The sequence below is a fragment of the Streptomyces sp. NPDC039462 genome (assembly GCF_055639375.1).
Genome location: NZ_JBVKAO010000005.1, coordinates 1 through 55,955, shown reverse-complemented (window position 1 = coordinate 55,955; position 55,955 = coordinate 1). Strand labels below are relative to the sequence as shown.

The window sequence follows — 55,955 nt, the reverse complement described above, 5'->3', positions numbered from 1 at the left end:
GCTCTCCGGCTTCGGCACGATCCTCGGCGCGGTGAACTTCCTGACCACCATCATCGGAATGCGCGCACCCGGAATGACCATGTTCCGCATGCCGGTCTTCACCTGGAACGTGCTGTTCACGTCGATCCTCGTGCTGATCGCGTTCCCCGTGCTCGCCGCCGCGCTGCTCGTCCTGGAGGCCGACCGCCGCTTCCACTCGCTCGTCTTCGCCTCGGAGAACGGCGGGGCGCTGCTGTGGCAGCACCTGTTCTGGTTCTTCGGGCATCCCGAGGTCTACATCATCGCGCTGCCGTTCTTCGGCATCATCACGGAGATCATCCCTGTCTTCAGCCGGAAGCCGATCTTCGGCTATCTGCCGCTGGTCGGCGCGACGATGGCCATCACCGGGCTCTCCGTGGTCGTGTGGGCGCACCACATGTTCGCCACCGGGGCGGTCCTGCTGCCCTTCTTCTCCTTCATGTCCTTCCTGATCGCGGTGCCGACGGGCGTGAAGTTCTTCAACTGGACGGGCACGATGCTCAAGGGCTCGCTGTCCTTCGAGACGCCCATGCTGTGGGCGGTCGGCTTCCTGGTGAGCTTCCTCTTCGGCGGCCTGACCGGCGTCATCCTGGCCTCGCCGCCGCTCGACTTCCACGTCACCGACTCGTATTTCGTCGTCGCGCACTTCCACTACGTCGTGTTCGGCACCGTCGTCTTCGCGACCTTCGGCGGCTTCTTCTTCTGGTGGCCGAAGCTGACGGGCAAGATGCTCGACGAGCGGCTCGGGAAGATCCAGTTCTGGACGCTCTTCGTGGGCTTCCACACCACGTTCCTCGTCCAGCACTGGCTGGGGGCCGAGGGCATGCCCCGCCGCTACGCCGACTACCTGGCGGCGGACGGCTTCACGGTGCTCAACACCGTCTCGTCCATCGGGGCGTTCCTGCTCGGCCTGTCCACGCTGCCGTTCCTCTACAACGTCTGGAAGACCGCCAAGTACGGCGAGAAGGTGGACGTCGACGACCCCTGGGGCTTCGGCCGCTCCCTGGAGTGGGCGACCTCCTGCCCGCCCCCGCGGCACAACTTCGTCACGCTGCCCCGGGTCCGCTCCGAGTCCCCGGCGTTCGATCTGCACCATCCCGAGTACGCGGCGTTCGAGGCACGGGACCAGGACCGGGTGCGTCAGGACCCGCAGACGGAACACCCCGGTCCAGGGCCCGGCTCAGGAGGTCCCTAGCCGACCTGACCCGGTCGGCGAGCTCGGGCGGGTCGACGATCTCAAACTCGATGCCCATGAACAGCACATGGAAGACCATCACGTCCAGGCTCGTCGCGCCGGTGTGCAGGAGGCAGCTCTCCTCGGTCTCGGCCTCCAGGGTGCCGTCGGTGGGCGTGATCCGCTGGGCCGCATCGGCGAGCGGGACGAGGAGCCGGACCACGGCATGGGTGGCGTACGCGCGCGTGGAGACGCCCTGCGCGACGTACGCGGCGAGATCCTCGGCGGGCGGGGTGCGCGGCGCGAAGCGCGGTCCGTGCGGCGGCCTCGGTTCGACGCGGTCCGCGCGGAAGGTGCGCCAGTCGTCGCGGTCGAGGTCCCAGGCCACGAGGTACCAGCGCCGCTCGCTGCACACCAGGCGGTGCGGTTCGACGGTCCTGCGGGTCGACGTGCCCTCGTGGTCGCGGTAGTCGAAGCGCAGCCGCTCCGAGTCCCGGCAGAGGTCGGCGAGTTCGGTGAGGACCGCCGGGTCGACGCCCTGCGGCTGCGGGGGGCGCAGCATCGGCACGGTGTACGCGTGCAGGGCGCCGACGCGGCGGCGCAGCCTGTTCGGCAGCACCTGTTCGAGCTTGGAGAGCGCGCGGACCGAGGTCTCGCCGATGCCCTCGACGCCCTGTCCCGCGGCGGTGCGCAGGCCCACGGCGACCGCGACCGCCTCGTCGTCGTCCAGGAGCAGCGGCGGCAGCTCGGCCCCCGCGCCGAGCTGATAGCCGCCGCCGGTGCCCGGGGTGGCGTTGACGGGGTAGCCGAGCCCGCGCAGCCGGTCGACGTCGCGCCGGACCGTGCGCGGGGTGACCCCGAGCCGGGCGGCGAGGTCCGCGCCGGACCAGTCGCGGTGGGCCTGCAGCAGGGAGAGCAGGCGGAGCAGTCGTGCCGAGGTCTCCAACATGGACGTGATTGTGCCGGTGTCCGAGGACAGCCACGGTCCGCGGTGCCGCTCCCCCGGCGTCAGCCGCCCTGGCCGGCCTCCTTCTCGCCGCGCGGCTCGCGGACGCGCACCGACAGGTCGTTGTCGAGGGTGTAGTACGGGCCCGCCTCCAGCGTGCCGTGCCGCTCCGTCACGCACGGCACGACCGGGTAGGTGAAGATCGTCTTCTTGTCCGGGACGTCGTCCAGGATCCGGGCCAGGCGCACCCGGGGTCCGCTCTCGCCGGCCGGGCACAGCCACAGGTCCCAGGGCCCGGCACCGTGCCCTGCGAGGGGGGCGTACGGCAGCGTGAAGGTGAACTCCGGTCCCTCCGCGGTGACGTCGACGCGGTGGACGACGTCCGGCTCGGCGCGCCGGACGGCCTCGACGTACGCGGTGTCGGTGAGCCCGGTGCCGTACACCCGGCCGTGCGCGCTCATGGTGGCGTCGGTGATCTGGATCTCGCCGGCCTCGGCGTGCGGCGCGCGCAGCCAGCTGCGCACCGAGAGGTTGCCCTGCTTGGTGGCGTAGGGGATGCGCACGGCGACGTGGCCGCGGTTGCCGCTGGGCGCGCGGTCGACCAGCGAGCGCAGGTCGTTCACGCCCGGCATGAGGCGGCGCGGCTCGCCGCCCGCGACCTGTGCGTACGCGTTCCAGCGGCCCTCGGCGAGCTCGACGCTGCTGGGCAGCGCGGCCCGCAGCCGGCCGTCCGCCGACGGGGAGAGCGGCAGCCGCACGCAGTCCTCGGGCGATTCGGCGTCGCGGCGGCGCAGCAGCAGGTGGGCGGCGTCCGCCGTGCCGGGTTCGCCGGGGTCCGTGACGTCGAAGGTGAGTCCCCCGGCGGAGTCGGCGATGCAGTCGGCACGGGGCGCTCCCGCGGCCTCGTGGTCGTCCCCGGCGTGCGACGCCGACTGCGAGGTGGCCAAGGCCGTCATGCGGTCGATCCCTTCGTCTGTATGCGGCCGAGATCACGCACGGCGTACGCGCCCCCGAGCAGCGCGCCTCTCGTGCGGTGCAGGGAGCCGCGCATCCGGCCCCCCATCGAGCTGCTCCGGGCGATCATCCCGGAGAACATCGCGTCGTAGCGCTCGGCTATGCGTTCCGGGTCGAAGCGCTCGGAGTCCTGGAGCGCCGCGCCCGCCATCCGCTGCCGGAGCGAGTCGTTGTTGATCAGTTCGAGCAGTCCGCCCGCTATGGCGTCGGCGTTGCCCGTCTCGACGAGCCGCCCGTCGACACCGTTGTCGATGATCTCGCCGGGTCCGTGCGGGCAGTCGGTGGCGACCACGGGGAGCCCGCAGCGCATCGCCTCGACGATCGTCATGCCGAAGGACTCCAGGCTGGAGGTGACGGCGGCGATGGAGCCCTTGGCCCACTCGGGCTCGATCGGGTGGGCGGGGCCCATGAGGAAGACGTGGTTGTAGAGGCCGAGTTCGTCGATCAGGGCGCGCAGCTTCTCCTTCTGCTTGCCGCCGCCGTAGATCCGCAGCCGCCAGTCGGGGCGCTCGCGCCGCACCTTGTCGAAGGCCCTGATCAACAGGTCGTACCGCTTGACGGGGGCCAGCCGGCCGGCCGCGACGACCCACTTGTGGGAGCCGTCGGCGGGCTCTATGCCGGGCGCGGGCACGGGGTTCGGCACGGCTTGGACGTGCACGCCGGGCAGCCGCATCTTGCGGGTGTAGGCGCGGGCGTCGGCCTCGGTCGTCGTGGTCAGGACGTCGAGGCGCGGATAGACGCTGCGCAGCTGGCGGCGCAGTTCCTTGCTGTGGCTGTCGAGCGTGAGGTGTTCCTGGCCCACGCGCAGCGGGCCCCGCGCGGTCTGCCGGGCGATGTGTACGTTGAGGCCGGGCCGGGTACCGACGACGACGTCCGCGTCGAGACGCGCGAGGTGGTCGGCCACGCGGCGGTCGGTGAGGGCGCTGTACTGGGCGTAGCGGCCCTCGGCGCTGGGGAACGTCCGGGCAGGGGTCAGATGCTCCGGGTCCTTCCCCTCGTAGCCCGATGTGCCCTCGCGGAGGTCGACGAGGTGCCTCAGTCGCACGCGCTGGTCAGGCGCGAAGACGGGCTCGTCACGGTGCCGGAAGACGGATACGACCTCGACGTCGTGCTGTTGGGACAGCGTGTTCGCCAGGTTGTACGTCGTCCGGATCGTCCCTCCGATTCCGTACGCGTTGTGAATCAGGAAAGAGATGTGCATGCGTCCCCGTATTCCGCGCTTCCATGCGGACAGTCCCCCTCGTCCGCCTACCGCAGGGTTAGACGGGGATTCCTGGCCAATGGTTGGGTGACAACACCATCCTGTTTCCGAACAGATGCGTGATCGCAAGCCAAGGAGGGGAACTTTTTCGCGTTCTCGCCCATCAAGGCTGGTAGGAGAGCTGAGGGACGTCGAAGCAGTTTTCGTTCATGTCGCCGCCCTGAGTGACCCAGCCCTCCCCGTCCCGCCAGCGGGCCACCGACACACACGTCCTGCGCGTCGCGGGCGGCTCCCTGCGCTGCTCGAAGGTCACGGGCATCAGCAGCCCCCGCGCGGAGTACGGCTCGTTCCTGCGCATGAAACGGTCCACGCACGCGCGCGTGATGTCGGCGCCGCTCCCGCCCGGGCAGGACCGCGCCGCGTCGGTGAACCACATGGCGGCGGCCCACCCCTCCAGCTGCCACTGCGAGAGCGCCTTGCCCCGCATGGCCGCGCGGAACTCCCGCACGGCCGGGTGGCCGGTGTCCTCGTGGTTCCTGCTCGACCCGGTGGCCCACAGGGCGTTGCGGCAGCGGGGCGCGTCCTTGTAGTCGTCGGCGACGGCCGAGGTCCAGTTCTGGACGTTGGTGACCTTGGCGGTGACCCGCGCGCCGACGTCGTCCATCGCCTCGCACAGCCGCGCGTTGCCGTGTGTGTCCATCGCGTCGAAGACGAGGTCGGCGCCCTGCTCCTTCAGGTCGGCCGCCGCGGCACGGAAGTTGGGCAGCGCGAAGTCGACCTGTTCGGTGACCACCTTGTAGCCCTCGGCCTTCAGGCCCCGGGTGACGAGCCGTGCGTACGCGGCGGACGCGGCCTGGTTGTAGGAGACGACGGCGGCGGTCCGCGCGCCGTGCTCCCGCTTGAAGTAGCGGTAGACCTCCGTCCCGCCGTACAGCTTGCCGTCCCAGCCCGGCTTCCCGTTCCGCGGGGCGAGGCTGCCGTAGATCCCGTACAGATGCGGATACGTGTCGTAGGCGGACCCGATGGGCTGGCCCCCGATGTCGGGCACGCGCGCCCGTGAGACGCGTGCCGCCCCCGCGTAGTCCAGCGAGGACGTGGCGACGAGCGCGACGACCCGCTGCTCCTCGACCAGCTTGCGCACGCAGTCGTTGTTGCCGACGCCGCTGCCGCCGTCGTCGCAGGTGCGCACCTCGACCCTGCGCCCTTCGATGCCGCCGCGCGCGTTCAGCCGGTCGAAATAGGCCTTGGCCCCGTCCCGCGGCCCGGTGAAGGCGGCGCCGCCGACCGGGCTGGTCGCGCTGGTGATGATACCGACCCTGACCGGCGCTCCCCCGGGCGGGGCGGGCCCGGTGCCGCGCCGTTCGAAGTCGCTCTCGGGCAGCCGGCTCCCGCAGGCCGCGCACGCCACCAGGAGTGCGGCGGCGGACAGTACCTCAGCAGCCCGGACCGGGCGACGCATTCCCGCTCAGCTTCACCAGGGCGCAGAGGGTCTTGACCGACACCTTCCAGGTGCCGTCCTCGTCGACGGCTGTCCCGGAGGCGTCGGGCAGCGCGGTGGCGCCCTTCAGCGTCAGCGCGTACGTCACCTCGGCCTCGGTGGCGGAGTCGAACTCGACCTCGCCGACCTCGGCCGCGACCTGCTCGCCCCGCTCGTCGCCGCTGAAGCTCCTGAGCACGGCGCGCATCTCGGCGCCGTTCTCCAGGACGGTCTCCTTCTCCTTCAGGGACGTCTTCGGGTCGAAGAACTTCTCCCAGTTCTCGCGGACTTCCTTCTCCGCGGCGGCCCGGTCGGCGGGCGCGCTCGCTTCGGTGGGCTCGGCCGCTTCGGTCGTCTTCTGCACGGACGGCTCGGGCGGCGTGCCGCCGTCCCCGCCTCCGCTGTCGTCGCCGCAGGCCACGGCGGCCGGTCCGATCAGCAGGACCGCGGCGGCCGCCAGCGCCGCGCCCCGCGCCCTGCCCCGCCCGGGGCGCGTCCCCCGCCTTGGGCTGCTCCCGAGAACCATCTGGCTCACCACCGGGTGTCGGTCCGGACCGCTCGGGCCCGGAGCTTTCAGCGTCGGCTTCCAGAAGGCATAGTGCAAGCCATCGGCTGACATGGACAGCCCACTGACGTCACTGACGTGACCGACGACGTGTCCCAGGGGGGCTCCGATGGGGGCGGATCGGACAGTTCGGACGGCCGGTGCGTCCGGCCGGGACCGCTCGCGCGCCGTGCGCCCCGTGCTGTGGGCGGCCTTCGCGGCGCTCGCCGGCGGCGCGGTGCTCTGCGTGATCGGCTGGTACGGCGTCTCCGGAGAGCGGTTCGCCGAACGGCAGTTGCCCTATCTCGCCTCCTGCACGGTGCCGGGCGCCGCGCTGATCGTCGCGGGCGCCGTGCTGCTCACCCACGGCAGGAGCGCCCTGGCGGCGGCGCGCGTCGAGGAGCTGTACGGACTCCTGGTGGCGACGGAGCCCGCGCCCGCCGGGGACCGGCCGCAGCCCCCCGTGGCGACCGGCGACGCGCTCCTCATGGTCCCCGGCGGCACGCTCTGGCACCGCGCGGACTGCCCGCTGGTCGCCGGCAAGCCGACGGCCGTCCCCGCCGACGCCACGATCCTCGCGGCGGGCGCCCTGGCCCCTTGTCCGATCTGCGAACCACGGCGTCCCCCGGAGCCCGACGACCCGCCGGCCGCCCCGGCACCGGCGCCGGAGGACTGAGCCGGTGGCGTCCCTGAGCTACGACCTGACACTGGCCGGGCTCTCGGTCGGCAGCGCCGCCGCCCTCACCGGCATCGGCCTGATCGTCACCCACCGCGCCACCGGCGTCCTCAACTTCGCGCACGGCGCGATCGCCATGCTCTGCGCCTACGTCCTGCGCCAGCTGACGGCCGAATGGCACTGGCCGCTCCCCCTGGCGGCCGCCGTCACCCTGCTCGTCGTCGCCCCGGCCATCGGCCTGCTCCTCGACCGCGCGGTCTTCCGCCCCCTCGCGGTCCTCGGCGGAGACCCGGCGCAGACCCTGGTCGCCTCGATCGGCGTCTTCGTCCTGCTCGTCGGCGGAGCGGCGCTCCTCTGGGGCCCGGGCGCCCGCGACGACGCGCCCGAACTCCTCTCCGCCGACCCCTGGGCGCAGCTCGGCGCGGCCGTCGCCCTCGCCGCCGCCGTGGGCGCGCTGACCCGCTGGACCCGCTTCGGCGGGGAGCTGCGCGCGGTGGTCGACAACCGCCACCTCGCCGTGCTCTCCGGCATCGACGCGGACCGGGTTGCGGCGGCGGGCTGGGCCTTCGGCTCCTTCACGGCCTGCCTCACCGGCGTCCTGCTCGCCCCCCACGTACGCCTCGATCCGTACGGCATGCCGCTGCTCGTCATGGAGGTGGTGGCGGTCGCCGTGGCGGCCGGCATGCGCAGCCTGCCCGTCGCCGTGGCGGTCGCCCTCGGCCTGGGCGTGGCGCAGAGCCAGCTGACGCGCCTGCACCCCGGGGGCCGGCAGGAGCAGCTCCTCCAGACGGCGGGCGCCAACCTCTTCGTGATCGCCCTGCTGATCGCGGCGCTCGTCCTGCCCGGCATCGGCTCCCGGGACGCCCTCCCCCGCACGGCGACGGCCCGCGTCCCCACGCCGCCGGGCGCCTGGATCGTGGCGACGGTCCTCTTCCTCATCCCGCTGGGCTTCGCGGGCAGCGACCTCACGACGTCGGTGCAGGTCCCGGCCCTTGCGGTGATCCTCCTCTCGCTCGTGATCGTGACGGGCCGGGGCGGCCAGATCTCCCTCGGCCAGGCGGCGTACGCGGGTCTCGGCGCCCTCTTCACGGCGCTCCTGTCGGCGGGCCGCTTCCCCGGCCTCCCCGAACTCCCGCACCTGCCCGCCCTGGCCGTCGCCGTCCTCCTCGTCGCGCCCCTGGGCCTGCTCACCGGGCAGCCCGCGATCAGCAGACACGGCCTGGCACTGGCCCTTGCGACCTTCGCGGTCGGCGTGGGCGTCAGCCGCTTCGTCTTCACCCAGCCGTACGCGACGGCGGGCCTGACCCTGGACCGCCCCGCGGGCTTCACGGGCGACCGTGCGTACTACGTCCTCGAACTCGCACTCCTCGCGGGCGCGTTGCTCCTGGTCACCGCGTTGCGCCGGGGCCGCACGGGCCGGGCGCTCGCGGCGCTGCGGGACCACGAGGCGGGCGCGGCGGCCGCCGGGGTGCCGGTCCCCGGCCTGAAACTCGCCGCGTTCGTCACCGGGGCGGCGCTCGCCGCGCTCGGCGGCGGCATGCTCGCCATGGGCCACCGGGCGTTCGACGCGGGCGCGTACGACCCCGTGCGCGGACTCCTCTGGTTCGCCGCGATCGTGGTCCTCGGCTCGGACAGCGTCCTCGGCGCCCTGGCCGCGGCGGCGCTCCTGGTCGGCCTGGACGCGGGGACGCAGGGCGGCATGGCCGCGGCGGTGATCGGCCTCCTGGCCGTCCTGATCGGCCGCTTCCCGGGTGGCCCGTACGAGGCACTGCACGCGGCCACCCGCGGCTTCCGCCGCACCCCGCGCCTCACCCCGGCGGGCCGGTCGGCCCGCGCGATGCTGACGGGCGCCACGAGCGCCACCGGCCCGCGGCCGCCGAACCCACGGGAGGGGGTGTGGGGGCTTCTGCGAGCGCAGCACCGAGCCAACGCTGACAGCGCCGGAGCAAGGGGACCCGGCCGCAGGGACGGCGAGCACGCAGACACCACCGCGGCCCCACACCCCACCCGGACCACGCCCGCACCCGACCACCCGAGCCGCACTCCCCCGCGCACCGTCGCCGACGAGGGGAAGGCCGCCCCCACACCCCCGCAGCCGCCGAACCGGCGACACGCAGCACAGGGGACCACCCGAACGGCGCGCACTCCCGACCACCCGAGCCACACCCTCGCCGCCCACCACCTCACCCTCACCTACGACGGCTTCAAGGCGCTCGACGACGTGAGCCTCACCGTTCCGGCGGGCCGCGTCACCGCGATCGTGGGGCCCAACGGCGCGGGCAAGAGCAGCCTCTTCCACTGTCTGGCAGGGACCCTCCGGCCCACGTCCGGAAGCGTCACCCTGGGCCCCCGCGACATCACCGCGCTCCCCGCCCACGCCCGCACCCGCACCGGCCTGGCCCGCACCTTCCAGCAACTGGCGGTCTTCCCGTCGCTGACGGTCGCGGAGAACATCCAGGTGGGCGCGGACCGAGCCCCCGGACAGCGCCCCGGAGCCACCGCCCGGGCCCTCCGCCTCCTGGGCCTCACGCCCCTCGGCACCCACCCCGCCGCCGACCTCTCCACCGGCGTCCTCCGGCGCACGGAACTCGCCAGGGCCCTCGCGGGCGACCCCCACACCCTCCTCCTGGACGAGCCGGCCGCGGGCCTGGACGAGTCCGAGGTGGCGGCGCTCGCCACCCTGTTGCGCGCGCTCGCGGCCGACGGCACGGCGCTCCTCGTCGTCGAGCACGACCTCGACCTCGTGGCGGGCCTCGCCGACACCGTGCACGTGATGGCGGCGGGCCGCATCGTGACCACGGGCCCCGCGGGCCAGGCACTGGAAGAGGTCCGCTGAATGCGAGGAGGCATCGAACTGCGAGCGGCCCGCGTCCGCTACGGCCCCCTGGAGGCCCTGCACGGCGTGACCCTGGCCGCCCCCGCGGCCGCCGTCACCGTGCTCCTGGGCCGCAACGGCGCCGGCCGCACCACGGCCCTGCGCGCCCTGGCCGGCACGGTCGCCCTCTCCTCGGGCGCGGTCGTCCGCGACGGCCGGGACATCACGCGCCGCCCCGCCCACGAACGAGCGGCGGAAGGCGTGTGCTTCGTACCGGACCGCCGGGCGGTGTTCTCCTCCCTCACCGTCGCGGAGAACCTCGCCCTGTCGTACCCGGCGGGCGACTTCACCCGCGCCCTCGACGCCTACCCCGAGCTGCGCCCGCTGCTGCGCCGCCGCGCGGGCACCCTCTCGGGAGGCGAGCAGCGCATGCTGGCCCTGACGCGGGCGCTGCTCCCGACGGTGGAGGTCGTCCTCGCGGACGAGCCGACGCAGGGCATGTCGCCTGCCGTCGCGGCCCGGACCTACGCCCTCCTGACGGAGCTCGACGCGTGTGTGGTCCTGGCCGAGCAGCGCCTGCCGCCCGCCTTGCGCGAGGGCGCGAGCCGGACGGCGGTCGTGCACGAACTGCGCCGCGGCGCGGTCGTGTTCAGCGGTGAGCCGGGAGAGCTCAGCTCCGCCCCGCCGCGGTACGCCCCGGAATGACGAGGACGGCGCCCACGCCGATCCGGTCGGGACTGCTCCCGATCGTGTCGCGGTTGGCCTTGTACAGCGCCTGCCAGCCTCCCTTCACCCCGTACCGGCGCGCGATCGAACTCAGCGTCTCGCCCGCCTTCACCGTGTGGCCGTCCCGCTGGAACCGCTCGATGCGCACCTTCTTGGAGCAGGCGGGCCAGGCGCCCCAGCCCTGGGTGCGCAACACCTTCTCGGCGACCTTGATCTGCTCTTCCTTGGTGGCGAGGTCGGCGCGCGGCGCGTACTTGAGCCCGCCGTACGCCTCCCAGGTGGGCTGCCAGAACTGCAGCCCTCCGTAGAAGCCGTTTCCCGTGTTGGTGTGCCATCGGCCGTTGCTCTCGCACTCGGCGAGGCACTCCCACGGTCCTTTGGTCGTGGAACAGTCGTACGCCCTGGAGGCCGCGCCCGGCTTCGACGGCGGAGCCGCGGACGCGGCGGCCGTCGGCAGCGCCGCCGCCGCCAGGACGGCGCCGAGGACCAGGGACACGGACCGGACACGCTTGGTCAACTTCCGGTGCATCGGGTGCATCGGGTCACGCTAGGCAGCTCCGCGGCGGGCCCGGAGTGTGCCGCGCCGCCGCGGAGCCGCCCCCACCCGGTCGGACTATCGGGTCAGACGCTCAATCGCTGTCCCGGCACGATCACATCCGGGTCACCGCCGATGACCTGCCGGTTGGCGGCGTAGAGCCGCTGCCAGCCGATGCCGTGCTTGGCCGCGATGCGGCTGAGGGTGTCGCCCTGCTGGACGGTGTAGGTGCCGGAAGCGCCGCGGGAGGCCCCCCGGTCGGACCGGCCGGGCGCCTCGCCGGACCGCTGCTGCACGGCCTTCGGCGCCGGCTTCGCGGCCTTCGGGACCGGTGCCGCGGCGGACGGCGCGCTCCCGTACGCGCCCGCCCGGGCCGCACAGGTGGGCCACGCGCCCCATCCCTGGGCGCGCTGGACCTTGGTGGCGACCGCGATCTGCTGCGCCTTCGACGCCTTGTCGGCGGTCGGCGCGTAGGCCCCGCCGCCGAACGCACGCCACGTACCGGCGGAGAACTGCAGCCCGCCGTAGTAGCCGTTGCCCGTGTTGATCTGCCAGTTCCCGCCGCTCTCGCACCGTGCGATGCGGTCCCACACTCCGCTGTCGGCCGCGCCGGCCTGGCCGGTCGCGGCGAGCAGGCCCAGCGGGGCCAGGAGTGCGGCCCCTCCGATCACTGCCGTGGTGCGCGTGCTCTTGGGACGTGCGGACATGTATTTCCCTCTCGGAGGACCCGGGCTCCCCCTGGCCGTGCGGGCCCCTCACGCATCCGGCGCTCAGGACCCCGCAGGACCCGCCCGCCGGTGTCGGTGCTCGAGCTGGCTGATGCAACCGGCGGACGTACCCGAGCGGTGCTCGCTGCACACGGCGGTGGAATCTAGGAGTCCCCTAGCCCGGTATCAACCAAGTCCTTGTCATTCCAGGCCAGTTGAGCGTTACCTACGGTATCGGCGACTTTCGGCCACCCACTTCATAGGCCGATATCAGGATTTGTCGACCACTCGCCGTGTCGATCTGTGACTCAGCTCACCGGCCCAACTTCCTTGGCCCCAGCACCTGTTGGCGCGGAGTGACGGATTCCGCGAGCCGTTTCACCCTCCGCTGCGGATGGTTCGATTCCGTTCGCCTTCGCGCGTGACTTGCGCCACTGATCCACCGTTGTCTTCTTACGAGTCGGACACCGTCCGGCTCGGCACACCTTCCCCATGCACCCCAGAAGACGATCCCGAGGAGCCACCCGTGCCGCGCATGCTCGACCTCAGCGACGACGTACGCGCCGAGATCGGCGACGAAGAAGCCGACCGGCTGCTCGCCGGAGACAACACCCCGGGCAGCTACGACTGCACGTCCTGCCGCACCCCGGGCGACGCCGAACAGGAGCGCACCAGCACGGTCCTGTTCGTCGGCGACGAGACAGCCGTGCTCGCCTTCGCCCACTCCAGCTGCCTGCCCTCCCAGATCGTCACGGTCTCCGAGGAGCAGTTGCAGGGTGCCGTGCGCTCGATCACCGGAGACGACGGCGCAGCTGCGCCGGAGGCGGCGCCCGGGACGGTGCCCGAGGCGGCGCCGACCCAGGCCGTCCTCGGCGTGACCAGCGGCCTCGTCCTGATCGAGGGCGAGCTGCGCCCCGCGCTCGTCGTCGAGCCGACCGGCCCCATCGCCCGCCCCGGCGCCGCGCCGGGCGGCGGTGACGACTTCCTGCCGCTCCTGATCGAGCAGGGCTTCACGCCGGTCGCCTCGCTCGACTCCCCGCCGCCCGCGCTGCCCGGCTGGTCCGTGCTGCTCGCCATGGGCCAGCTGCACGCCGTCCTGCAGCCCGGCACCGGCGGCGGCTCCCCCGTCGCCTGGTGGCAGGCGCACCACCCGCTCCAGGTCACCGAGGACTGGCGGACCGCGGCCAACAAGACGCAGACCGTGCTGCTCTTCGCGGCGCCCGTCGGCTCCATCGGCCGGCAGCCCCGCGAGGACATGCTGCGGGCCGCCCTGGACAAGGCCGCGACCCACGGCCGCCTCGTCGCGGCCACCATGCCGCTCGCCGGAACCTGATCTTCCGGGAGTGCGCGGGAGGCCGCCCCGGACCCCGAAAGTGCCGGTCACACCCCTGCCGGACCGGGGAAAGCGGCGCGGCCCCCGCATCCGTAGAGCGGTCGTTTCGTTGGCACAGTCGTGCACCCATACGACCCCTCCCGTCACCGGCCGGCGTACCAGAGCCCCATCCCGTCCATGCGCACCGCGCCGGACACCGCGGGCAGCCACTCGGCCACACCCATCTACGACACGCTGTACTCGGAGTACCTCAGGTCCTTCAGGTCCCTGCCGGGCGACCGGTCCGGCGAGGAGAACCTGGGGTTCGTCTCCTTCGGCTCGGGGCAGTACGGCGTCCAGCACCGCACCGACGGACGGCACGAACCGCGCCACAGCTCCTACGGCCAGTTCCAGATGGCCCGCTACGGCCAGCAGGACCACTACGCCACGGGCCACTACCAGGTCCCCGCGGCCCTGCCGCCGGGACCGCGCCGCGAGCACTGAGCCGCGCACCCCGGACAGCCGAATGCCCGGCCTCCCCTCTACGGGGGGCCGGGCATTCTCTCGTACGCCTTACCGCTTACTGCTTACTTCTTGCGGCCGCGCTTCTCGCGCACCCGCACCGAGATGTGGATCGGCGTCCCCTCGAAGCCGAACTCCTCGCGCAGGCGACGCTCCAGGAAGCGGCGGTAGCCCGCCTCGATGAAGCCGGACGCGAAGAAGACGAACCGCGGCGGCTTGGTGCCCGCCTGCGTGCCGAAGAGGATGCGGGGCTGCTTGCCGCCGCGGACCGGGTGCGGGTGGGAGGCGACGATCTCGCCGAGGAAGGCGTTGAGGCGGCCGGTCGGCACGCGCGTCTCCCAGCCTGCCAGAGCCGTCTCGATCGCCGGGACCAGCTTCTCCATGTGGCGCCCGGTGGCCGCCGACACGTTCACCCGCGGCGCCCAGGCGACCTGGCCGAGCTCGGTCTCGATCTCCCGCTCCAGGTAGTAGCGGCGCTCCTCGTCGAGGGTGTCCCACTTGTTGTACGCGACGACGATCGCGCGGCCCGCCTCGACGGCCATCGTCACGATGCGCTGGTCCTGGACCGAGATCGTGTCGGAGGCGTCGATGAGGATCACCGCGACCTCCGCCTTCTCGACGGCGGCGGCCGTGCGCAGCGAGGCGTAGTAGTCGGCGCCCTGCTGGAGGTGGACGCGCTTGCGGATGCCCGCCGTGTCGACGAACTTCCAGGTGATGCCGCCGAGTTCGATGAGCTCGTCGACCGGGTCACGGGTGGTGCCCGCGAGCTCGTTGACGACGACGCGGTCCTCGTTCGCCACCTTGTTGAGCAGGGAGGACTTGCCGACGTTCGGCCGGCCGATGAGGGCGATGCGGCGGGGGCCGCCGATGGCCGCGCCGAAGGTCTGCGCGGGCGCCTCGGGCAGCGCCTCCAGGACGGCGTCCAGCATGTCGCCGGTGCCGCGGCCGTGCAGCGCGGAGACGGGGTGCGGCTCGCCGAGGCCGAGGGCCCACAGGGCGGTGGCGTCGGCCTCGCCGGACGGGCCGTCGACCTTGTTGGCGCAGAGCACGACGGGCTTGCCGGCCTTGCGGAGCAGGCGGACGACGGCCTCGTCGGTGTCGGTGGCGCCGACCGTGGCGTCGACGACGAAGACGACAGCGTCGGCGGCCTCGATCGCGTACTCCGCCTGGGCGGCGACGGACGCGTCGATGCCGAGGACGTCCTGCTCCCAGCCGCCGGTGTCGACGAGCTTGAAGCGGCGGCCCGCCCATTCGGCCTCATAGGTGACGCGGTCGCGGGTGACGCCCGGACGGTCCTCCACGACGGCCTCGCGGCGGCCGATGATGCGGTTCACCAGTGTCGACTTGCCGACATTGGGGCGACCGATGACGGCGAGGACGGGCAGCGGGCCGTGGCCCGCCTCCTCGATGGCGCCCTCGACGTCCTCGATGTCGAAGCCCTCTTCGGCGGCGAGCTCCATGAACTGTGCGTACTCGGCGTCGCCGAGCGCCCCGTGGTCGTGCTCGGCGGAGCCGTCGCCCTCGGGCTGGATCTGGTCGTTCATGAAGTCCGTACCTCGTCGTTCATCGTGGTGATCGGTGCACCGTCCTGCCTGTCGGGCCGGGGCACTACTGATAAGTCTCGCTCAGCGCCCGGTCAGGCGCCTGGCGTTTTCCAGGTGGGCGGTGAGCCGCTCCTGGATGCGCACGGTCGCCTCGTCCAGCGCCTTGCGCGTGCGCCGCCCGCTTCCGTCACCCGCGTCGAAGGGGTCGCCGAAGACGACGTCGACGCGGCTGCGCAGCGGCGGCAGCTGCTTTATCAACCGTCCGGGACGCTCGGTGCTTCCCAGCACCGCGACCGGCACGATCGGGGCGCCCGCCCGCACCGCGAAGTACGCGAGGCCGGCCCGCAGCGACGCGAAGTCGCCGTCCCCCCGGGTGCCCTCCGGGAAGATCCCGAGGACGCCGCCCTGCTCCAGGACGCCCAGGGCGCGGGTGATGGCCGTGCGGTCGGCGACCGAGCGGTCCACCTTCAGCTGGCCGATGCCGTGCAGGAAGGAGCCGAGGGGCCCGATGAACGCTTCCTTCTTGATCAGGAAGTGCGTCGGCCGGGGCGCGACGCCCATGACCATCGGGCCGTCGACGTTGTGCGAGTGGTTGACGGCCAGGATGACCGGGCCGCTCACGGGCACCCGCCAGGCGCCGAGGACGCGCGGCTTCCAGAGCCCGTACATGAGGCCGACGCCGATCCGGCGGCCGACCTCGGCGCCCCGCTCGGAGGCGGCCTTCTCGGCGGCGCCCCGCGCGGCGGCCCCCCGCGCGGAGGGAGCGTCGCTCACTTCGCGGCCCGCTTCTCCTCGACGAGGGTGACGACGCACTCGATGACCTGCTGAAGCGTGAGTTCGGTGGTGTCGACCTCGACGGCGTCGTCGGCCTTGGCCAGCGGGGACGTCTTGCGGCTGGAGTCGGCCGCGTCCCGCTTGATCAGGGCCTCCTGGGTCGCCTTGATGTCGGCGCCCTTCAGCTCGCCGGAGCGGCGGGCGGCGCGCGCCTCGGGCGACGCGGTGAGGAAGATTTTCAGGTCGGCGTCGGGCAGCACGGTCGTACCGATGTCGCGGCCCTCGACGACGATGCCCTTCTCCGCCGAGGCCGCGATGGAGCGCTGCAGCTCCGTGATGCGGGTGCGCACCTCGGGGACGGCGCTGACCGCGCTGACCTTGGAGGTGACGTCGGTGGTGCGGATCGGTCCTGCGACGTCCGTGCCGTCGACCGTGATGGTCGGGGCGGCCGGGTCGGTGCCGGAGACGATCTCGGGCTTGCCCGCGACGGCGGCGATGGCCGTCGGGTCGGTGAGGTCGATGCCGTTGTGGACCATCCACCACGTGATGGCCCGGTACTGGGCGCCGGTGTCCAGGTAGCTGAGACCGAGCTGGGCGGCGACGGCCTTCGAGGTGCTCGACTTGCCCGTGCCGGACGGTCCGTCGATGGCGACGATCACGGCTGCCGGGGCGGCGGTTTCGGCTGTTTCCACGGGGCGGTGGGCACCTTTCGCTGTACGCGGGCCAGGGAAGCGGGGCGCGACCGCGCCCCGCACAAGGTTACTGGCTCGCACACCCTGCCCCGACAGCCCCTGCGGAGATGGCCCGGGGCCCGGCCCGGAGCCCGTGTGCTCCTACTGCCTGATCGACCAGCCCTGCTCCCGCAGCGCCGCGGTCAGCACGGGCGCGGAGGCCGGCTCGACCATCAGCTGCATCAGGCCCGCCTGCTGTCCGGTCGCGTGCTCGATGCGGACGTCCTCGATGTTGACCCCCGCCCGGTCCGCGTCGGCGAAGATCCGGGCCAGCTGGCCCGCCTTGTCGTCGATGAGCACCGCGACGATCTCGTACGCCGCCGGGGCCGCCCCGTGCTTGCCGGGCACCCGGGTCCGGCCCGCGTTGCCGCGCCGCAGCATGTTCTCGACGCCGGCCGCGCCCTCCGACCGCTTCGCCCCGTCGGCGGACTGCAGCGCGCGCAGCGCGGCGACCGTCTCCTCCAGGTCGGATGCGACGTCGGCGAGCAGGTCGGCGACGGGGCCGGGGTTGGCGGAGAGGATGTCGATCCACATCCGCGGGTCGGACGCCGCGATCCGCGTGACGTCGCGGATGCCCTGGCCGCAGAGCCTGACGGCCGACTCGTCGGCGTTCTCCAGGCGGGCCGCGACCATGCTGGAGACCAGGTGCGGCATGTGCGAGACGAGGGCCACCGCGTGGTCGTGGGCGTCGGCGTCCATGACGACCGGCACGGCACGGCAGAAGGCGACGAGCTCCAGGGCGAGGTTCAGCACCTCGGTGTCGGTGTCCCGGGTCGGGGTCAGCACCCAGGGCCGGCCCTCGAAGAGGTCGGCGGTGGCGGCCAGCGGGCCGCTGCGCTCCCGGCCCGACATGGGGTGCGTGCCGATGTAGGTGGTCAGGTCGAGGCCGAGCGCCTCCAGCTCGCGGCGCGGGCCGCCCTTCACGCTCGCCACGTCGAGGTAGGCGCGCGCGGCGCCGCGCCGGATGACGTCGGCCAGCGTGGTGGCGACGTGCGCGGGCGGCACGGCGACGACGCAGAGGTCCACGGGGCCCTCGGGCGCCTCGTCCGTACCGGCGCCGAGCGCGGCCGCGGTGCGGGCCTGCTCCGGGTCGTGGTCGGCGAGGTGGACGGCGATGCCGCGGGAGGCGAGGGCCAGGGCCGCGGACGTGCCGATCAGACCGGTGCCGATGACGAGGGCGGTTCTCACTGGGCGATGTCCTTGCGGAGTGCGGCCGCGGCGCCGAGGTACACGTGCGTGATCTCGGAGCGGGGCCGGTCGGTGTCGATGTGGGCGAGGACGCGGACGACGCGGGGCATGGCGCCCTCGACGTCCAGTTCCTGGGCGCAGATCAGCGGTACGTCGGAGAGGCCGATGCCGAGGCCGCGGGCGGCGGCCGCCGGGAAGTCGGAGTGCAGGTCGGGCGTGGCCGTGAACCAGATGCTGATGAGGTCGTCCCCCGTCAGCCCGTTCCGCTCCAGGAGGGCGGTGAGCAGCGCGCTGACCTGCTCGCCCATGTGTCCGGCCTCGTCCCGCTCCAGCTGGACGGCGCCCCGGACCGCTCGTACCGCCACGTCGCTGCCCCTTCTCGTATTGCGCGCACCATATGTGAAGGCAAGCCTATCGGGGGTCGTGCGGACCTGGGGCGTACGGGCCGCGGACCCTGGCCGTACGCTCGCCGCATGCGCCCTCAGGACCTGGTACGCGACCACACCATCTACTCCTGCGTGATGGGCTCGCGCGCCTTCGGCCTGGCCACGGACGGCAGCGACACCGACCGCAGGGGCATCTTCCTGGCCCCCACCCCGCTGTTCTGGCGCTTCGAGAAGCCCCCGACGCATGTCGACGGGCCCGCTGACGAGCAGTTCAGCTGGGAGCTCGAGCGCTTCTGCGAGCTCGCCCTGCGCGCCAATCCGAACGTGCTTGAGTGCCTGCACTCCCCGCTCGTGGAGCACGTCACCGGCACCGGCCGCGAACTGCTCGCGCTGCGCGGAGCCTTTCTCTCCCGCCAGGCCCACGAGACGTTCGCCCGCTACGCGCTGGGCCAGCGCAAGAAGCTGGACGCGGACGTCCGCACCCACGGCGCCCCGCGCTGGAAGCACGCGATGCACCTGCTGCGGCTGCTGATGTCCTGCCGTGATCTGCTGCGCACCGGCGAGCTGCGGATCGACGTCGGCGAGCAGCGCGAGCCGCTGCTCGCGGTGAAGCGCGGCGAGGTCTCCTGGCCGGAGGTCGAGTCCTGGATGAACCGCCTCGCGGCCGAGGCGGAGGCGGCGGCGGAGCACAGCCCGCTCCCGCCGGAGCCCGACCGGGAGCGGATCGCCGACTTCCTGTTCCGTACGCGCCGGACGTCAGCCCTGAGTCCCCTGGAGCCGTACGCGGACGACGAGGTCGTGCAGAGCGTCGTACGCCGTGTGGGCACCGGGCAGGGCTGACTCCGCCTGCGCCGCGTCCAGGAGGGCGTGCAGCCGCTCCACGTCGGCGGCCACGCGCGCGTGGTCCACGTCGGCCCCGCCGTGCTCGGCCTCTGCCTTGGCGGCGATGAGCTCCGGAAGGTACGCGGGTGCTTCCGCCACCTCGCCGAGCAGCGTGGGCAGATGGGCGACCACGGCGCCGCGGCGCATCAGGTGGATGCCGGTCAGCAGCACCCTGAACGTGTAGAGCAGCGGCTTGAGCTCGCCGTTCTTCTCGAAGAGCCGCCACTGGGTCCCGGCGAACCCGCGGTAGTGGTGGGCGTGGTGGCTGGTGAGGACGGCCGGGGCCAGTGCGACGAGTTCCGCGTGGGCGTCGGTGGTGTGGACGACCAGCGGGGAGAGCAGCTGCTCCAGGACGTAGCCGTTGTTCCGCAGCATCAGCCGGACGAACTTGCGCAGGTCGTGCGTGACGAGGTCCATCTCGACCCCGTCCCGGTCCCACATCCTGGACCGGGTCTCGTCCGGTTCCCTCAGCCCCACCAGGTCGGTCACCGGCAGCAGGTGCACCCCGCGCAGGTCCACGTCCGAGTCGCGGGACGGGAAGCCGTACAGGTGCGCTCCCGAGACCGTCGCGAAGAGCAGCGGGTCGCGCTGCTCTTCGACGACGGAGCTCAGGTCGGCGTCGAGTCCCAGGTCCACAGTCATCCGTCAAGAGTCCCAGAGGGCTCCGAACTCCTGGAGCTCGGCCCCGTGTTCGATCCGGTCCGTCCACTCCGCCGGCCAGGCGTCCGCGCCGAGGTGGGCCCCCGCGAAGGCGCCGGCCAGGCAGGCGATCGAGTCCGAGTCCCCCGATGTGCAGGCGGCCCTGCGCAGGGCGGTCACCGGGTCGTCGACGAAGAGCAGGAAGCACAGCAGGCCGGTGGCGAGCGCCTCCTCAGCAATCCAGCCCTCGCCCGTGGCGAGGCAGGGGTCGGTCTCCGGTGAGGGTGAGCGCAGCGCGGCCCTGAGCCGCTCCAGGGCGTCGAGACACTCGTCCCAGCCGCGTGCGATGAACGCCTGCGGCGTCGCGTCCCCGCCCCGCGTCCACAGCTCGCCGAGCCAGCGCTCGTGGTACGTCTCGCGGTTCTCGTACGCGTACGAGCGAAGCAGTCCGACGAGTCCGGTCGGCTCGGTGCCCTCGGCGAGCAGCCGCACGGCGCGTGCGGTGAGGTCGGAGGCGGCGAGCGCGGTGGGGTGGCCGTGGGTGAGCGCGGACTGCAGCTGGGCGGCACCGGCCCGCTGCTCGTCGCTCAGGCCGGGGGCGAGGCCGAGCGGCGCGACCCGCATGTTGGCGCCGCAGCCCTTGGAGTGCACCTGGCTGGCCTCTTCCCAGGGCTTGCCGGTCTTGAGGAGGGAGCAGGCCTTCAGGCAGGTGTTGCCGGGCGCGCGGTTGTTCTCCGGCGACTGGTACCAGTCCACGAACTCCTCGCGCAGCGGCCGCTCCAGCCGCTTCGGGCCGAGGAGCCCCCGGTCCATGGCGGTGCGCAGCCCGCGGCTCAGCGCGAGCGTCATCTGGGTGTCGTCCGTGATGAACGCCGGTTTCGGCAGCTCCATCCCGCGCCAGGGCCCGCACTTGGCGAGGATCGACGGTACGTCGTTGAACTCGGTCGGGAAGCCGAGTGCGTCCCCGAGGGCGAGGCCCATGAGGGATCCGGTGGCGGCACGCTTCACGAGGACTGTCCTTCCGGGGCGGGGCGGAGCAGCGGCGGGTGCAGGGCGGTGGCGGTGCCGGCCCGGAAGAGGGCCGCGGGCTTGCCGCGTCCGCCGGTCAGCCGGGCGGCGCCGGGGACCGCCTCGACGAGCCCGGCGGTGCCGACCACCTTGCGCCGGAAGTTGGCGGGGTCGAGCTCGGCGCCCCACACGGCCTCGTAGACCTGGCGCAGCTCGCCGAGCGTGAACTCGGGTGCGCAGAAGGCCGTGGCGAGCCCGGTGTACTCCAGCTTGGCGCCGACCCGGTCGTGGGCATCGGCGAGGATCCGGTCGTGGTCGAAGGCGAGCGGCCGGTAGCCGGCGGGGCTGTACGGCAGCCAGGCGGCGCGGGCCGCGTCACCGCCGCCGTGGACCTCGGGCGGGTCCGGCACGAGCGCGGCGAAGGCGACGGAGACGACCCGCATGCGCGGATCGCGGTCCGGGTCGCTGTAGGTGCGCACCTGCTCCAGGTGCAGCCGTCCGACGTCCGCGATGCCGGTCTCCTCGGCGAGCTCCCGCCCCGCGGCCTGCTCGGCCGACTCCTCGGGCAGCACGAAGCCGCCGGGCAGGGCCCAGCGGCCCGCGTACGGCTCCTGGCCGCGCTCGACGAGCAGTACGTGCAGCGCGCCGTCCCGGACGGTGAACACCGCCAGGTCGACGGTGACGGCAAAGGGCTCGAAGGCGTACTTGTCGTATCCCTGCATGCACAACCACCCCCCTCTCTTTATGGTCTCGATGACTATAAAGAGAGGGGGGTGGTTCGGGCAAGCGATGAAGCGATCCCTACAGATCGACTTCCCGCATCTCCTACAGGTCGACTTCCTGCATCAGCATGCCGACCTCCGTGTTGGACAGCCGCCGCAGCCAGCCCGACTTCTGGTCGCCCAGGGTGATCGGCCCGAACGCCACCCGCACCAGCTTGTCGACGGGGAAGCCCGCCTCGGCGAGCATGCGCCGCACGATGTGCTTGCGGCCCTCGTGCAGGGTGACCTCGACGAGGTAGTTCTTGCCGGTCTGCTCGACGACGCGGAAGTGGTCCGCGCGGGCGTACCCGTCCTCCAGCTGGATGCCGTCCTTGAGCTGCTTGCCCAGGTCACGCGGGATCGGGCCCACGATGTGCGCGAGGTAGACCTTCTTCACGCCGTACTTGGGGTGGGTCAGGCGGTGCGCCAGCTCGCCGTGGTTGGTGAGCAGGATGACACCCTCGGTCTCGGTGTCGAGCCGCCCCACGTGGAACAGCCGCGTCTCGCGGTTGGTCACGTAGTCCCCCAGGCACTGGCGGCCCTCGGTGTCCTCCATGGTGGAGACGACACCGGCGGGCTTGTTCAGCGCGAAGAACTGGTACGACTGCGTGGCCACGGTCAGACCGTCGACCTTGATCTCGTCCTTCTCGGGGTCGACGCGCATGCCCTGCTCCAGGACGATCTCGCCGTTGACCTCGACGCGAGCCTCCTCGACCAGCTCCTCACAGGCACGGCGCGAGCCGTAGCCCGCGCGCGCGAGCACCTTCTGCAGGCGCTCACCCTCCTGCTCGGCGCCCGGGAACGTCTTGGGCGGGCTGACCTTCGGCTTGCCCGCGTACCGCTCGCGGTTGCGCTCCTCCGCCCGCGCGTCGTACTCGCGGGAGGTGGCCGGAGCCCAACGGCCCCGTCCGCTGCCCTGGCCCTGCTTGGGGCCGCCCTTGGCACCGCCGCGCGCCGAGGCGCCACGGCCCGACTTCGGACCGTTGTGCGTGCCGTCGGCACCTACGTCGTAGCGCCGCTCCTCGGGACGCGGCTTCTTCGGACGGCCGCTGCCGCCCTGCTTGTCGTCACGGTTGTTACCGGCACCCCGGTAATCGCCGCGGCCGCCGGTGCTTCCCCGGCCGCCGCTTTTGCCGCGGCCGCCGCTGTTGCCACCACGGCTCCCGCCGTTGTTTCCGCTGCTGTTCCTGCCGCTGCTGCTTCGCATCAAAGGTTCCGTCTAATCGGCTGTGTCCTGGGTGTACTCGTACCCCGGCGCATCGGGTGCGTCCGGGTCGAACGACGGAACGCCTTCCTGCGTCTCTCCTTCGATCGCGTCCGCCTCGGGGAGGAAGGGCGCGAGCTCCGGAAGCTCGTCAAGGCCACGCAGGCCCATCCGCTCCAGGAAGTAGTTCGTCGTCCTGTACAGGATCGCACCTGTTTCGGGTTCCGCGCCCGCCTCCTCCACCAGACCCCTCTGGAGGAGGGTGCGCATCACCCCGTCACAGTTCACGCCGCGCACCGCGGAGACCCTGGAACGGCTGACCGGCTGGCGGTACGCGACGACGGCGAGGGTCTCCAGGGCCGCCTGGGTGAGCCGCGCCTGCTGCCCGTCGAGGACGAAGCCCTCCACGGCCGCGGCGTACTCGGGCCGGGTGTAGAACCGCCACCCGCCGGCGACGAGCCGCAGCTCGAAACCGCGCCGCTGCACGGTGTACTCGTCGGCGAGCTCCCGCAGCGCGTCGGCGACGGCGCGCCTGGGCCGTTGCAGGACCTTCGCGAGGTGCTCCTCGGTGGCCGGCTCGTCGACGACCATCAGCACGGCTTCCAGAGCGGGCCGCAGCTCCAGCTCCGCGACGTCTCCCGCCCCCGCAGGGTGCTCGCTCACGCCTTGTCCTCCATCGGTTCGGGGGCCCGGTCGAACTCGTCGGTCACGGTCGGCTCCTCGGCGCCGTCCCCTCCGGTCCACCGCACCATCAGCTCGCCCAGCGGGTCCTCCTGGTCCAGGGCGACGGCCTTCTCTCGGTAGAGCTCGAGGAGGGCGAGGAAGCGGGCGACGACCGTGAGGGTGTCCCCCGCGTCCGCCACCAGCACCCGGAAACTCGTCTCGCCGTGCTCCCGGAGCCGGGCGACGACGAGCCCGGCCTGCTCCTGCACGGAGACCAGCGGAGCGTGGATGTGCTCGACGTAGACCTGTGGCTTCGCGCGGGGCTGCATCGCCTTCACGGCGAGCTCGGCGAATCCTTCCGCCCCGATGCTGATGACGACTTCCGGCAGCAGCTCGGCGTGGTGCGGCTCCAGGCCCACGGTCCGCGGATAGCGCCGCGCCTCGTCGTCGAGCCGCCCGCTGAAGATGTCCGCGACCTGTTTGTACGCGCGGTACTGCAGCAGCCGCGCGAACAACAGGTCCCGTGCCTCGAGGAGCGCCAGGTCGGCCTCGTCCTCGACCTCGGCGGTGGGCAGCAGCCGCGCCGCCTTGAGGTCGAGCAGGGTGGCGGCGACGACCAGGAACTCGGTCGTCTGGTCCAGGTCCCAGTCGGCCCCCATGGCCCGGATGTGCGCCATGAACTCGTCGGTCACCTTCGACAGGGCGACCTCGGTGACGTCCAGCTTGTGTTTCGAGATCAGCTGGAGCAGCAGGTCGAAGGGCCCTTCGAAGTTCGCGAGCCGCACCTTGAACCGCCCGTCGCCGGGCTCGGCCCCGGCGGGCTCGGCGGGCGCGGGCTCCGGCGGCTGCTCGGCGGACGGCTGCTCCACGGGCTCCGCCCCCGGGCCGCGCCCCAGGGAGCGGCGCCGGGCGGCGGGCGGTGCGGATTCACTGTTCGAGGCCATGAGGCCAGAAACGCTACCCCTACCGCCCGCGCAGCCGTCGTACGAGGATGCTCGCGTCCCCGCGGGACTCCAGATCGGCGAGGACGACCGCGACGGCCTCCCGCACGATCCGCCCGCGGTCGACCGCGAGCCCGTGCTCGCCGCGCAGCACGAGCCGCGCGTGTTCGAGGTCCATCAGCTCTTCGGCGGAGACGTACACGGTGATCTTCTCGTCGTGCCGCTCGCGCCCGCTGGGCCGCCGGTTGGCCGCCCTCGCCCGCCGCCGCGCCTGCGCGGTCGACGAGCCGGACTTGCCGCCGCCCTGGGCGGCCGAACCTTCCTGCGCCGAGGGTGCCGACGACGCGGCCGACGAGCGCCGTCCCGCGCCCTTCTCGGCGTCGCCCGCGGTGCGGCTGCGGGACTCGCCGGAGCCGGACTCCGCGTCGGTGGCCGCGTGTTCGGCGGGGTCACCGCCGTCGCCCTGCGCCGCCGTGTCCTCGGCCGATGCGGCCGTCTCGTCGCTCTCGCCCGCCGGGGCGGGCACCTTCGCCTCGCCGTTCGCCTGGCGGCGCGGGGACGACGACTGCAGCGCCATCCCCCCGGTCGTACGGAACAGTTCGTCGGCCCCGGGCAGACTCACTCGGCGTGACACCGGGCGAGCACCTCCCTGGCGAGCTGGCGATAGGCGGCCGCGCCGACCGAGTTGGAGGCGTACGTCGTGATCGGCTCACCGGCGACCGTGGTCTCCGGGAAGCGGACCGTGCGGCCGATGACCGTGTGGTAGACGTGGTCGTCGAAGGCCTCGACCACGCGCGCGAGCACCTCACGGCTGTGCACCGTGCGGGAGTCGTACATGGTCGCGAGGATGCCGTCGAGCTCCAGGTCGGGGTTGAGCCGCTCCTGGACCTTCTCGATGGTCTCCGTGAGGAGGGCCACACCGCGCAGCGCGAAGAACTCGCACTCGAGCGGCACTATCACCTTGTGAGCGGCCGTCAGGGCGTTCACGGTGAGCAGGCCGAGCGAGGGCTGGCAGTCGATCACGATGTAGTCGTAGTCCTGCATCAGCGGCTTCAGGGCGCGCTGGAGCGTGGACTCGCGCGCGACCTCGCTCACCAGCTGGACCTCGGCCGCGGACAGGTCGATGTTGCTGGGCAGCAGGTCCATGTTCGGGACCGCCGTCTTCAGGAGCACCTCGTCCGCGGCCATGCCGCGCTCCATGAGGAGGTTGTAGACCGTGAGGTCCAGCTCCATCGGGTTCACGCCGAGGCCGACCGAGAGGGCGCCCTGCGGGTCGAAGTCGACGAGCAGGACCCGTCGCCCGTACTCCGCGAGGGCCGCGCCCAGGTTGATGGTCGACGTCGTCTTGCCGACGCCGCCCTTCTGGTTGCACATCGCGATGATCTTGGCGGGGCCGTGGTCGGTCAGCGGGCCCGGGATCGGGAAGTACGGCAGCGGGCGTCCCGTGGGGCCGATGCGCTCGCGGCGCTGGCGGGCCGCGTCGGGCGCGAGCGTGGCCGCGTACTCCGGATCGGGCTCGTACTCGGCGTCGGGGTCGTAGAAGTGCCCCTGGGGCAGTTCCTCGTAGTCGGCGAGGTGGGTGTGGGTGTTATCGCCACTCCGGTCGCCGGCCATGGCGTTCACGTGATGGCCATCCATGCTCTGGGGTGCTGACTGTGTCGGCTGGGGGCTCTGCCGGGCTTCGAAGGTGCGGACAGCGACCGAGCCGACGGCCTCGAGCCCCACGGGACCCTGGTCCCGTGCAGACGTTCCTGGTTGACCACCCCCGGGAGCAAATGTCGACTCATTCACAAGTCGTCTTACCTCCTTGGTGACCAGGAAATTTCTCGATAGGTCAGCGTGGCACCATGCCGACGGTTGGCGACTCTATGGCGTGTCACCGGTCCACAGCAACACAATCCGCCGGACCCGGCCCGATGTGTCGGCAATGGAACACCCTTGTGTCAAGGGCGTGCGGCTCGCCATCGACGGCTTTCCGGGGTGGGCGAAACGGTTAAAGGGTTACGTTCAAGGCCAGTTGAGCGTGTCCACACTGATACGCATACGGCCGGACCCCTCTCAAGGTCCGGCCGTGGGCGTGAGATTGACGACTTTCGTTGACGAAAGCGGTCAGGTTCAGCCGAGGAGCGACTCCAGCTCGACGTGGTCGAGACCGTGGGCCTCCGCGACCTCCTTGTAAACGACCTTGCCGTCATGGGTGTTGAGACCCAGGGCGAGCGCGTGGTCGCGGCGCAGCGCCTCGACCCAGCCGTTGTTCGCCAGCGACACGATGTACGGCATCGTCGCGTTGGTCAGCGCGTACGTCGAGGTGTTCGGCACCGCGCCGGGCATGTTGGCGACGCAGTAGAAGACCGAGTTGTGGACCGGGAAGGTCGGCTCGGCGTGCGTGGTGGCGTGCGAGTCCTCGAAGCAGCCGCCCTGGTCGATCGCGATGTCGACAAGGACACTTCCCGGCTTCATGCGGGAGACGAGCTCGTTGGTGACCAGCTTCGGGGCCTTGGCTCCCGGGATGAGAACGGCACCGATGACGAGGTCGGCCTCAAGGCAGGCCTTCTCCAGCTCGAAGGCGTTGGAGACGACGGTCTGGATCTTCGTGCCGAAGATCTTGTCCGCTTCCTTGAGCTTGTTGATGTCCTTGTCGAGCAGGGTCACGTGGAAGCCCATGCCGATGGCGATCTGCGCGGCGTTCCAGCCGGAGACGCCGCCGCCGATGACGACGGCCTTGCCCGCGGCCACGCCGGGGACGCCGCCCGGCAGGACGCCGCGGCCGCCGTTGGCGGCCATCAGGTGGTAGGCGCCGACCTGCGGGGCGAGCCGGCCCGCGACCTCGGACATCGGGGCGAGGAGCGGGAGCGCGCGGTTCGCGGTCTCGACCGTCTCGTACGCGATGGCGGTGGTGCCCGACTCCAGGAGCGCGTCCGTGCACTCCTTGGACGCGGCCAGGTGCAGGTAGGTGAAGAGGGTCTGGTCCTTGCGGAGGCGGTGGTACTCCTCCGCGATGGGCTCCTTGACCTTGAGGAGCAGGTCCGCGGTGGCCCAGACCTCGTCGGCGGTGTCCAGGATCGTGGCGCCCGCCGAGACGTACTCGGCGTCCGTGATCGAGGAGCCGACGCCGGCGTTCCGCTCGATGACGACCTGGTGGCCGTGGCGCACCAGCTCGTGCACACCGGCGGGGGTGATGGCCACCCGGAACTCGTTGTTCTTGACCTCGCGGGGGATGCCGACCTTCATCGTCGATCACGGTCCTTGGCTCAGGGGATTTTTCGGGCAATGCAACGCATACCGATGCGTGTGGGGGCGCAGCGGGAGACACCGCAGAGGTACGCGGCGGAGCCAGTCTAATGAAGGATTTCGCGCTGTCTAGCCTTTCAATACTTCAATCTTCCGCAGATGCACTACGGATTTCGCAGGCGGAAGGCTCCGCTCCACCATTTGTTTCAAGCCTCGGCCCCCTCAGAGAGCTCACTTCCCAGCATGCGCTCGGCCGCGGCCCGGTGCAGCCGGGCGGCCGCGGGGTCCCCGAGCCGCTCCAGGGTGTCGGCGAGGCGGAGCTGCAGGGCGGCCTGCAGCCGGACGTCCTTGGCGTGCCGCGCCAGCTCGACGGCTTCCTGGCAGGTGCGCAAGGACTCCTCGGGCCGTCCCGCGTACTCCTGCACCCGGGCCAGCTCGCTCAACGCCCTTGCCTGGGCGGCCACATCGCCGTTCTTCCGGTGGCCGGTGACCGCCGAACTCCAGTTGCGCAGCGCCTCGCCGTAGCGCCCCGCGTAGGTGTGCACCGCGGCGATCCGGCCGTACAGCCGGGCGGCGTCCGCGCGCTCGCCGCGGGCCAGGCGCTGGGCCAGTGCGCGGCCGTACCAGTCGGAGGCCCGCGGCCAGTCCCCCAGCTCCTGATAGGCGCCGCCTACGGATTCCATCGCGCGCCCGGTCGCGTACGGATCGTTCGCCGCGCGTCCCGCGTCCAGCGCCGCGCGGTAGCGGACCAGCGCGTCCCGGGTCCGCCCCGTCCACGCGTCGAGATCCGCGAGGTTCAGCAGCGCCGCCGCCTGCTCGCGCGGCAGGTTCCGCCGCTCGGCCACGTCCAGGACGAGGCGGTGGATGCCGTACAGCTCGGGGGCCGCGTCCTCGGTGCCGCGGTGGGCGACCAGCGCCCTGACGAGAGCCGCCATCAGGCGCCGCGCGAGGGTGTCGAGCTCGCCGTCGGCCACCGCGAGCCGGGCGGAGGCGAGCAGCGCGGGCTGGCGGACGCGCAGCCACTCGGCGGCGGCGTGCGGGCTGGGGAAGCGCAGTGCGCGCGGCAGTCCCGCGAGCTTCTTGCGGGCGGCGGAGGCGTCCGGCTCCGTGACGGCCCGGCAGGACTGGAGCAGGCGCACGGTCCGCTCCAGCATCCGTGCCCTGGCCAGCTGGATCTCGGCGGGGCGGTCCTGGCTCCCGGTGCGGGCCCGCAGCAGCGGGACCAGGCAGCCGGGCACCTCGTACTGCCGGAGCGGGGAGTCGACGGCCCGTACGAGCCCGAGCGCCACGAAGTCGTCGAGCGTGGTCCCGGCCGCGGAGACCGAGCAGCCGGCGAGCGCGGAGGCGGTGTGCGCGTCGACGTCGCCGGCCGGGGCGAGGGAGAGGAAGCGCAGTATCCGCGCGGCGGCCGAGGGCAGCGAGGCGTAGGTGTGAGCGAAGACACGCGCGAGGGCCGAGCCCTCGTCGGGCATGTCGTGCACCCGTTTGGCGAGGTCGGCGACGGCTGCCTTGGGCCGCGCGGCGAGCCAGCCGCCGGCGAGGACGAGCGCCGCCGGATGTGCCGCGCACGCCTCGACGAGGGATTCCGCGGAGCGCGGGTCGACGGTGATGCGGACGGGCCCGGCGGCGCGGGCGAGGAGCTCGACGGCGGCCGCCTTGTCGAGGCCGCCGAGGGTGCACGGCCGGACGTCGGGGATGCCGGTGAGCGGTCCCTCGGAGACCGCGACGACCAGGCAGTCGGGTGTCTCCGGAAGCAGCGGGTCGACCTGTTCGGCGTCGGCGGCGTCGTCGAGGAGCAGCAGTGCCCTGCGGCCGGACAGGGCCTTCCGGAGGATGTCGGTGAGGTCGTCCTCGGCCGCCCCCGGGGGTGCGGGCACGCGCAGGGCGTCGAGGAGGTCGCGGGCGGTGCGCCCCGTGGGCACCCGGCTGCCGTCGGGCTCGGTGAGGCGGGCGCGCAGCACCCCGTCGGGGTAGTCGCCGGCGACCTGCCGGGCGAGTTCCTCGGCGAGCGAGGTGCGGCCCGAGCCGGGGCGGCCCGCGATGAGCAGCACGCGCGCGCGAGGGGCCTTGCGGCCGGAGAGGGTGTCGAGGCCCGCCCGGTCGATGTCGGCGCGGAGTTCCTTCAGTTCCCGGCGTCTGCCGACGAACTGACTCCTCGTCGGCTCCACCGGGGCACTCGCGGGCGGCGGCACCGCGCCGCCCGCGACACCGTCCGTGTCGACCGCCTGATCCGTCACGGGCCACGCTCCCGTCCGCCTGCGCACGAGCCCGCCGGGACTCCGGGCGGGACGCTTTCAGAGCCTAGTTCAGGCCCCGCGTCGCTCCCGGTCGCGCAGCACGCACAAGTCACCCGATCGGATCTACAGATCGTCACATCGGAAGCTCCGGACGGCCCTGGGCCTTCCGGAGGGGCTACGCCTCGAAGGGGCGGGCCGGCCACGGCGCCTCGGCCGGGCGCAGCGCGTCGAGGCCGTCGCCGTTGAGGGCCGCGTGCAGCGAGAGGGCACCCACGACCAGGCAGTTGTTGTGCAGCTCGCCGGCGAGCACACCCCGCACCAGCTCCTCGAGGGGGATCCGGGCGAGCTCCATGTCGGCCTCCTCCTCGGAGACCTCGAAGCGCTCGCCCTCGGCCTCGGAGAGCTCCCGGGCGAGGAAGATCCGCACGGCCTCGTCGCAGCCGCCGGGGGTGGTGTAGACGTCGGTGAGGACGCGCCAGTCCTCGGCCTTGACGTGCGCCTCTTCGTACAGCTCGCGCTGGGCGGCGTGCAGCGGGTTCTCGCCGGGGACGTCGAGGAGGCCCGCGGGGATCTCCCAGAGCTTCTGGCGGACCGGGTGGCGGTACTGGCGGATGACCAGGACGCGGCCCTCGCCGTCGAGCGCGAGGACGGCCACCGAGCCGGGGTGGACCTGGTAGTCGCGGCGGACGACGGTGCCGTCGGGCATGACCACGTCGTCGGTGCGCACGGAGGTCTTGTTCCCGACGAAGGGTGTCTCCGTGGCCGTGACCTGCCACTCCTCGGCGGTGTCCTTGATCGTCATGTCGCCCTGTCCTCCCACGTGCAAAAGAAAAAACCGGAGTGTGCGCCTCGTGAGACGCACACCCCGGCAACCGTATCGCTCCGGTGTTACTTGCCCGACTTGCCGCCGGACTTCTGCTCGCGCTGCTGGCGCTCGACGGCGGCCTTCACCAGGCCGGCGAAGAGCGGGTGCGGACGCGTCGGACGCGAGCGCAGCTCCGGGTGCGCCTGGGTGGCGACCAGGTAGGGGTGCACCTCGCGGGGGTACTCGACGTACTCCACGAGCTTGCCGTCCGGGGAGGTGCCGGAGAACTGGATGCCCGCCTTCTTCTCCAGGTCGGCGCGGTAGGAGTTGTTCACCTCGTAGCGGTGGCGGTGGCGCTCCTCCACGTACTCCTTGCCGTCGTACACCTCGCGCGCGATGGAGCCCTCGGCCAGCTTGGCCGGGTACATGCCGAGGCGCATCGTGCCGCCCATGTCGCCCTCACCGGCGACGATGTCGAGCTGCTCCGCCATGGTGGAGATCACCGGGTGGGCGGTGGCGGCGTCGAACTCCGTGGAGTTGGCGTCCGGGATGTCGGCGAGGTTGCGGGCCGCCTCGATGACGATGCACTGCAGGCCGAGGCAGATGCCGAGCAGCGGCACCTTGTTCTCGCGGGCGTACCGGATGGCGCTGACCTTGCCGTCGACGCCGCGCTCGCCGAAGCCGCCGGGGATCAGGATCGCGTCGACGTCGCCGAGCTGCTTCTTGGCGCCCGCCGGGGTCTTGCAGTCGTCGGAGGTGACCCACTTGACCTTGACGCGGGCCTTGTTGGCGAAGCCGCCGGCGCGCATGGCCTCGGTGATCGAGAGGTAGGCGTCGGGCAGGTCGATGTACTTGCCGACCAGGGCGACGGTGACCTCGTGGTTCGGGTTGTGCACCCGGTCCAGGAGGTCGTCCCACTGGGTCCAGTCGACGTCGCGGAACGGCAGGTCGAGCTTGCGCACGACGTACGCGTCGAGGCCCTCGGTGTGGAGCACCTTCGGGATGTCGTAGATCGACTTGGCGTCGATGGCGGCGACCACGGCGGCCTCGTCGACGTCGCACATCAGCGAGATCTTGCGCTTGATCGCGGTGGGCACCTCGCGGTCGGCTCGCAGCACGATCGCGTCCGGCTGGATACCGATGTTGCGCAGGGCGGCCACCGAGTGCTGGGTCGGCTTGGTCTTCAGCTCGCCGGAGGGGCCGATGTAGGGCAGCAGCGAGATGTGCACGACGAAGACGTTGTCCCGGCCGACCTCGTGGCGGACCTGGCGGACGGTCTCCAGGAACGGCAGCGACTCGATGTCGCCGACCGTGCCGCCGACCTCGGTGATGACGACGTCGACGTCGTCGGTCGCCATGCGGCGGATGCGGTGCTTGATCTCGTTGGTGATGTGCGGGATGACCTGGACGGTGTCGCCGAGGTACTCGCCGCGCCGCTCCTTGGCGATCACCTGGGAGTAGACCTGGCCGGTGGTCACGTTCGCCGAGCCGTCGAGGTCGACGTCGAGGAAGCGCTCGTAGTGACCGATGTCGAGGTCGGTCTCCGCGCCGTCGTTGGTGACGAACACCTCACCGTGCTGGAAGGGGTTCATCGTGCCGGGGTCCACGTTCAGATACGGGTCGAGCTTCTGCATCGTGACGCGCAAGCCCCTAGCCTTGAGCAGCGCGCCGAGACTGGACGCCGTCAGACCCTTACCGAGCGAGGAGGCGACACCCCCGGTGACGAAGATGTGCTTGGTCGTCGTGGCTGTGCTGTTTCGGAAAGCAGCGGGCTGCATGGCCAAGAGGGGGCTCCCGTGGTCGCGGTCTGGAGGTGCGTACCGACGTCCTCACCAGGGATTCGGGGAGGCGCCGTCGCTGCGGTTCGGGGGTTCTATGACCACCGGCTCACGGGCTACCAGGGTATCAGCGACGGAACGAGGCTGCTTCCGGCCACGCTCCGCCACCAGGCGCACACAACTTGCTCACCGGACCCGCACGCCCCTACTTTTTCCCGCCCGCACCCGCTCTCACCTGGCGCTCACCCGTTCGGCGCAGCATCGTTGCCGGGAGGGGCGCGCGGATCACCAGGGTGCGTCGTATCCTGCTCAAACACTCGCTGCCGAGCCCCTCCGGCACACGGCATCATCCCGCCTTGCACCCGGAACAAGCGCTCGGCAACGATCACTTGACCCCTGATCTGTAAGCGCCCCGCGGGGCGAACGTGGCCGTTCGACTGGAGATAGACGTGGCCGGGCGCATCGAGGACTACGCACTCATCGGAGACATGCAGACCGCCGCCCTGGTCTGCCGGGACGGCACAGTCGACTGGCTGTGCCTGCCCCGCTTCGACTCCCACGCCGTTTTCGCCGGCCTGTTGGGCACCGAGGAGCACGGCTTCTGGCGCCTCGGGCCCGCATACGGCCCCGACGCGCAGCCCCCCACTGCCGCGCGCCGCACATACCGCGGCGACTCACTGGTGCTGGAATCCGAGTGGGACACGCCACGCGGCACGGTCCGCGTGATCGATTTCATGCCTCCGCGCGGCAGCGACTCGCCGCAGCTGGTGCGGATCGTCGAGGGTGTCACCGGCCGGGTGCCGATGCACTCGGCCCTGCGGATGCGGTTCAGCTACGGCCGCGTGGTCCCCTGGGTACACAAGTTCGACGGGCGTACGGTGGCCGTCGCCGGCCCCGACTCGGTCTGGCTCGACACCACCGCCGAGACCTACGGCAAGGACCTCACCACCTACGCCGACTTCACGGTCTCGCCGGGTGAGCGGATCGCGTTCACCATCTCGTGGCAGCCCTCGCACAAGGAACAGCCCGCGCTCGCGGAGCCCGAGGCGGCGCTCACCGCGACGGAGGACTTCTGGCGGGAGTGGGTCGACCACTGCACGTACCACGGCCCGTACCGCGAGGCCGTGATCCGCTCGCTGATCACGCTCAAGGCGCTGACGTACGCGCCGACCGGCGGCATCGTCGCCGCGCCCACCACCTCGCTGCCCGAGGACGTCGGCGGCTCCCGGAACTGGGACTACCGCTTCACCTGGCTGCGCGACGCCGCGATCACCCTCTCGTCGCTGCTGCGCACGGGCTACCGCGAGGAGGCCCGCGCCTGGCGCGAGTGGCTGCTGCGCGCGGTGGCGGGCGACCCGGAGAACCTGCAGATCATGTACGGCATCGCGGGCGAGCGCGAGCTCGGCGAGACGGAGCTGGACTGGCTGCCGGGGTACGAGGGCTCACAGCCCGTCCGGGCGGGCAACGGCGCGGCGGGCCAGCTGCAGCTCGACGTGTACGGCGAAGTCACCGAGGCCCTCCACCTGGCCCACATGACCGGCCTGACCCGCAACGACTACGCCTCACTCCTCCAGCTCAAGCTGATCCGTTATCTGGAGGACCACTGGGACGAGCCGGACGAGGGCATCTGGGAGGTGCGCGGCCCGCGCCGCCACTTCGTGCACTCCAAGGTGATGGCGTGGGTCGCCGTGGACCGCACCATCAAGCTCATCGAGTCCGGTGACGCGGACGGCCCGCTGGAGAAGTGGCGCGAGCTGCGCGACGACATCCACCGGGACGTCTGCGAGAAGGGCTACGACAAGGAGCGGAACACCTTCACGCAGTCGTACGGCTCGAAGGAGCTGGACGCCTCGCTGCTGCTGATTCCGCAGATGGGCTTCCTGCCGCCCGACGACAAGCGGGTCATCGGCACGATCGAGGCGATCCAGCGGGAGCTGTCGACGCCGGACGGCTTCATCCTGCGCTACCCGACGGCCGGCGACGACGAGGGCGTGGACGGCCTCGAGGGCGACGAGGGGGCGTTCCTGGCCTGTTCGTTCTGGATGGCCGACGACCTCGCGATGATCGGCCGGGTCGACGAGGCCCGCAAGCTCTTCGAGAAGCTCCTCGCGCTCCGCAACGACCTGGGGCTCCTCGCCGAGGAGTGGGACTCCAAGCTGCAGCGCCAGGTCGGCAACTTCCCGCAGGCGTTCAGCCACGTGCCGCTGATCGACACGGCACTGCGGCTGACGGCCTCGGGGGCTTACGGCGGCTAGGGCCGTCAGCTCCTGCTCCGGACGGCGACGGGCCGCTGCCCGTCGCCGTCCGTGCGTTCGGCCGCGTCCTCCAGGACGATGCGGCCGATGATCTCGTAGCGCCGCGGGTGCCTGACCCGCAGGTACAGGCCGAGCCCGAGGCCCCCGAGGAAGACCAGGCCGACGATCCAGGGGATGGCCTCGAACAGGAGCGAGCCGGCCGCCGGGCCCGCCGCGGTGTCCATGTTGATCACCAGCAGGACGACGACGGCGATCATGCCGAGGCCGCCCAGGAGCGGCGCGAGGAACGTCCTGAACCAGTGCCGGTCCTCGGGGTGGTTGCGCCGGAAGTAGCCGATCACCGCGAAGGAACAGAGCGTCTGGACGATGAGGATCGCCATCGTGCCGAGGATCGCGAGCAGCGTGTACAGGTGGATGTACGGGTCCTGTCCGGTGAGCCAGAAGGCGGCCACGAGGGCGACGGCGATGACGGACTGGACGTACGAGGCGATGTACGGCGAGCCGTGCGCGGGGTGGGTCCGGCCGAGCGCTGGGTGCAGGAAGCCCTCCCGGCCGATCGCGTAGAGATAGCGCGACGCGCACTGGTGGAAGGCCATGCCGCAGGCGAACGAGCCCGTGATGAGCAGCCACTGGAAGGTGTCGACCGCCCAGGCGCCGATGAAGCGGTGCGCCGGGTCGAAGAACAGGTCGAGCGGTCCTGCCGACCGGGAGACCTCGACGGAGCCGCTCAGGCCGTTGCCCGCGATCGTCATCCAGGAGACGTAGATGTAGAAGAGGCCGACGCCGACGACGGAGACGAGGGTGGCGCGCGGGATGACGCGTTTGGGGTCGCGGGACTCCTCGCCGTACATCGCGGTCGACTCGAAGCCGACCCACGACCAGAAGGCGAAGAACAGGCCGAGCCCGGCGGAGGTGCCGGTGAAGGCGTTCCGCGGGTCGACCGGCTCGACGGGGATGCCGTCGGGGCCCCCGCCGTGCACCAGGACGGCCGTGGCCACCGCGAAGAGGACGGCGATCTCCGCGACGAGCATCACGCCGAGCGCCTTCGCGGTGAGGTTGATGTCGAAGTACGACAGGACCGCGGTCGCCGCGAGCATCACGGCCGCATACAGCACCCACGGCAGGTCGACGCCCAGCTGGTCGAGGACGGTGGTTTGCGCGAAGTACGCGAAGACGCCCACGATGGACGCCACGAAGACGATGTAGGCGAGGACGGCGAGCATCCCCGACGCCATGCCGGCGATGCGGCCGAGACCGTGCGAGATGTAGCCGTAGAAGGCGCCCGCGGCGGTGATCCGCTTGGCCATGGCGACGTATCCGACGGAGAAGACCGTCAGGACGAGCGTCGCGAAGAGGTAGCCGGCGGGGGCTCCGGTGCCGTTGCCCGCGCCGACGGCTATCGGGAGGTTGCCGGTCATCGCCGTGATGGGCGCCGCGGTGGCGACCGCCATGAAGACGACGCCGACGACCCCGACGGAGTTCGCTTTGAGACGGTGGACCTCGGGTGTGCTGGGTTGCTCTGGCATGGCGGGCACCCTGCCGTCGCGTGACGTACGCCACAACCGGCAGAGGGTCGCGTAATTGCCGCGCGGGCACGACGAGTTGTCGGGCCGCGAGGTGCGGCGGCCTGCGCCGTGATCAACCGGAGATGTGCCGCGGACGGGCGCGGCGGTAGCGTCCGCGCCATGGACAGTCAGGGCACTCAGGGCGGCATCACCGTGCAGCGCGCGCTGGAACTTCCGGGGTTGCGCGGTGGGCTCCCCGAGGTCGTCGCGGGCGCGGAGCGGCTGCAGCGGACGGTGCGGTGGGTGCATGCGGGCGAGGTGCCCAACATCGCCTCGCTGCTCAAGGGCGGCGAGCTGTTGCTCACCACGGGGCTCGGGCTCGGCGCCCGCCCGGCCGAGCAGCGCTCCTTCGTGCGCAAGCTCGCCGAACGGGGCATCGCGGCGCTCGTCGTCGAGCTGGGGCCGCGCTTCACCCGGCTGCCCGCGGCGATCGTGGAGACGGCGCGGGCCGCCGGCCTGCCGCTGGTGCAGCTGCACCGCGAGGTGCCGTTCGTGACGGTCACCGAAGAGGTGCACACCGAGATCGTCAACGGCCATTACGCGCTGTTGCAGCGGGCCGAGGAGGTCCACCGGCGCTGCACGGAGGCGCTGCTCGGCGGGGGCGGCATACCGCAGGTCCTCGCCGTCCTCGCGGAGTTCAGCGGCAACCCGGTGTTCCTGGAGACGGCGGACGGCCAGCTCCTGTACGCCGCCGGGGCGGGCACCGAGTGCGCGGATCCGCTCCAGGTGTGGGAGGGGCTGCGGGGCCGTCCCGTCGACCGGGAAGGGCCGCCCGCGAGCGCGGTCATCGTGGATGTGCCGGGCGGCGGCCCGGGTGGCGGTTCGGTGCGGGCCCGGCTCGTGCTGCTCGCCGTGGAGTCGGCGCCGCTGCCGGTGCACCGCATCGCCGCGGAGCGTGCGGCGGGCAGCCTCGCGGTGGTGCTGATGCAGGCCCGTCAGGAGGAGGAGCTGGCGGCGCGCGGGCGCGGTGACTTCCTCACCGATCTCGCGGAGGGGCGGATCGCCGCCGAGGACGCCCCGGCGCAGGCACGGGTCCTCGGTTTCAAGCCGGTCTCGGCGGGCAGCCCGCTCCTGCCGGTGGTGATGCGGCTCGCGGACGGGCTGCCGACCGGTGGCGGCTGGGCGGTGCTCGCCCGGGCGGTCGCGGAGGAGCTGGCGTCGGTGGGGGTGCCCGCGCTGCTCGGGGTGCGGCCCGTCGAGGGCCGTGTGCCGGTGCTGCTCGGTCTGCGGTCGGAGTCCGAACGGACCGCGGTGGCCGACCGGGTCGCCGCCGCGCTGCGGGCCGGTGTCGAGCGGGCCGGGATGCAGCGGCCCGGGGCGCAGCCGCCGGTCGTGGTGGTCGGGGTCGCGGGCGGCTGGGCGGCGGCGTCGGCGGGGCTGCGGCACGCGGCGGAGACGGCGACGGCCGCGCAGGGCCTGTCCGACCGCCCTTGGTACGACGCGCGGCGGCTCGACATCGACCTGCTCCTGTGGCGGCTGCACCGGCATGACGAGGACGGGGTCCTCGCGGCGTTCGTGGACCGGGCGATCGGCCCGCTGCGCGCCCATGACGAGCGTTCGAAGCCGCCGCTGCTGCCGACGCTCCAGACGTATCTGGCGCACGCGGGCCGCAAGGCGGAGACCGCCCGCGAGCTGCACCTGAACCGTCAGACCCTCTACAACCGGCTCGCCCGGATCAGCGAACTCCTTGGCACCGATCTCGACGATCCGCAGACGGTGCTCGCGCTGAGCCTGGCGCTGCGGGCCCGCAGACACGTGGCGTGACCGCCGCCCGAGCCGTGCCGGGCCAGCCGTACGCGCTCAGCTGTACGGCAGGGGCTGGGTCAACTCGTCGTAGACGCTGAGGACTTGGGTGACCGTGTCGTCCTCGGTCGGCCAGGTGGCGGCCTGGGCCGCGCCCCGGTCCGTCAGCTCCGCCCGGCGGACCGGGTCGGCGAGGAGGCGTACGACCGCGGTGGCGAGGGCTTCCGCGTCGCCGTACGCGACGAGTTCCGCGGCGTCGCCGACCAGTTCGGGCACGCCGCCGACCGCGGTCGCCACGAGCGGCACGCGCGCGTGGAGGGCTTCCTGGGCGAGCACGGAGCGCGACTCCCAACTGCTGTGCAGCACCGCGAGGTCGGCGGCCGCGAGGAGTTCGGGGACGTCGTCGCGCCGTCCGAGGAGGCGGGCCGGGAGCTGCTCGTCCTCGATGCGGCGCTGCAGAGCGGTCCGTTCGGGCCCCTCCCCCGCGACCACGAGGAGCGGCAGCGGGTCCAGGTGCCGCCACGCGCGCGTGGCGTCCAGGAGTACGTCGTACCCATGGTTCTGTTCGAGGGCGCCGACGGCCAGTATCAACGGGCGGTCCACGGCGCCGAGTTCGGCGCGGGCCTTGTGGAGCAGGCCGTCGGGCTCCTCCGCCGGGTCGGGGCGGCGCGGCGCGGGCAGTGCGATGGGCGCGAGGCGGGCGTCGCGCGCGCCCCTGCTGCGGGCCCGGTCGACGAGGTCGGAGGAGGCCCCGAGGACGACGGCCGCGGCCTTCGCGACCCGCCGCTCCAGGAGGCGCAGGAGGCGGGCGCGCGCCCCCTCGGCGTGTGCGCGGGTGTGCCAGGTGACGACGAGCGGGGTGCGGCGCCCGGTGAGGGCGACGGCGGCGCGGAGGGCGGCGTGCAGTCCGTGCGCGTGGACGAGGTCGGCGTCGGCGCAGGCCGCGCGGAGGGCGGCCACGGCGGCGGGGTCGCCGCTGCGGGGCACGGGGACGTGCCGGGCGCCGGTGCCCGTGAGGTCGTAGGCGCGGGCGGCCTCTTCGGGGGCGCACACGGTGACCCGCACGCCCCTGGCGGCGAGTCCCGCGGCCAGTGACCTGACGTGCGCACTGCTGCCCGCGCTGCCTCCGCCGAGAACTTGAACGGTGTGCAGCGGCGTCTGTCCGTGCGGCGAGTGGCTGCTCACGTGGCTCACGTGGCCGGGGCTCCTGGGTCTGCGTCGGGCGGTGCTCGGACTGGTACTCGGGCAGATGCTGCGCCAAGGATGCCAGTCCGTACGGGCGTTCCGGCACTGCCGAAAGGTCACTTCAGCATTTGGACGGGCAACTCCGCGGACGGGATCACCCACATGGGTGATGGCTGTTCAGAACGGAGAGCCGTAGGGGTGGTCCAGGAACCGGTCGTGGATCTCGCGCAGCCACGGCTCACGGACGGCGGGCAGTCGCGCCAGCGTATCGAGGAACACCCACCGGTCGGGGGTGAACAGCCGCAAGGGGTACGGCGGCAGCGGATCGTCGCGGAAGACCCCCTCGGGCATGCCGCCCGTCACGGGAACGGGCAGCTGGACGCGGGGAAAGGCCATGGACAGCCACACGTCGGCTTCGAGCGGCACGGCGGCTGCGGCGCCGGGCGGCTGCCACGCCTCGCCCGTCCGCGGGTGCCGCGGCACCACGGCGATGTCCGCGGCGGCCGGGGGCAGGCCTGGCCCGGCGAGGACCGCCCGCTTCCGCGTGGGCCCCGGCGGGAACAGCATGTCGAGCGCGCGGCCGAAGGTGTCCGCCATGACGCCCTCGGGAAGAGCCACTCTGGCACCCGCCGAGACCGCGAGGAGATGGGCGAGCGCCGCCCCGACGGCCGCCTCCCACCGCGCGCTCCAGCCCCCGTTCGACTCGATCGGCGCCGCGCTTTGATACTCCCGCGCCAGCGCCGCCCAGTCGGCCATCCCCTGCTCGGGGCCTTCGTCAGGGACGCGTCGGACGGCCCCCGGCACGAACCACACCACCTGCCAGTACGAGCAGTCGTCGACGCGGGTCGCCACCGCGCTGCCGCAGTGCGCGCAGGCGAGGTTGGGGCCGCTCCGTCCGTCGAGGCCGATGCAGTACCCGTCGCACCGCTCGGGGATCAGGACGGTGCCCCGGGTGTCCCCCGGCGCGACGACGACGGCGCCCGGCTCCCCGAAGGACAGAGCGGAGACGGGCGCGAAGACGCCGCGCGCCGCCGCCTCCTCGGCCCGGATCTCGCGCCACGGCCGCCAGGGCGGCCCGGACGGCTCCGGATCGACGGCGTACGTCCCCGACTCCATGAGCGCGGGCAGCAGGTCGTGCCCGTACGTCTGACGGGCACGCACGGGAAGCGCGACCCGCTCGACGGGCCGGGTCAGCACGGCATCACACCGCCCACACACGAACACACCCATCGGCCCTCCCCTGACCCCGCCCCTCACTCAGCCGAGGCCCACCCTCGCCACCCGGCTCACCTCATCCCCGCACACCACCGCAGCCACCACCGCCGCAGCATGCAGCACCAGACCCACACGCCCATTACCCGCGACAACAGCGACCCCCAGGGCCGCACCCAACGCATGCGCGCCGGCGTCGCCGATCATCGCGCGCTCACCGATGTCGTCGGGGAGCACGGCTGCCGCGGCGCCCATGGACGCGGCAGCGACGACCGCGCCCGGTCCCTTGCGGAGCAGCCCCGGTGCCCCCAGTGCCAGCACGGTCGCGCAGGCCCGCCCCGGGCGTACGTCGACGAGGTTCACGAAGTGCGCGGCCCCGGCGATCACCACGCCCGCGAGGAGCTTGTCCACGGGACGTTCCTTGAGCAGCGCCCCGGCGGCGAGCCCCGCCGCCGAGATGCCGAACAGCTTCACGGCACCGCTGGTGACCTCGCCGCTCCGCAGCGCCCCGAGGTGCGCCCGGAACCCGCGGCGCGGGTCACCCGCTCCCACCATGTCGTCGTACGCCCCACAGGCACCGGCCGCGAGCACGGCCAGGGCGGCGGCCGCCCGCGGACCGGCGGGCAGCACGGCGGCACCGGCCGCGGCGCCGACGGCGGCAGCGGGCCCGGCGTACAACTCGACGTTCTTTCCCGCGTAGTTCCGCCGCGTCCACCGGGCGGCCCCGCCGGGCGCGCGCGATCGCAGCGCGGCGGTCGCGGCACGGGTGACACCGGCAGCGGCGAGCAGCGCACCGAGCCGCCGGCCGGACGTGGATTTGATCATGCGATCACCCTACGTCCGCCCGCTCAGGGACCCGGGGCCGGTCCGGCGGGTCATGCCCTGGGTCGCGGGCTCTGCCACTCAACCCGTCCCGCCGGACACGCCCTAGCCGTCCCCCCTGGCCGTGGCGAGCAGTTCCTCCGCGTGGGCCCGGGCCGTCTCCGAGTCCTCCTGGCCCGCCAGCATCCGTGACAGCTCACGCACCCGGGCCTCGCCCTCCAGGACCTGGACTCCGGAGCGGGTCACCATCCCGTCGTTCGTCTTCTCGACGAGCAGCTGGCGGTCGGCGAAGGCCGCGACCTGCGGGAGGTGCGTGACGACCACGACCTGCGCCGACTTGGCGAGGCGTGCCAGGCGCCGGCCGATCTCGACCGCTGCCTTGCCGCCCACACCCGCGTCGACCTCGTCGAAGAGGTACGTGGGGACCGGGTCCGTGCCCGCGAAGACCACCTCGACGGCGAGCATCACGCGCGACAGCTCACCGCCCGACGCGCCCTTGGCGATGGGCCGGGGCGGCGCGCCCGGGTGCGGGGCGAGGAGCAGCTCGACCTCGTCGACGCCCGCGGGACCGTACGCAACCGTGCGGCCGCCGACCTCCACGCCGTCGGACCCCTCGGGCACCTCCGTGCTGCTGATGGCGATCGACACGCGCGCGTGGGGCATCGCCAGCGAGGCGAGCTCCTCGGTGACGGCCGCGGCGAACCGCGACGCCGCCTCCTGCCGCGCGTCGGTCAACGCCTGGGCGAGCCCGGCGAGTTCGGCACGCAGCGCGTCCCGTTCGGCGATCAGCTCCTCCAGCCGGTCGTCGTCACCCTCCAGTTCGGTGAGGCGCGCCGCACCCTCCTCCGCCCAGGCCAGCACGGCGTCGATGTCCGCGCCGTACTTCCGGGTGAGCTGCGTCAGCGCGGCCCTGCGCTCCTCGACGGCCGAGAGCCGCAGCGGGTCGGCGTCCAGGTCGTCGGCGTATCCGGCGAGTTCGCCCGCCACGTCGCCCAGCAGGATGCCGATCTCGCCGAGGCGGTCGGCGAGGGCGGACAGGGCGGGGTCGTGGGAGCGCACGGCTTCGAGGGCCCGGGAGGCGCCCGCGACCAGCGCCGTGGCGTCGATGCCCTCGGGGTCCTCGGGGTTGCCCGCGAGCGCGGCGTGCGCGGCGGTGGCGGCGGAGGCGAGGGCCTCCGCGTGGCCGAGCCGCTCGGCCTCGGCCGCGAGTTCGACGTCCTCGCCCGCGCGCGGCTCGACCCCCGCGATCTCGTCGAGTCCGAAGCGGAGCAGATCCGCTTCCTGGGCGCGCTCCCGCGCGCGCGTGGTGATCTCCTCGACCTCGGCGGTGACGGCCCGCAGCCTGCGGTAGGCGGCCGTGTACTTGGCGAGCGGCACGGAGACCGCGTCGCCCGCGTACCGGTCGAGGGCGCCGCGCTGCCGGGCGGGCTTGAGCAGACCCTGCTGATCGGTCTGGCCGTGCACGGCGACGAGGTCGTCGGCGAGTTCGGCGAGCAGACCGACCGGCACCGAGCGCCCCCCGAGGTGCGCCCGCGAGCGCCCCTCCGCCGAGACGGTCCGGCTGATCAGCAGCGCCCCGTCGTCGAGTTCGGCCCCGGCCTCCTCGGCGCGCACGACCGCCGCGGCGTCGGCGGGCACAGCGATGCGCCCCTCCACCACCGCCGACTTCGCGCCGATCCGCACCAGGGCGGGATCCGCGCGACCGCCGAGCAGCAGGCCAAGGCTGGTGACCACCATCGTCTTGCCCGCACCGGTCTCACCCGTCACGGCGGTGAAGCCCGGCGACAGCTCGACGACCGCGTCGTCGATGACTCCGAGCGACCGTATCCGCATCTCCTCCAACACGGACACGACCTTACGAGGTCTGAGGCCCGGTGTGCGACGGGCCCTGGCCTCCGGCCGCGAAGGCGCAGGTCGAAACGGCGCATCCGCGGCCGCTGTCACCCGCTGGAGTGGAGGGGTGGGGTTATCCCCAGCAAGATCCACCGGCTCACCGCATGGCTCCGGGCCCGGGCCCGCGGAGACCATGATCCACATGGCAACAGGACTGGCACAGGCGGCGCTGCGCGCGCACCGCCCGGCATTTGTGGGCACGGCAGTGGCCGCGCTCTTCGCGGCGACCGTGGTGAGCGCGTCGACGATGATGCTCGGCACGACGAGCACCGACCGCCCCGGGCTCTCCGCGGCGGCCCGCAAGCAGATCACGGAGAACGGCGTGGGCGACATGGCCGTCGTCCTCCTGATCGGCTCCATCTACATGTCGATTTTTGTGGTCGTCTCGACGATGGGCACGGCCGTCGCGCAGCAGCACCGCGAGCTCGCGCTGGTGCGTTCCATCGGCGCCAGGCCCCGCCAGGTCCGCCGGGCGGTGGCCGTCCAGGCCCTCGCCGCGTCGGTCCCCGCCGCGCTCGCCGGCTTCGTGCTCGGCGGCTTCGCGGCCCGGTGGTGGCACGCCGGCATGGTCGACCACGGGCTGCTGCCCGCCGAGGCAGGCTTCCGCTTCAGCTGGCTCGCGCTGCCGGTGTGCGTCGGCGTGGCCGTGGTGACGACGACCGTCGCCGCGCTCCTGTCCGCGCTGCGGTTCTCGCTGCTCCGCCCGGCCCGCGCCCTGAGCGAGGCCGCCACGGGCCGCCGCGGGCTCGGCGTCCTGCGGGCGCCGCTCGGCGTGCTGGCGGTGGCGGGAGCCTGCTTCGTCTCCGTACTCCTGTCGGAGCAGCCCGCGGACGAGGCGAGCGAGGGCGCCTTCCTCGTCCTCATCCTCTTCTGCGCCGGCGCCGGACTGCTCGGCCCGCGCCTGATCGGCCCCGCGGCCTGGCTGGTCTCGGCGGCCGTCGGCCGGTTCGGCCCCAGCGCGCGCCTGGCCATGCTCAACGTCCGCTCGCAGCCCCGCCGCTTCTCCGCCGCGGTCGTCCCCCTCGTCCTCGTCGTGGGCTTCGGCCTCACCAAGATCGGCATGCACACCACGGCCCAGCACCACACCGGCTCCGCAGGGAGTGCGGGCGAGGTCTGGCTCGACTACGTGGGCACGGGCCTGTACGCGGGCTTCGCCGCCATCGCCGCGGCGAACACCCTCGCCATGATCTCGTTCGAGCGCCGCCGCGACGTGGCGCTGCTGCGGGTCGTCGGCAGCCGGCGGGGACAGGTGGGCGCCATGGCGGCCTGGGAGGCGCTGGTGGTCGCCGGGACGGCGCTGCTGCTCGGCGGCGCGATCGCGCTCGGCACGCTGGCCCCGATCCTCAGCACGGCCTTCGGCTCGGCGCTGCCGTACCTGCCGTGGCCCGTACCGCTGGGCTTGGCGGCGGGCACGCTGCTCCTCACGCTGCTGGCGACGGGTGTTCCGGTCCAGGCGGCAGTACGGAGGCGCGCGATCTCCGAGCTCAGCGCGACGTGAAGCCCCGGGCCGAAGGCATCAGGGGCGCGGGGAACTGCGCGACCAGCCACAAGCAACCAGCACACCGCGCAACCCCCGAACCACCCCCGACGGAGCGACACCGCCCACCCGGCGGAGCGTCAGTGGGGCGCCCCGCGCCACCCGGACACAGGCAACGCGAACTTGGCGACCAGCCGATCCGTGAACGACGCATGGTGCAGCCGAGCAAGCCGCACCGGCACCTCCCCCCTCCGCACCTCCACCCGCGCCCCGGAGGGCAGTTCCAGCGTCCGGCGCCCGTCGCACCACAGCACGCCGTGCGGTGTGTCCGGCTGCACCTCGACGGCGAGCACGGAGTCCGGCGAGGTCACCAGGGGCTTGGCGAACAGGGCGTGCGCGCTGATCGGGACCATGAGCAGCGCCTCGACCTCCGGCCACACCACGGGCCCGCCGGCGGAGAACGCGTACGCCGTCGACCCGGTCGGCGTCGCGCAGACGATGCCGTCGCAGCCGAAGCCGGTGACGGGCCGCCCGTCGATCTCCAGGACGACCTCGAGCATCCGCTCGGGCGACACCTTCTGCACGGCGGCCTCGTTCAGCGCCCAGTCGCGGTGCACGACGTCGCCGTTGCGGTGCACGACGACGTCGATCGTCATGCGCTCCTCGACCTCGTACGCCCGCGTGACCACCCGGTCGACGACCTTGTCGAGGTCGTCCCGCTCGGCCTCAGCGAGGAAGCCCACGCGCCCGAGGTTCACCCCGAGCATCGGCACCCCGGACGCCCGGGCGAACTCGGCGCCCCGCAGCAGTGTCCCGTCACCGCCGAGGACGACGATCAGCTCGCAGTCGTCGATGCACTCGGCGGTGGCCTCCTCGACCGTCTGGACCTCGTCCGGCAGTGTCAGGTCCACGGCCTCCGCGTCCAGGACGCGCACGCCGATGCCGCTGCGCAGCAGCCCCTGTACGACGAGCTCGGCGCTGCGGATGGCCGCGGGCCGTCCGGTGTGCGCGAGCAGGAAGACGGTACGAGCTCGGGTCTGGGTCACTCGGGTCTGGGTCAACGGGGCCCCTCCGCCACGGCACGGTCAACGTCCGCCGGGTCCAGCTCATCGGCCCCGGCGCGCAGCCACAGAAAGTACTCGACGTTCCCGGAGGGTCCCGGCAGCGGGCTCGCGGTCACGCCGCGCACCCCGAGACCGAGCCCCCACGCCTGCCGTGCCACCCCGCGCACGGCGTCGGCCCGCAGTTCGGCGCTGCGCACCACTCCGCCGCTGCCGAGCCGCTCCTTGCCCACCTCGAACTGCGGCTTGACCATCAGGACGAGGTCCGCGTCGGGCGCAGCGCACCGCACGAGGGCGGGCAGCACGAGGCCGAGCGGGATGAAGGAGAGGTCTCCGACGACCACGTCGACGGGGGTGCCGTCGATGGCTTCGAGGGTCAACTCGCGTACGTTCGTACGGTCCTTCACGGTGACCCGGTCGTCGCTCTGCAGCGACCACGCGAGCTGGCCGTAGCCGACGTCGACGGCCACGACGTGCGCGGCGCCGGCGCGCAGCAGCACGTCGGTGAAGCCGCCGGTGGAGGCGCCCGCGTCCAGCGCGCGCCGTCCCTCGACGACGAGCCCCTGCGGCGCGAAGGCGGCGAGGGCGCCCGCGAGCTTGTGCCCGCCGCGCGATACGTAGTCGGGGTCGCTGTCGTCCTGCGAGACCACGATCGCGGCGGCCGTCTCGACCTGGGTCGCCGCCTTGGTCGCGACGGTCTTGCCGACCGCGACCCGGCCTGCGGCGATCAGCTGGCTCGCGTGCTCGCGCGAGCGCGCGAGCTTCCTGCGGACGAGCTCGGCGTCGAGGCGGCGTCGTGCCACTCCTGCCACGTTCGGTTCAGCTCCTGTCGTACGAAGGTGATGAGGGCGCCCCGACGGGTGCCGGTGGGCCGGGGCGCGCGTCCAGTGCGGTCAGCGCGTCGCGCAGGCCCCGGTGTACATCCTCGTACACCTCGATGTGGCCGTCCGTGGCGAGGTGGTCGGCGTCACCGAGCCGGGCGAGAGAGGCGTCCACCTCGGCGTCGCCGGTGGGCGTGCGCTCGACGCCGAGGGGCGCGGGGGCGGCGGGGTCGTACGACGGCTCGTCCGGAACCTGAGGCTCCGGCCGCACCGCCTCCCCTTCTTCGGGGCCCGCGTGTGAGTCGCTCATGGCATGACGCTACCTCGTGGGCCCGGTGTACGGTCGATCACGATGGCGACCATGGCGGAGTGCCGTACCGCACTCGACAGACTCTCGGACACGCTCGCGTCCGCCGACGGCGACGTGCGCGGTGCCGCTGCCCTGAACCGCTCGCTGAGCTGCCACATCACCGACCTCGACGCCACCTTCACCGGCCGGCTCGAGAACGGCCGGATCGCGGTGCTCGACGACCACCCGGGCCCGCCGCGCGAGAAGGCGGAGATCCGTCTCGCGATGACGGGCGACGACCTGGTGTCGATGGTGGGCGGCGAGCTCAACTTCGCGAAGGCCTGGGCCTCCGGCCGGGTCAGGCTGGAGGCGGGCTTCCGGGACCTGCTGAAGCTCAGGTCGCTGCTGTAGCCGGGGCCCGCCGTCCGGTGCGGGCGGCGGGGATCACCAGCGGCGTCCCCGTCTCCGGGTCGTCGATGACCCGGCACTGGATCCCGAAGGCCTGCTCCACCAGCTCCGCCGTGACGATCTCGGACGGCGGTCCCTCGGCGAGCACCGCGCCGTCGCGCAGCGCGATGAGGTGCGTGGCGTAGCGGGCGGCGTGGTTGAGGTCGTGCAGGACGGCGACGAGCGTGCGGCCCTGCTCCTCGTGGAGCTCGGCGCAGAGGTCGAGGACGTCGAGCTGGTGCTGGATGTCGAGGAAGGTCGTCGGCTCGTCGAGGAGCAGCAGCGGGGTCTGCTGGGCGAGCGCCATGGCGATCCAGACGCGCTGGCGCTGACCGCCGGAGAGCTCGTCGACGTAGCGCTCGGCGAGTTCGCGCACACCGGTCGACGCCATCGACTCGTCGACGATCCGCTCGTCCTCCTCCGACCACTGCCGCAGCAGCCCCTGGTGGGGGTAGCGGCCGCGGGCGACGAGGTCGCCGACCGTGATGCCGTCGGGCGCGATGGACGACTGCGGCAGCAGGCCGAGCGTCTTGGCGACCTTCTTCGCCGGCATCGACTGGATGACGTTCCCGTCGAGCAGCACCCGGCCCGCGGACGGCTTGAGCATCCGGGACAGGGCGCGCAGCAGCGTGGACTTGCCGCAGGCGTTGGGGCCCACGATCACGGTGAAGGAGTTGTCGGGGATCTCGACGGACAGCTTCGACGCGATGACGCGCTGGTCATAGCCGAGGGTGACGTCGTCGGCGACGAGCCGGTTCACAGCAGCACGCTCCTGCTTCTGGTTCATGGGCTGGTTCGAGTGCTTGGACTTCGCGGGATGCGCGGCGGGTTCCGGGCTGGACTTCATATGCGTCCCGCCTTGCGCTGGGTGACGAGCAGCCAGAGCAGGTAGACGCCGCCGAGCACGCCGGTGACGACGCCGACGGGCAGCTGGTCCGCGCCGAAGGCCCGCTGCGAGGCCCAGTCCGCGACGATCAGGAGCGTGGCGCCCATGAACATGGCGGGCATGAGGTTGGGGCCCGGCGAGCGCGTGAGCCGGCGCGCCAGCTGCGGCGCGGTGAGCGCGACGAAGCTGACCGGTCCCGCGGCGGCGGTGGCGGCCGCGGTGAGCAGCACGGAGGCGGTCAGCAGGACGAGGCGGGTGCGTTCGACGCGTACGCCGAGGGAGTTGGCGACGTCGTCGCCCATCTCCAGCATCCGCAGCGGACGCCCGTACACGAGCACGAGCGGTACGAGGACGGCGCAGAGCACGAGCAGCGGCCACACCTGCTCCCAGTCGCGGCCGTTGAGGGAGCCGGTCATCCAGACCACGGAACGGGCGGCGTCGACGAAGTCGGCCTTGGTGAGCAGATAGCCGTTGATGGCCGTGATGAACGCGGAGACGCCGATGCCGACGAGGACGAGGCGGTAGCCGTGCACACCGCGCTTCCAGGCGAGCAGATAGATGGCGAGGCCGGTGACGAGACCGCCGACGAGCGCACCGCCCGCGACCTCGGCCGCGCTGCCCTGGAACAGGACGATCATGGTGAGTGCCCCGGCGGTCGAGCCCTGGCCGAGGCCGAGCACGTCGGGGCTGCCCAGCGGATTGCGGGCGATGGACTGGAAGAGCGCGCCGCCGAGCCCGAGGGCCGCGCCCACCAGGAGCCCGACCAGGACCCGCGGCAGCCGCAGGTCGTGGATGATGAACTCCTGCCCTGCGTCGCCGTCGCCGAGCAGGGTGCGGATGACGTCGGCAGCCGGGATGGGGAAGTCACCGGTGCCGATCAGGACGACGCTCGCGGCGAGCGCGGCGACCACGAGGAGGGTGACGACCACGGCCGTGCGGACGTCGAGCCGGACGGAGAGGCCGCCCCTGGTGCGTATCGCCTTCACAGCTGGGCCACCTTCCGACGGCGTACGAGGAAGATGAAGACCGGCGCGCCGATGACCGCGGTCACGATGCCCACCTGGAGCTCCGAGGGCCGCGTTACGACGCGCCCGACGACGTCCGCGCCGAGCAGCAGGACCGGCGAGAGCACGGCCGCGTACGGCAGGATCCAGCGCATGTCGGGCCCGGTGAAGGAGCGCACGATGTGCGGCACCATCAGGCCGACGAACACGATCGGTCCGCAGGCGGCGGTCGCGGCTCCGCACAGCAGGGTCGCCGCCGCCATGGCCAGGATGCGCGTACGGGTGAGGTGGGCGCCGAGCGCGCGGGCGGTGTCGTCGCCCATGGCCATGGCGTTCAGCGGCCGGGCCAGACCGAGGGCGAGCACCGTGCCGATCGCGAGGAAGGGCAGCACCTGCTCGATGGTGTTCATGTTGGCGGAGGCGAGGGAGCCGACCGTCCAGAAGCGCATCTTGTTGAGCGCGGCGCCGTCCATGATCATGACGGCTTGCAGATAGCCGTAGAGCGCCGCGCTGAGCGCGGTCCCGGCCAGCGCGAGCCGCACCGGGGTCGCTCCGCGCGAGCCGCCGAGGAGGTAGAGCAGGACGCCGACGAGCAGCGCGCCCACGAACGCGAACCACACGTAGCCGCTCAGCGAGGTGACGCCGAAGAAGCTGATCGCGCTGACGACCGCCGCCGAGGCGCCGAGGTTGATGCCGAGCAGTCCGGGGTCGGCCAGCGGGTTCCGGGTGAGCGCCTGCAGGACGGCGCCGGAGAGGCCGAGTGCGACTCCGGCGAGGACCCCGAGGAGGCTGCGCGCGAGCCGCTCACCGACCACGACGTCCGCGTACGTCCCCGTGTCGTGGAACAGCCCGTGCCAGACCTGGTCCATGGACAGCGACTTGGCGCCGACCGCGACGCTCGTCAGGAAGACGAGCAGCAGGACGGCCAGTGAGACGAGCAGCCCGACGCTGCGTATCGCCCGGCGTTCGGGGGGCGCGGGGGCGGTCTCCGCGCGGCTTCCAGGGGGACTGTCGACCAACACCGGGTTAGGTTAGCCTACCCTCGCACTCGACTTCGAAGAGACTCCGACGAGAGAAGCACCACCCATGCACGCAGCCCGGCGCTCCCCGAGGCCCCAGCGATGACCGACTCCCCGTACCGGTACTTCGACGTCCAGGTGCTGCGCACCGAGCAGGTCACCCCCGCCATGATCAGGGTGGCCTTCGGCGGCGCCGATCTCTCCGGCATGGCGGCGGGCGGCCCCGACCAGCGCATCAAGATCTTCCTGCCGCACCCCGGCCAGGACAGCCCGGTGATGCCGGACACCGGCTCCGGAGACACCTCCGAGTGGTACGCCGCGTGGTGCGCCCTCGACCCCTCGGTGCGCGGCATCATGCGCACGTACACGACCCGGCAACTGCGCCGCGACCCGGACGAGCTGATCGTCGACTTCGCCGTCCACGACCCGGTGCCCTCGCCCGCCGACGGGCCGGCGACCAGCTGGGCGCGGGCCGCGCGCCCCGGCGACCGCATCGGCGTCCTCGGCCCGGTCGAGGAGGAGAACGCGGCGTACGACTTCCGCCTGCCCGAGGACACCGACTGGCTGCTCCTCGCCGCGGACGAGTCGGCGCTGCCCGCCGTCGCGAACATCCTCGAGAAGCTCCCGCCGGGCCTGCCGACCCGCGTCTGGATCGAGGTCCACGACCTCGCCGACCGCCAGGACCTGCCGACCGAGGCCGACGCGGAGATCCACTGGCTCACCAGGGAGGGCGCCACCACGGCCGCGATCCGCGGAGCGGACCTCCCCGAAGGCACCCCCTACGCATGGATCGCCGGCGAGTCCGCGACCGTCAAGGCCGTCCGCCGCCACCTCGTCGGGGAACGCGGCTTCGACCGCAAGAAGGTGTCGTTCTCGGGCTACTGGCGCAAGGGCACGACGACGGACCAGCTCATCGACAGCGGCGAAAGCGCCTGACGCCGAACCGTCGCACCGGTACCGCGCCCGCCAGGACCCTCCTCCTGAGCGGGCGCTTTCCGGACCGCGGGGCGCGGGAACACAACTCCCGGCGGGGGCTACTCTCTCCGCCCCCCGGAACTCACAGCCCCAGCCGGGACAGCGCCTTCCCCGCGTCCAGCTCGCACACGCCGTCGCCGGCCTGCGTCCAGGCCGCCGCGCACAGCGCCCGCAGCCCGTCCATGGCCTCACCCTCGCCGTCCAGCGCCAGCTCCTCACCGCGCACCGAAGCGGTCCACCCTCCGCAGCCGAAACCGCCCTCCACCGGGGTGACTTCGGGCTGGCCGGTGAGCATTCCGCGCAGATCCGCGTCCACGTACGTCGGCCGGTGCTCGGGCCGCGCGGCCAGCAGCTGCGCGCCGTCCGTGACACCTGTCAGCACGAGCAGCGAATCCACCTCTCCGTTGAACGCGCCCTCGATGTCCGTGTCCAGCCGGTCACCCACGACCAGCGGCCGCTCGGCGCCCGTCCGCAGGATCGTCTCCCGGTGCATCGGCGGCAGCGGCTTGCCCGCGACCTGCGGCTCGGCGCCCGTCGCGATCCGGACGACCTCGACCGCCGCGCCGTTGCCGGGCGCGATACCGCGGGCGCTCGGGATCGTCAGGTCCGTGTTCGAAGCGAACCACGGCACCCCGCGCGCGATCGCGTAACAGGCCTCCGCGAAGCGTCCCCACGCCAGGTCCGGCCCCCCGTACCCCTGCACGACCGCCACCGGATCGTCGTCGGCCGACTCGACGGGCTCAAGGCCCCGCTCGCGCAGCGCGACCCGCAGCCCCTCACCGCCGATCACCAGCACCCGCGCCCCCTCGGGCACCTGCTCGCTCACCAGGCGGGCCGCCGCCTGCGCCGACGTGATGACGTCCGAGCCGTCGGTGGCGATGCCCAGCTCCGTCAGGTGCTCCGCCACCGCGTCCGGAGTGCGCAGCGCGTTGTTCGTCACATACGCGAGGTGCATGCCGCCGTCGCGGGCCGTGCCCAGCGACTCGACCGCGTGCACGATGGCCCGGCCGCCCGCGTACACCACCCCGTCCAGATCGAGCAGAGCCGTGTCATAGACCTCACTCAGCGCCCGACCGCTGCCCTCCGGCCGTGTCCTCGCGCCCTTGTCGGCACTGCGGCCCGCGGTCTGGCTCATTACGCATCGCTCCTCGCTCGATCCCACTCCCCCGATCATCGCTCATGCCACTGACACACATACGATGCCCTAATGAACACAGCGGGTCACACCGACGACAGCGGCCTCGACCTGGTCCCGTTCCGGGGCGTGCGCTACGTCCCCGAACGGGTCGGCAGTCTCGCCGCGGTGACCTCACCGCCGTACGACGTGGTCGTACGCCCGGACGGCCTGCTGCACCTGGAGTCCGCCGACCCGCACAACATCGTCCGGCTGATCCTCCCCCAGGCCACCACCCCGGCCGCCCGCAACCAACAGGCCGCGGACACCCTCCACACCTGGCTCGCCGAGGGCATCCTCGCCCCCGACACCGAGCCCAGCCTGTACGTCTACGAACAGCGCGACAGCGACATCCTGCAGCGCGGCATCATCGGCGCGCTCCGCCTGTCGCAGGCCGAGGACGGAGTCGTCCTGCCGCACGAGGGCGTGATGCCCCATGTCGTCGAGGACCGCGCCGCCCTGATGCGGGCCACCTCCGCCAACCTGGAGCCGCTGCTCCTGACCTACCGCAGCGACAGCCAAGGCCACAGCGACATCGATGACGAGTACGCGCCCGGGCAGCCCGAGCCCGGCGGCGCGATGGCCGTCATCGAACGGACCGCCCAGCGCGAGCCTCTCCTGTCGACCACTACGGAGGACGGCTTCCACCACCGCCTGTGGTCCGTCACGGACCCCGCGGAGATCGCCGAGATCCAGTCGGACCTCTCCCACCACCAGGCCCTGATCGCGGACGGCCACCACCGCTGGGCGACCAATCTGCGGCTCCGCGCGGAGCACCCGTCACCGAGCGCCTGGGACTACGGCCTCGTCCTTCTGGTGGACACCGCCCGCTACCCCCTGCGAGTCCGTGCCATCCACCGCTACCTCCACCGGCTGCCGGTGGCCGACGCCCTCCAGGCCCTCGGTGACTCCTTCCGCATACGCACGGTCGAGGGCTCGCTCGACCACGCCCTCGAAGCCCTCGCGGAGGCCGCGGCGAAGAGCAACGCCTTCGTCCTGGCAGGCGACGGGGCCTTCCACCTCGTGGACCACCCGTCCCCGGACCTCCTCGCCCGGACGATCCCGGACGACCGCCCGGAGGCCTGGCGCACCCTGGACGCCACGGTCCTGCACTCGACTCTGCTCGACCACGTGTGGCAGATCCCCGACACCCCCGAACACATCGCGTACATCCATGACACGGCGGCGACGGTCGAGAAGGCGGAACGCGACGGCGGCACCGCGGTCCTGATGCACCCGGTCCGCGAAGAGGTGGTCCGCGAACTGGCCCGGCAGGGCGTCACGATGCCCCGCAAGTCGACGTCCTTCGGCCCGAAGCCGGCGACGGGCCTGGTCCTGCGCGACCTCTCGTTCTGACCCCCGGATACACAAAAGGGCGGACCCCCTTCAGGGGGCCCGCCCTTTTCTGCTTACTGCCTACTGCCTGTGTCAGTCCTTGTCGCGCTCGTCGCGCTCGTCGCGGTCACCGTCGTCGAGGCTGTCGCCGTCGTCGAGAGTGTCGGTGTCGTCGAGGCTGTCGTCGGCGACCGACTCGGCGGCGTCTTCGTCATCGCCCAGGGCGTCCACGAACTCGACACCGTCCAGCTCGGCGAGCCGGTCGGAGGCGTCGGTGCTGCCGTCCTTGTCGGACTCGATGACCTTCGCGAACCACTCCCGCGCCTCGTCCTCGCGCCCGGCCGACAGCAGCGCGTCGGCGTACGCGTACCGCAGCCGCGCAGTCCAGGGCTGCACGGAGTTCGACGCCAGCTCGGGGCTCTGCAGGGTCACGATGGCCGCGTCGATCTGGTCCATGTCGCGGCGGGCTCCGGCGGCGACGAGCCGCATCTCGACCTGCCCCGCCTTGTCGAGCTTGTGCACCTCGGGCGCACCCGCCATCTCCAGGGCCTTCTCGGGCCGGCCGAGTCCGCGCTCGCAGTCCGCCATGACGGGCCACAGCTCGACGCTGCCGGTCATCCGCCGGGCGGCCCGGAACTCGGCGAGCGCCTCGCTGTACTTCTGGTTCGCGTACGCGGCGAAGCCGGCGGCCTCGCGCACGGCGGCGACCCTGGAGGCAAGGCGCAGGGCGATCCGCGAGTAGGCGTAGGCCTGCTCGGGGTCCTCGTCGATGAGCTTGGCGACCATCACCAGGTTCTTGGCGACGTCCTCGGCAAGCCCCTTGGGAAGGCTCTGCAGCTCCTGCTGTACGTCCTTGTCGATCTCGTGGCCCGTGACGTCCTCGGGGATCGGCAGGCGCCTGATCGGCTCGCGGTCACGGTCCCGGTCGTCGCGCCCACCACGGTATCCACCGCGGTCGCCGTCACGCCGGTCGTCGCGCCCACGGAACCCACCGGGGCGTCCGCCGCGGTCGTCACGGCGCGGTCCACGCCCACGGTCGTCGCGGCCGCGGTCGTCGCGCCCGCGGAAGCCACCGCCACCACGGTTGTCGTCACGCCCGCCACGGTATCCACCGCGGTCACCGTCACGCCGGTCGTCGCGGCGGTCGTACGGCCGGTCGTCACGGCGCGGCGCGCTGCTCGGCCGCTCGTCGCGACGGAAGCCACCACGGTCGCCACCGCGGTCGTTGTCACGACGGTCATCACGGCGGTCGTCGCGGCGGAAGGCGGGACGGTCGCCGTCACGGCGGTCGTCCCGGCCGCGGAAGCCGCCACGGTCACGGTCGTCACGACGCGGGCCGCTGCTGGGCCGGTCGTCACGGCGGAAGCCACCACGGTCGCCGCCGCGGTCGTTGTCACGACGGTCATCACGCCCGCGGAAGCCACCACCACGGTTGTCATCGCGACGGAAGCCGCCGCGGTCCCCGCGGTCATTGTCCCGACGGTCATCACGACGATCGTCCCTGCGATCATCGCGACGGAAAGCAGGCCGGTCACCATCGCGCCGGTCGTCACGGCCCCGGAAACCACCACGGTCGCCACCGCGGTCGTTGTCACGACGGTCGTCACGCCCGCGGAAGCCACCACCACGGTTGTCGTCGCGACGGAAGCCGCCACGGTCCCCACGGTCATTGTCCCGACGGTCATCACGACGATCGTCCCTGCGATCATCGCGACGGTCATCGCGGCGGAAAGCGGGACGGTCACCATCGCGGCGGTCGTCGCGGCGGAAGGCGGGACGGTCACCGTCGCGGCGGTCGTCCCGGCCCCGGAAGCCACCACGGTCACGGTCGTCACGGCGCGGCCCGCTACTGCTCGGCCGCTCGTCACGACGGAACGGGGGGCGTCCACCGCGGTCCCGGTCACTCTCGCGACGGTCACCGCGGTTGTCGTCGCGACCCCGGTAGCCACCGCCGCGGTTGTCACCACGGCTGTCGCCCCGGTTGCCGTCGCGGCGGTCGTCACGGCCACGGAAGCCACCGCGGTCGCCACGGTCGTTGTCACGACGGGGAGCCCCGCGGTATCCGCCCCGGTCACCACCGTCCCGGCTGCGCTGCTCGCGCTCCGGTCGCTCGTCGGGAGAGTTGGGGGACATCGGTGACTCCTAGTCTTCGGTACCGCAGTCATTCTCGCGCAGCCTGTGGGCCGGCGCGCTTCGACAAAAACAAAAGGACCCTTGGTCCCAGCGTGGACGCTGGGACCAAGGGTCCTCCAAAAATTGTTCGGCGGCGTCCTACTCTCCCACAGGGTCCCCCCTGCAGTACCATCGGCGCTATGAGGCTTAGCTTCCGGGTTCGGAATGTAACCGGGCGTTT

General features: G+C 72.6%; 49 protein-coding genes, 1 rRNA gene and 2 pseudogenes (1 of these 52 running past the window's edge). 14 read left to right on the top strand and 38 right to left on the bottom strand.

Annotated elements, in window-relative coordinates:
* Window positions 1–1,063 (top strand): annotated as a pseudogene (ctaD, locus tag ACZ7LU_RS26025) (aa3-type cytochrome oxidase subunit I); its annotated part reaches 665 nt to the left of the window's first position; the annotation flags it as partial.
* A 1-nt stretch (window position 1,064) separates the two neighbouring features.
* On the opposite strand, the gene ACZ7LU_RS26020 reads toward ctaD, so the two are convergent.
* The 5 genes from ACZ7LU_RS26020 to ACZ7LU_RS26000 form a co-directional block, all read right to left on the bottom strand.
* Window positions 1,065–2,141, bottom strand: a complete 1,077-nt coding sequence (locus ACZ7LU_RS26020; protein ID WP_471918164.1) for a helix-turn-helix transcriptional regulator — start codon at window positions 2,139–2,141, stop codon at window positions 1,065–1,067.
* A 59-nt stretch (window positions 2,142–2,200) separates the two neighbouring features.
* Complete coding sequence (locus ACZ7LU_RS26015; protein ID WP_471918163.1) at window positions 2,201–3,094, bottom strand: hypothetical protein; 894 nt, start codon at window positions 3,092–3,094, stop codon at window positions 2,201–2,203.
* Window positions 3,091–4,353: a glycosyltransferase family 4 protein gene (locus ACZ7LU_RS26010; RefSeq protein ID WP_398310128.1), complete on the bottom strand. Its 1,263-nt coding sequence runs from the start codon at window positions 4,351–4,353 to the stop codon at window positions 3,091–3,093. Before ACZ7LU_RS26010 ends, ACZ7LU_RS26015 begins: the two co-directional genes overlap by 4 nt.
* Before the next feature lie 163 nt (window positions 4,354–4,516).
* Window positions 4,517–5,812, bottom strand: a complete 1,296-nt coding sequence (locus ACZ7LU_RS26005; protein WP_471918162.1) for an ABC transporter substrate-binding protein — start codon at window positions 5,810–5,812, stop codon at window positions 4,517–4,519.
* Window positions 5,787–6,356, bottom strand: a complete 570-nt coding sequence (locus tag ACZ7LU_RS26000) for an MTB12 C-terminal domain-containing protein (RefSeq protein WP_468315099.1) — start codon at window positions 6,354–6,356, stop codon at window positions 5,787–5,789. The genes ACZ7LU_RS26005 and ACZ7LU_RS26000 overlap by 26 nt, the downstream gene beginning before the upstream one ends.
* Before the next feature lie 148 nt (window positions 6,357–6,504).
* Here ACZ7LU_RS26000 and ACZ7LU_RS25995 point away from each other — a divergent pair, with 148 nt between their 5' ends.
* The 3 genes from ACZ7LU_RS25995 to ACZ7LU_RS25985 are packed head-to-tail and all read left to right on the top strand — an operon-like array spanning window position 6,505 to window position 10,570.
* Window positions 6,505–7,050: a hypothetical protein gene (locus ACZ7LU_RS25995; RefSeq protein WP_468091319.1), complete on the top strand. Its 546-nt coding sequence runs from the start codon at window positions 6,505–6,507 to the stop codon at window positions 7,048–7,050.
* Between the two features lie 4 nt (window positions 7,051–7,054).
* Window positions 7,055–9,886, top strand: coding sequence for an ABC transporter permease subunit (locus ACZ7LU_RS25990; protein ID WP_471918161.1), 2,832 nt, complete (start codon window positions 7,055–7,057; stop codon window positions 9,884–9,886).
* The gene (locus ACZ7LU_RS25985) at window positions 9,887–10,570 is read left to right on the top strand and encodes an ATP-binding cassette domain-containing protein (RefSeq protein WP_468718212.1); all 684 of its coding nucleotides are present in this window, start codon (window positions 9,887–9,889) and stop codon (window positions 10,568–10,570) included.
* Here the strand turns inward: ACZ7LU_RS25985 and ACZ7LU_RS25980 are convergent.
* Entirely contained in the window at window positions 10,536–11,129 is a 594-nt protein-coding gene (locus tag ACZ7LU_RS25980; protein ID WP_470983209.1) for a LysM peptidoglycan-binding domain-containing protein, read from the bottom strand. The genes ACZ7LU_RS25985 and ACZ7LU_RS25980 overlap by 35 nt on opposite strands.
* An 83-nt stretch (window positions 11,130–11,212) precedes the next feature.
* A complete protein-coding gene (locus tag ACZ7LU_RS25975) occupies window positions 11,213–11,833 on the bottom strand; it encodes a LysM peptidoglycan-binding domain-containing protein (protein WP_398310147.1) in 621 nt (206 codons plus the stop codon).
* Between the two features lie 526 nt (window positions 11,834–12,359).
* On the opposite strand from ACZ7LU_RS25975, the gene ACZ7LU_RS25970 reads away from it, so the two are divergent.
* Window positions 12,360–13,166: a hypothetical protein gene (locus tag ACZ7LU_RS25970; protein ID WP_471918160.1), complete on the top strand. Its 807-nt coding sequence runs from the start codon at window positions 12,360–12,362 to the stop codon at window positions 13,164–13,166.
* A gap of 177 nt (window positions 13,167–13,343) precedes the next feature.
* Window positions 13,344–13,649: a hypothetical protein gene (locus ACZ7LU_RS25965; RefSeq protein WP_398310153.1), complete on the top strand. Its 306-nt coding sequence runs from the start codon at window positions 13,344–13,346 to the stop codon at window positions 13,647–13,649.
* Between the two features lie 83 nt (window positions 13,650–13,732).
* Here the strand turns inward: ACZ7LU_RS25965 and der are convergent, their stop codons facing one another.
* From der to aroH, 5 genes are all read right to left on the bottom strand, one after another.
* The gene (gene der / locus ACZ7LU_RS25960) at window positions 13,733–15,211 is read right to left on the bottom strand and encodes a ribosome biogenesis GTPase Der (protein WP_398310156.1); all 1,479 of its coding nucleotides are present in this window, start codon (window positions 15,209–15,211) and stop codon (window positions 13,733–13,735) included.
* A gap of 81 nt (window positions 15,212–15,292) precedes the next feature.
* On the bottom strand, window positions 15,293–16,024 hold the full coding sequence (locus ACZ7LU_RS25955) for a lysophospholipid acyltransferase family protein (protein ID WP_471918159.1): 732 nt from the start codon (window positions 16,022–16,024) through the stop codon (window positions 15,293–15,295).
* On the bottom strand, window positions 15,982–16,677 hold the full coding sequence (cmk, locus tag ACZ7LU_RS25950; RefSeq protein WP_398310161.1) for a (d)CMP kinase: 696 nt from the start codon (window positions 16,675–16,677) through the stop codon (window positions 15,982–15,984). The genes ACZ7LU_RS25955 and cmk overlap by 43 nt, the downstream gene beginning before the upstream one ends.
* Window positions 16,678–16,818: 141 nt before the next feature.
* Window positions 16,819–17,904: a prephenate dehydrogenase gene (locus tag ACZ7LU_RS25945; protein WP_398310164.1), complete on the bottom strand. Its 1,086-nt coding sequence runs from the start codon at window positions 17,902–17,904 to the stop codon at window positions 16,819–16,821.
* Window positions 17,901–18,269 carry a chorismate mutase gene (gene aroH, locus ACZ7LU_RS25940; protein WP_398310167.1) on the bottom strand — a complete coding sequence of 123 codons (369 nt, stop codon included), beginning with the start codon at window positions 18,267–18,269 and terminating at the stop codon, window positions 17,901–17,903. Before aroH ends, ACZ7LU_RS25945 begins: the two co-directional genes overlap by 4 nt.
* 108 nt (window positions 18,270–18,377) lie before the next feature.
* On the opposite strand from aroH, the gene ACZ7LU_RS25935 reads away from it, so the two are divergent.
* The gene (locus ACZ7LU_RS25935; RefSeq protein WP_471918158.1) at window positions 18,378–19,130 is read left to right on the top strand and encodes a nucleotidyltransferase domain-containing protein; all 753 of its coding nucleotides are present in this window, start codon (window positions 18,378–18,380) and stop codon (window positions 19,128–19,130) included.
* Here ACZ7LU_RS25935 and ACZ7LU_RS25930 read toward each other — a convergent pair.
* The 12 genes and pseudogenes from ACZ7LU_RS25930 to ACZ7LU_RS25875 all read right to left on the bottom strand — a co-directional run bounded on the left by ACZ7LU_RS25930 (window position 19,047) and on the right by ACZ7LU_RS25875 (window position 32,439).
* Entirely contained in the window at window positions 19,047–19,814 is a 768-nt protein-coding gene (locus ACZ7LU_RS25930) for a nucleotidyltransferase domain-containing protein (RefSeq protein WP_471918157.1), read from the bottom strand. The genes ACZ7LU_RS25935 and ACZ7LU_RS25930 overlap by 84 nt on opposite strands.
* A 3-nt stretch (window positions 19,815–19,817) precedes the next feature.
* Complete coding sequence (locus tag ACZ7LU_RS25925) at window positions 19,818–20,792, bottom strand: ADP-ribosylglycohydrolase family protein (RefSeq protein ID WP_468315178.1); 975 nt, start codon at window positions 20,790–20,792, stop codon at window positions 19,818–19,820.
* Window positions 20,793–20,815: 23 nt separating this feature from the next.
* Complete coding sequence (locus ACZ7LU_RS25920) at window positions 20,816–21,541, bottom strand: NUDIX hydrolase (RefSeq protein ID WP_398310173.1); 726 nt, start codon at window positions 21,539–21,541, stop codon at window positions 20,816–20,818.
* 103 nt (window positions 21,542–21,644) lie between these two features.
* Complete coding sequence (locus ACZ7LU_RS25915; protein ID WP_398310176.1) at window positions 21,645–22,787, bottom strand: pseudouridine synthase; 1,143 nt, start codon at window positions 22,785–22,787, stop codon at window positions 21,645–21,647.
* Window positions 22,788–22,799: 12 nt separating this feature from the next.
* Window positions 22,800–23,447: an SMC-Scp complex subunit ScpB gene (scpB, locus tag ACZ7LU_RS25910; protein WP_468091344.1), complete on the bottom strand. Its 648-nt coding sequence runs from the start codon at window positions 23,445–23,447 to the stop codon at window positions 22,800–22,802.
* The gene (locus ACZ7LU_RS25905; RefSeq protein ID WP_471918156.1) at window positions 23,444–24,391 is read right to left on the bottom strand and encodes a segregation and condensation protein A; all 948 of its coding nucleotides are present in this window, start codon (window positions 24,389–24,391) and stop codon (window positions 23,444–23,446) included. The genes scpB and ACZ7LU_RS25905 overlap by 4 nt, the downstream gene beginning before the upstream one ends.
* Window positions 24,392–24,410: 19 nt before the next feature.
* A complete protein-coding gene (locus ACZ7LU_RS25900; protein ID WP_398310185.1) occupies window positions 24,411–25,022 on the bottom strand; it encodes a hypothetical protein in 612 nt (203 codons plus the stop codon).
* Window positions 25,007–26,179, bottom strand: coding sequence for a ParA family protein (locus ACZ7LU_RS25895; protein WP_398310188.1), 1,173 nt, complete (start codon window positions 26,177–26,179; stop codon window positions 25,007–25,009). Before ACZ7LU_RS25895 ends, ACZ7LU_RS25900 begins: the two co-directional genes overlap by 16 nt.
* Window positions 26,180–26,503: 324 nt before the next feature.
* Entirely contained in the window at window positions 26,504–27,619 is a 1,116-nt protein-coding gene (ald, locus tag ACZ7LU_RS25890; protein WP_362991203.1) for an alanine dehydrogenase, read from the bottom strand.
* 145 nt (window positions 27,620–27,764) lie between these two features.
* Window positions 27,765–29,856, bottom strand: a pseudogene (locus tag ACZ7LU_RS25885) (tetratricopeptide repeat protein).
* Between the two features lie 175 nt (window positions 29,857–30,031).
* Complete coding sequence (locus tag ACZ7LU_RS25880; protein WP_398310191.1) at window positions 30,032–30,658, bottom strand: NUDIX domain-containing protein; 627 nt, start codon at window positions 30,656–30,658, stop codon at window positions 30,032–30,034.
* An 86-nt stretch (window positions 30,659–30,744) separates the two neighbouring features.
* The gene (locus ACZ7LU_RS25875) at window positions 30,745–32,439 is read right to left on the bottom strand and encodes a CTP synthase (protein WP_398310194.1); all 1,695 of its coding nucleotides are present in this window, start codon (window positions 32,437–32,439) and stop codon (window positions 30,745–30,747) included.
* 443 nt (window positions 32,440–32,882) lie between these two features.
* Between ACZ7LU_RS25875 and ACZ7LU_RS25870 the strand changes: the two genes are divergently transcribed.
* Complete coding sequence (locus ACZ7LU_RS25870) at window positions 32,883–34,694, top strand: glycoside hydrolase family 15 protein (protein ID WP_362991528.1); 1,812 nt, start codon at window positions 32,883–32,885, stop codon at window positions 34,692–34,694.
* A 5-nt stretch (window positions 34,695–34,699) separates the two neighbouring features.
* On the opposite strand, the gene ACZ7LU_RS25865 is transcribed toward ACZ7LU_RS25870, so the two are convergent.
* Window positions 34,700–36,220, bottom strand: coding sequence for an APC family permease (locus ACZ7LU_RS25865; protein ID WP_471918155.1), 1,521 nt, complete (start codon window positions 36,218–36,220; stop codon window positions 34,700–34,702).
* A gap of 159 nt (window positions 36,221–36,379) precedes the next feature.
* Here ACZ7LU_RS25865 and ACZ7LU_RS25860 point away from each other — a divergent pair, with 159 nt between their 5' ends.
* The gene (locus tag ACZ7LU_RS25860; protein WP_398310200.1) at window positions 36,380–38,023 is read left to right on the top strand and encodes a PucR family transcriptional regulator; all 1,644 of its coding nucleotides are present in this window, start codon (window positions 36,380–36,382) and stop codon (window positions 38,021–38,023) included.
* Window positions 38,024–38,059: 36 nt separating this feature from the next.
* Here the strand turns inward: ACZ7LU_RS25860 and ACZ7LU_RS25855 are convergent, their stop codons facing one another.
* From ACZ7LU_RS25855 to recN, 4 genes are all read right to left on the bottom strand, one after another.
* Window positions 38,060–39,196: a glycosyltransferase family 4 protein gene (locus ACZ7LU_RS25855; protein WP_468561720.1), complete on the bottom strand. Its 1,137-nt coding sequence runs from the start codon at window positions 39,194–39,196 to the stop codon at window positions 38,060–38,062.
* 168 nt (window positions 39,197–39,364) lie between these two features.
* Window positions 39,365–40,417 (bottom strand): hypothetical protein, encoded by a 1,053-nt coding sequence (locus ACZ7LU_RS25850; protein WP_471918154.1) that lies wholly within the window; start codon window positions 40,415–40,417, stop codon window positions 39,365–39,367.
* 27 nt (window positions 40,418–40,444) lie between these two features.
* Window positions 40,445–41,224 carry a hypothetical protein gene (locus ACZ7LU_RS25845; RefSeq protein WP_471918153.1) on the bottom strand — a complete coding sequence of 260 codons (780 nt, stop codon included), beginning with the start codon at window positions 41,222–41,224 and terminating at the stop codon, window positions 40,445–40,447.
* Between the two features lie 102 nt (window positions 41,225–41,326).
* Window positions 41,327–43,054 carry a DNA repair protein RecN gene (gene recN, locus ACZ7LU_RS25840; protein ID WP_398310281.1) on the bottom strand — a complete coding sequence of 576 codons (1,728 nt, stop codon included), beginning with the start codon at window positions 43,052–43,054 and terminating at the stop codon, window positions 41,327–41,329.
* Between the two features lie 202 nt (window positions 43,055–43,256).
* On the opposite strand from recN, the gene ACZ7LU_RS25835 reads away from it, so the two are divergent.
* Complete coding sequence (locus tag ACZ7LU_RS25835) at window positions 43,257–44,612, top strand: FtsX-like permease family protein (RefSeq protein ID WP_471918152.1); 1,356 nt, start codon at window positions 43,257–43,259, stop codon at window positions 44,610–44,612.
* A 119-nt stretch (window positions 44,613–44,731) separates the two neighbouring features.
* On the opposite strand, the gene ACZ7LU_RS25830 is transcribed toward ACZ7LU_RS25835, so the two are convergent.
* From ACZ7LU_RS25830 to ACZ7LU_RS25820, 3 genes are read right to left on the bottom strand one after another with little or no spacing between them, the layout of a single operon-like run.
* Complete coding sequence (locus ACZ7LU_RS25830) at window positions 44,732–45,637, bottom strand: NAD kinase (RefSeq protein WP_468091363.1); 906 nt, start codon at window positions 45,635–45,637, stop codon at window positions 44,732–44,734.
* Window positions 45,638–45,648: 11 nt separating this feature from the next.
* Window positions 45,649–46,464, bottom strand: coding sequence for a TlyA family RNA methyltransferase (locus tag ACZ7LU_RS25825; RefSeq protein ID WP_468091365.1), 816 nt, complete (start codon window positions 46,462–46,464; stop codon window positions 45,649–45,651).
* A gap of 7 nt (window positions 46,465–46,471) precedes the next feature.
* Entirely contained in the window at window positions 46,472–46,783 is a 312-nt protein-coding gene (locus ACZ7LU_RS25820; RefSeq protein ID WP_470983253.1) for a hypothetical protein, read from the bottom strand.
* 42 nt (window positions 46,784–46,825) lie between these two features.
* Here ACZ7LU_RS25820 and ACZ7LU_RS25815 point away from each other — a divergent pair, with 42 nt between their 5' ends.
* Entirely contained in the window at window positions 46,826–47,173 is a 348-nt protein-coding gene (locus tag ACZ7LU_RS25815) for an alkyl sulfatase C-terminal domain-containing protein (protein ID WP_468318476.1), read from the top strand.
* Here the strand turns inward: ACZ7LU_RS25815 and ACZ7LU_RS25810 are convergent.
* The 3 genes from ACZ7LU_RS25810 to ACZ7LU_RS25800 are packed head-to-tail and all read right to left on the bottom strand — an operon-like array spanning window position 47,157 to window position 50,121.
* The gene (locus ACZ7LU_RS25810; RefSeq protein WP_468091403.1) at window positions 47,157–47,996 is read right to left on the bottom strand and encodes an ABC transporter ATP-binding protein; all 840 of its coding nucleotides are present in this window, start codon (window positions 47,994–47,996) and stop codon (window positions 47,157–47,159) included. The genes ACZ7LU_RS25815 and ACZ7LU_RS25810 overlap by 17 nt on opposite strands.
* A gap of 56 nt (window positions 47,997–48,052) precedes the next feature.
* Window positions 48,053–49,081, bottom strand: coding sequence for a FecCD family ABC transporter permease (locus ACZ7LU_RS25805; protein ID WP_471918151.1), 1,029 nt, complete (start codon window positions 49,079–49,081; stop codon window positions 48,053–48,055).
* Window positions 49,078–50,121 (bottom strand): FecCD family ABC transporter permease, encoded by a 1,044-nt coding sequence (locus ACZ7LU_RS25800; protein WP_471918150.1) that lies wholly within the window; start codon window positions 50,119–50,121, stop codon window positions 49,078–49,080. The genes ACZ7LU_RS25805 and ACZ7LU_RS25800 overlap by 4 nt, the downstream gene beginning before the upstream one ends.
* A 99-nt stretch (window positions 50,122–50,220) precedes the next feature.
* Between ACZ7LU_RS25800 and ACZ7LU_RS25795 the strand changes: the two genes are divergently transcribed.
* A complete protein-coding gene (locus ACZ7LU_RS25795) occupies window positions 50,221–51,054 on the top strand; it encodes a siderophore-interacting protein (RefSeq protein WP_471918149.1) in 834 nt (277 codons plus the stop codon).
* A 121-nt stretch (window positions 51,055–51,175) separates the two neighbouring features.
* On the opposite strand, the gene ACZ7LU_RS25790 is transcribed toward ACZ7LU_RS25795, so the two are convergent.
* On the bottom strand, window positions 51,176–52,228 hold the full coding sequence (locus ACZ7LU_RS25790; RefSeq protein ID WP_398310240.1) for an HAD hydrolase-like protein: 1,053 nt from the start codon (window positions 52,226–52,228) through the stop codon (window positions 51,176–51,178).
* A gap of 72 nt (window positions 52,229–52,300) precedes the next feature.
* On the opposite strand from ACZ7LU_RS25790, the gene ACZ7LU_RS25785 reads away from it, so the two are divergent.
* The gene (locus ACZ7LU_RS25785) at window positions 52,301–53,623 is read left to right on the top strand and encodes a DUF1015 domain-containing protein (RefSeq protein ID WP_471918148.1); all 1,323 of its coding nucleotides are present in this window, start codon (window positions 52,301–52,303) and stop codon (window positions 53,621–53,623) included.
* A gap of 72 nt (window positions 53,624–53,695) precedes the next feature.
* On the opposite strand, the gene ACZ7LU_RS25780 is transcribed toward ACZ7LU_RS25785, so the two are convergent.
* Window positions 53,696–54,496, bottom strand: a complete 801-nt coding sequence (locus ACZ7LU_RS25780; protein WP_471918358.1) for a tetratricopeptide repeat protein — start codon at window positions 54,494–54,496, stop codon at window positions 53,696–53,698.
* On the opposite strand from ACZ7LU_RS25780, the gene ACZ7LU_RS25775 reads away from it, so the two are divergent.
* A complete protein-coding gene (locus ACZ7LU_RS25775) occupies window positions 54,467–55,741 on the top strand; it encodes a hypothetical protein (RefSeq protein WP_471918375.1) in 1,275 nt (424 codons plus the stop codon). The two genes, ACZ7LU_RS25780 and ACZ7LU_RS25775, sit on opposite strands and share 30 nt — an antisense overlap.
* Before the next feature lie 119 nt (window positions 55,742–55,860).
* Here ACZ7LU_RS25775 and rrf read toward each other — a convergent pair.
* Window positions 55,861–55,955 (bottom strand): 5S ribosomal RNA (gene rrf / locus ACZ7LU_RS25770); the annotation flags it as partial.

Coding starts and splice junctions, on each gene's coding strand:
- ACZ7LU_RS25920 (WP_398310173.1), bottom strand. CDS start 21,541: ATGCAGGGATACGACAAGTACGCCTTCGAGCCCTTTGCCGTCACCGTC.
- ACZ7LU_RS25930 (WP_471918157.1), bottom strand. CDS start 19,814: ATGACTGTGGACCTGGGACTCGACGCCGACCTGAGCTCCGTCGTCGAA.
- der (WP_398310156.1), bottom strand. CDS start 15,211: ATGAACGACCAGATCCAGCCCGAGGGCGACGGCTCCGCCGAGCACGAC.
- ACZ7LU_RS25835 (WP_471918152.1), top strand. CDS start 43,257: ATGGCAACAGGACTGGCACAGGCGGCGCTGCGCGCGCACCGCCCGGCA.
- ACZ7LU_RS25795 (WP_471918149.1), top strand. CDS start 50,221: ATGACCGACTCCCCGTACCGGTACTTCGACGTCCAGGTGCTGCGCACC.
- ald (WP_362991203.1), bottom strand. CDS start 27,619: ATGAAGGTCGGCATCCCCCGCGAGGTCAAGAACAACGAGTTCCGGGTG.
- ACZ7LU_RS26010 (WP_398310128.1), bottom strand. CDS start 4,353: ATGCACATCTCTTTCCTGATTCACAACGCGTACGGAATCGGAGGGACG.
- ACZ7LU_RS25875 (WP_398310194.1), bottom strand. CDS start 32,439: ATGCAGCCCGCTGCTTTCCGAAACAGCACAGCCACGACGACCAAGCAC.
- ACZ7LU_RS26005 (WP_471918162.1), bottom strand. CDS start 5,812: ATGCGTCGCCCGGTCCGGGCTGCTGAGGTACTGTCCGCCGCCGCACTC.
- ACZ7LU_RS25785 (WP_471918148.1), top strand. CDS start 52,301: ATGAACACAGCGGGTCACACCGACGACAGCGGCCTCGACCTGGTCCCG.
- ACZ7LU_RS25995 (WP_468091319.1), top strand. CDS start 6,505: ATGGGGGCGGATCGGACAGTTCGGACGGCCGGTGCGTCCGGCCGGGAC.
- ACZ7LU_RS25790 (WP_398310240.1), bottom strand. CDS start 52,228: ATGAGCCAGACCGCGGGCCGCAGTGCCGACAAGGGCGCGAGGACACGG.
- ACZ7LU_RS26000 (WP_468315099.1), bottom strand. CDS start 6,356: ATGGTTCTCGGGAGCAGCCCAAGGCGGGGGACGCGCCCCGGGCGGGGC.
- ACZ7LU_RS26020 (WP_471918164.1), bottom strand. CDS start 2,141: ATGTTGGAGACCTCGGCACGACTGCTCCGCCTGCTCTCCCTGCTGCAG.
- ACZ7LU_RS26015 (WP_471918163.1), bottom strand. CDS start 3,094: ATGACGGCCTTGGCCACCTCGCAGTCGGCGTCGCACGCCGGGGACGAC.
- ACZ7LU_RS25985 (WP_468718212.1), top strand. CDS start 9,887: ATGCGAGGAGGCATCGAACTGCGAGCGGCCCGCGTCCGCTACGGCCCC.
- ACZ7LU_RS25965 (WP_398310153.1), top strand. CDS start 13,344: ATGCGCACCGCGCCGGACACCGCGGGCAGCCACTCGGCCACACCCATC.
- ACZ7LU_RS25810 (WP_468091403.1), bottom strand. CDS start 47,996: ATGAACCAGAAGCAGGAGCGTGCTGCTGTGAACCGGCTCGTCGCCGAC.
- ACZ7LU_RS25815 (WP_468318476.1), top strand. CDS start 46,826: ATGGCGACCATGGCGGAGTGCCGTACCGCACTCGACAGACTCTCGGAC.
- recN (WP_398310281.1), bottom strand. CDS start 43,054: ATGCGGATACGGTCGCTCGGAGTCATCGACGACGCGGTCGTCGAGCTG.
- ACZ7LU_RS25850 (WP_471918154.1), bottom strand. CDS start 40,417: ATGGGTGTGTTCGTGTGTGGGCGGTGTGATGCCGTGCTGACCCGGCCC.
- ACZ7LU_RS25980 (WP_470983209.1), bottom strand. CDS start 11,129: ATGCACCCGATGCACCGGAAGTTGACCAAGCGTGTCCGGTCCGTGTCC.
- ACZ7LU_RS25915 (WP_398310176.1), bottom strand. CDS start 22,787: ATGCGAAGCAGCAGCGGCAGGAACAGCAGCGGAAACAACGGCGGGAGC.
- ACZ7LU_RS25820 (WP_470983253.1), bottom strand. CDS start 46,783: ATGAGCGACTCACACGCGGGCCCCGAAGAAGGGGAGGCGGTGCGGCCG.
- ACZ7LU_RS25880 (WP_398310191.1), bottom strand. CDS start 30,658: ATGACGATCAAGGACACCGCCGAGGAGTGGCAGGTCACGGCCACGGAG.
- ACZ7LU_RS25865 (WP_471918155.1), bottom strand. CDS start 36,220: ATGCCAGAGCAACCCAGCACACCCGAGGTCCACCGTCTCAAAGCGAAC.
- ACZ7LU_RS25860 (WP_398310200.1), top strand. CDS start 36,380: ATGGACAGTCAGGGCACTCAGGGCGGCATCACCGTGCAGCGCGCGCTG.
- ACZ7LU_RS25935 (WP_471918158.1), top strand. CDS start 18,378: ATGCGCCCTCAGGACCTGGTACGCGACCACACCATCTACTCCTGCGTG.
- ACZ7LU_RS25975 (WP_398310147.1), bottom strand. CDS start 11,833: ATGTCCGCACGTCCCAAGAGCACGCGCACCACGGCAGTGATCGGAGGG.
- ACZ7LU_RS25905 (WP_471918156.1), bottom strand. CDS start 24,391: ATGGCCTCGAACAGTGAATCCGCACCGCCCGCCGCCCGGCGCCGCTCC.
- ACZ7LU_RS25845 (WP_471918153.1), bottom strand. CDS start 41,224: ATGATCAAATCCACGTCCGGCCGGCGGCTCGGTGCGCTGCTCGCCGCT.
- ACZ7LU_RS25925 (WP_468315178.1), bottom strand. CDS start 20,792: ATGGGCCTCGCCCTCGGGGACGCACTCGGCTTCCCGACCGAGTTCAAC.